The organism is Streptomyces sp. HNM0645 (assembly GCF_030056615.1).
GTDB lineage: Bacteria > Actinomycetota > Actinomycetes > Streptomycetales > Streptomycetaceae > Streptomyces > Streptomyces marianii.
On the sequence record NZ_JASHLT010000057.1, the window covers coordinates 1 to 43,042 of the forward strand.

The 43,042-nt window shown below is 69.1% G+C and carries 41 protein-coding genes and 5 pseudogenes; 23 read left to right on the forward strand and 23 right to left on the reverse strand.

The genetic code is table 11. The features are described 5' to 3' along the window. Window positions 1–422: 422 nt before the first annotated feature. Window positions 423–705, reverse strand: a pseudogene (locus tag QMZ92_RS30610) (IS982 family transposase); the annotation flags it as partial. Window positions 706–917: 212 nt separating this feature from the next. On the opposite strand from QMZ92_RS30610, the gene QMZ92_RS30615 reads away from it, so the two are divergent. The 5 genes from QMZ92_RS30615 (at window position 918) to QMZ92_RS30635 (ending at window position 5,086) form a co-directional block, all read left to right on the forward strand. Continuing rightward, entirely contained in the window at window positions 918–1,664 is a 747-nt protein-coding gene (locus QMZ92_RS30615) for a hypothetical protein (protein WP_283300823.1), read from the forward strand. Between the two features lie 567 nt (window positions 1,665–2,231). Next, window positions 2,232–3,113, forward strand: coding sequence for a DUF6192 family protein (locus QMZ92_RS30620; protein WP_283300824.1), 882 nt, complete (start codon window positions 2,232–2,234; stop codon window positions 3,111–3,113). A 3-nt stretch (window positions 3,114–3,116) separates the two neighbouring features. Next, complete coding sequence (locus QMZ92_RS30625; protein WP_283300825.1) at window positions 3,117–3,521, forward strand: RacP protein; 405 nt, start codon at window positions 3,117–3,119, stop codon at window positions 3,519–3,521. Between the two features lie 81 nt (window positions 3,522–3,602). Continuing rightward, complete coding sequence (locus QMZ92_RS30630; RefSeq protein ID WP_283300826.1) at window positions 3,603–4,460, forward strand: IS5 family transposase; 858 nt, start codon at window positions 3,603–3,605, stop codon at window positions 4,458–4,460. Between the two features lie 149 nt (window positions 4,461–4,609). Continuing rightward, a complete protein-coding gene (locus tag QMZ92_RS30635) occupies window positions 4,610–5,086 on the forward strand; it encodes a hypothetical protein (protein WP_283300827.1) in 477 nt (158 codons plus the stop codon). A gap of 150 nt (window positions 5,087–5,236) precedes the next feature. Here the strand turns inward: QMZ92_RS30635 and QMZ92_RS30640 are convergent, their stop codons facing one another. Continuing rightward, the gene (locus QMZ92_RS30640) at window positions 5,237–6,040 is read right to left on the reverse strand and encodes a nuclear transport factor 2 family protein (protein ID WP_283300828.1); all 804 of its coding nucleotides are present in this window, start codon (window positions 6,038–6,040) and stop codon (window positions 5,237–5,239) included. A 130-nt stretch (window positions 6,041–6,170) separates the two neighbouring features. Between QMZ92_RS30640 and QMZ92_RS30645 the strand changes: the two genes are divergently transcribed. Both QMZ92_RS30645 and QMZ92_RS36140 read left to right on the forward strand, forming a co-directional pair. Beyond that, window positions 6,171–8,375 carry an ATP-binding protein gene (locus tag QMZ92_RS30645; protein WP_283300829.1) on the forward strand — a complete coding sequence of 735 codons (2,205 nt, stop codon included), beginning with the start codon at window positions 6,171–6,173 and terminating at the stop codon, window positions 8,373–8,375. 149 nt (window positions 8,376–8,524) lie between these two features. Beyond that, a pseudogene (locus QMZ92_RS36140) lies at window positions 8,525–8,650 on the forward strand (reverse transcriptase/maturase family protein); the annotation flags it as partial. Here the strand turns inward: QMZ92_RS36140 and QMZ92_RS30650 are convergent. The 4 genes from QMZ92_RS30650 to QMZ92_RS30665 form a co-directional block, all read right to left on the reverse strand. Then, window positions 8,624–8,908, reverse strand: a complete 285-nt coding sequence (locus tag QMZ92_RS30650; protein WP_283300830.1) for a DUF3817 domain-containing protein — start codon at window positions 8,906–8,908, stop codon at window positions 8,624–8,626. The pseudogene QMZ92_RS36140 and the gene QMZ92_RS30650 overlap by 27 nt on opposite strands. After that, entirely contained in the window at window positions 8,905–9,372 is a 468-nt protein-coding gene (locus QMZ92_RS30655; protein WP_283300831.1) for a DUF2269 family protein, read from the reverse strand. The genes QMZ92_RS30650 and QMZ92_RS30655 overlap by 4 nt, the downstream gene beginning before the upstream one ends. Beyond that, the gene (locus tag QMZ92_RS30660; protein WP_283300832.1) at window positions 9,369–9,689 is read right to left on the reverse strand and encodes a hypothetical protein; all 321 of its coding nucleotides are present in this window, start codon (window positions 9,687–9,689) and stop codon (window positions 9,369–9,371) included. The genes QMZ92_RS30655 and QMZ92_RS30660 overlap by 4 nt, the downstream gene beginning before the upstream one ends. Before the next feature lie 84 nt (window positions 9,690–9,773). Continuing rightward, window positions 9,774–10,463, reverse strand: a complete 690-nt coding sequence (locus QMZ92_RS30665; protein ID WP_283300833.1) for a DJ-1/PfpI family protein — start codon at window positions 10,461–10,463, stop codon at window positions 9,774–9,776. 196 nt (window positions 10,464–10,659) lie between these two features. On the opposite strand from QMZ92_RS30665, the gene QMZ92_RS30670 reads away from it, so the two are divergent. After that, a complete protein-coding gene (locus tag QMZ92_RS30670; RefSeq protein ID WP_283300834.1) occupies window positions 10,660–11,598 on the forward strand; it encodes a GlxA family transcriptional regulator in 939 nt (312 codons plus the stop codon). Between the two features lie 61 nt (window positions 11,599–11,659). Here the strand turns inward: QMZ92_RS30670 and QMZ92_RS30675 are convergent, their stop codons facing one another. The 5 genes from QMZ92_RS30675 to QMZ92_RS30695 all read right to left on the reverse strand — a co-directional run bounded on the left by QMZ92_RS30675 (window position 11,660) and on the right by QMZ92_RS30695 (window position 16,916). Then, a complete protein-coding gene (locus tag QMZ92_RS30675) occupies window positions 11,660–13,051 on the reverse strand; it encodes a M28 family peptidase (RefSeq protein WP_283300835.1) in 1,392 nt (463 codons plus the stop codon). Window positions 13,052–13,262: 211 nt separating this feature from the next. Then, window positions 13,263–14,435 carry an ABC transporter permease gene (locus QMZ92_RS30680; protein WP_283300836.1) on the reverse strand — a complete coding sequence of 391 codons (1,173 nt, stop codon included), beginning with the start codon at window positions 14,433–14,435 and terminating at the stop codon, window positions 13,263–13,265. 11 nt (window positions 14,436–14,446) lie between these two features. Continuing rightward, complete coding sequence (locus QMZ92_RS30685) at window positions 14,447–15,172, reverse strand: ABC transporter ATP-binding protein (RefSeq protein ID WP_283300837.1); 726 nt, start codon at window positions 15,170–15,172, stop codon at window positions 14,447–14,449. Continuing rightward, window positions 15,169–16,389, reverse strand: a complete 1,221-nt coding sequence (locus QMZ92_RS30690) for an efflux RND transporter periplasmic adaptor subunit (protein WP_283300838.1) — start codon at window positions 16,387–16,389, stop codon at window positions 15,169–15,171. The genes QMZ92_RS30685 and QMZ92_RS30690 overlap by 4 nt, the downstream gene beginning before the upstream one ends. 14 nt (window positions 16,390–16,403) lie before the next feature. Further along, on the reverse strand, window positions 16,404–16,916 hold the full coding sequence (locus QMZ92_RS30695) for a hypothetical protein (protein ID WP_283300839.1): 513 nt from the start codon (window positions 16,914–16,916) through the stop codon (window positions 16,404–16,406). 130 nt (window positions 16,917–17,046) lie between these two features. Here QMZ92_RS30695 and QMZ92_RS30700 point away from each other — a divergent pair, with 130 nt between their 5' ends. From QMZ92_RS30700 to QMZ92_RS30710, 3 genes are all read left to right on the forward strand, one after another. Then, window positions 17,047–17,703: a response regulator transcription factor gene (locus QMZ92_RS30700; protein ID WP_283300840.1), complete on the forward strand. Its 657-nt coding sequence runs from the start codon at window positions 17,047–17,049 to the stop codon at window positions 17,701–17,703. Continuing rightward, a complete protein-coding gene (locus QMZ92_RS30705; protein WP_283300841.1) occupies window positions 17,700–18,977 on the forward strand; it encodes a sensor histidine kinase in 1,278 nt (425 codons plus the stop codon). The genes QMZ92_RS30700 and QMZ92_RS30705 overlap by 4 nt, the downstream gene beginning before the upstream one ends. Before the next feature lie 176 nt (window positions 18,978–19,153). After that, the gene (locus tag QMZ92_RS30710; protein ID WP_283300857.1) at window positions 19,154–19,573 is read left to right on the forward strand and encodes a hypothetical protein; all 420 of its coding nucleotides are present in this window, start codon (window positions 19,154–19,156) and stop codon (window positions 19,571–19,573) included. A 204-nt stretch (window positions 19,574–19,777) separates the two neighbouring features. Here QMZ92_RS30710 and QMZ92_RS30715 read toward each other — a convergent pair whose 3' ends face one another. Continuing rightward, complete coding sequence (locus QMZ92_RS30715) at window positions 19,778–20,320, reverse strand: TetR/AcrR family transcriptional regulator (RefSeq protein WP_283300842.1); 543 nt, start codon at window positions 20,318–20,320, stop codon at window positions 19,778–19,780. A gap of 90 nt (window positions 20,321–20,410) precedes the next feature. On the opposite strand from QMZ92_RS30715, the gene QMZ92_RS30720 reads away from it, so the two are divergent. Next, complete coding sequence (locus QMZ92_RS30720) at window positions 20,411–21,151, forward strand: alpha/beta fold hydrolase (RefSeq protein WP_283300843.1); 741 nt, start codon at window positions 20,411–20,413, stop codon at window positions 21,149–21,151. A 426-nt stretch (window positions 21,152–21,577) separates the two neighbouring features. On the opposite strand, the gene QMZ92_RS30725 is transcribed toward QMZ92_RS30720, so the two are convergent. Beyond that, window positions 21,578–22,180: a response regulator transcription factor gene (locus QMZ92_RS30725; protein WP_283300844.1), complete on the reverse strand. Its 603-nt coding sequence runs from the start codon at window positions 22,178–22,180 to the stop codon at window positions 21,578–21,580. Then, on the reverse strand, window positions 22,177–23,256 hold the full coding sequence (locus QMZ92_RS30730; protein WP_283300845.1) for a sensor histidine kinase: 1,080 nt from the start codon (window positions 23,254–23,256) through the stop codon (window positions 22,177–22,179). The genes QMZ92_RS30725 and QMZ92_RS30730 overlap by 4 nt, the downstream gene beginning before the upstream one ends. 442 nt (window positions 23,257–23,698) lie before the next feature. Between QMZ92_RS30730 and QMZ92_RS30735 the strand changes: the two genes are divergently transcribed. Together QMZ92_RS30735 and QMZ92_RS30740 are read left to right on the forward strand one after the other, a co-directional pair. Then, the gene (locus tag QMZ92_RS30735; RefSeq protein WP_283300846.1) at window positions 23,699–24,586 is read left to right on the forward strand and encodes an ABC transporter ATP-binding protein; all 888 of its coding nucleotides are present in this window, start codon (window positions 23,699–23,701) and stop codon (window positions 24,584–24,586) included. A 90-nt stretch (window positions 24,587–24,676) separates the two neighbouring features. After that, window positions 24,677–25,396 (forward strand): ABC transporter permease, encoded by a 720-nt coding sequence (locus QMZ92_RS30740; RefSeq protein ID WP_283300847.1) that lies wholly within the window; start codon window positions 24,677–24,679, stop codon window positions 25,394–25,396. A gap of 141 nt (window positions 25,397–25,537) precedes the next feature. On the opposite strand, the pseudogene QMZ92_RS30745 reads toward QMZ92_RS30740, so the two are convergent. Further along, a pseudogene (locus tag QMZ92_RS30745) lies at window positions 25,538–25,923 on the reverse strand (transposase family protein); the annotation flags it as partial. A 120-nt stretch (window positions 25,924–26,043) separates the two neighbouring features. On the opposite strand from QMZ92_RS30745, the gene QMZ92_RS30750 reads away from it, so the two are divergent. The 3 genes from QMZ92_RS30750 to QMZ92_RS36585 all read left to right on the forward strand — a co-directional run bounded on the left by QMZ92_RS30750 (window position 26,044) and on the right by QMZ92_RS36585 (window position 29,341). Further along, window positions 26,044–26,688 carry an RNA polymerase sigma factor gene (locus QMZ92_RS30750; RefSeq protein WP_283300848.1) on the forward strand — a complete coding sequence of 215 codons (645 nt, stop codon included), beginning with the start codon at window positions 26,044–26,046 and terminating at the stop codon, window positions 26,686–26,688. Next, window positions 26,685–27,755, forward strand: coding sequence for a CU044_5270 family protein (locus QMZ92_RS30755; protein WP_283300849.1), 1,071 nt, complete (start codon window positions 26,685–26,687; stop codon window positions 27,753–27,755). The genes QMZ92_RS30750 and QMZ92_RS30755 overlap by 4 nt, the downstream gene beginning before the upstream one ends. Before the next feature lie 785 nt (window positions 27,756–28,540). Then, window positions 28,541–29,341: a TOTE conflict system archaeo-eukaryotic primase domain-containing protein gene (locus tag QMZ92_RS36585; RefSeq protein ID WP_502962171.1), complete on the forward strand. Its 801-nt coding sequence runs from the start codon at window positions 28,541–28,543 to the stop codon at window positions 29,339–29,341. Here QMZ92_RS36585 and acnA read toward each other — a convergent pair. After that, window positions 29,287–32,016 carry an aconitate hydratase AcnA gene (gene acnA, locus QMZ92_RS30760; RefSeq protein WP_283300858.1) on the reverse strand — a complete coding sequence of 910 codons (2,730 nt, stop codon included), beginning with the start codon at window positions 32,014–32,016 and terminating at the stop codon, window positions 29,287–29,289. The two genes, QMZ92_RS36585 and acnA, sit on opposite strands and share 55 nt — an antisense overlap. A 547-nt stretch (window positions 32,017–32,563) precedes the next feature. Between acnA and QMZ92_RS30765 the strand changes: the two genes are divergently transcribed. Beyond that, window positions 32,564–33,070: a TnsA-like heteromeric transposase endonuclease subunit gene (locus tag QMZ92_RS30765; RefSeq protein WP_349307782.1), complete on the forward strand. Its 507-nt coding sequence runs from the start codon at window positions 32,564–32,566 to the stop codon at window positions 33,068–33,070. A 271-nt stretch (window positions 33,071–33,341) separates the two neighbouring features. On the opposite strand, the gene QMZ92_RS30770 is transcribed toward QMZ92_RS30765, so the two are convergent. Beyond that, window positions 33,342–33,548 (reverse strand): hypothetical protein, encoded by a 207-nt coding sequence (locus tag QMZ92_RS30770; RefSeq protein WP_283300850.1) that lies wholly within the window; start codon window positions 33,546–33,548, stop codon window positions 33,342–33,344. Between the two features lie 51 nt (window positions 33,549–33,599). Here QMZ92_RS30770 and QMZ92_RS30775 point away from each other — a divergent pair, with 51 nt between their 5' ends. Together QMZ92_RS30775 and QMZ92_RS30780 are read left to right on the forward strand one after the other, a co-directional pair. Continuing rightward, complete coding sequence (locus tag QMZ92_RS30775) at window positions 33,600–33,938, forward strand: hypothetical protein (RefSeq protein WP_283300851.1); 339 nt, start codon at window positions 33,600–33,602, stop codon at window positions 33,936–33,938. Then, complete coding sequence (locus QMZ92_RS30780) at window positions 33,935–34,369, forward strand: hypothetical protein (RefSeq protein WP_283300852.1); 435 nt, start codon at window positions 33,935–33,937, stop codon at window positions 34,367–34,369. Before QMZ92_RS30775 ends, QMZ92_RS30780 begins: the two co-directional genes overlap by 4 nt. A 46-nt stretch (window positions 34,370–34,415) precedes the next feature. Here QMZ92_RS30780 and QMZ92_RS30785 read toward each other — a convergent pair whose 3' ends face one another. Then, window positions 34,416–35,306 (reverse strand): aminoglycoside phosphotransferase family protein, encoded by an 891-nt coding sequence (locus QMZ92_RS30785; RefSeq protein ID WP_283300859.1) that lies wholly within the window; start codon window positions 35,304–35,306, stop codon window positions 34,416–34,418. 1,195 nt (window positions 35,307–36,501) lie between these two features. Here QMZ92_RS30785 and QMZ92_RS30790 point away from each other — a divergent pair. Then, a complete protein-coding gene (locus QMZ92_RS30790; RefSeq protein ID WP_283300853.1) occupies window positions 36,502–37,533 on the forward strand; it encodes an ArsR/SmtB family transcription factor in 1,032 nt (343 codons plus the stop codon). 284 nt (window positions 37,534–37,817) lie between these two features. On the opposite strand, the gene QMZ92_RS30795 is transcribed toward QMZ92_RS30790, so the two are convergent. After that, window positions 37,818–38,039 (reverse strand): CAP domain-containing protein, encoded by a 222-nt coding sequence (locus QMZ92_RS30795; RefSeq protein ID WP_283300854.1) that lies wholly within the window; start codon window positions 38,037–38,039, stop codon window positions 37,818–37,820. Window positions 38,040–38,193: 154 nt separating this feature from the next. After that, window positions 38,194–38,541, reverse strand: a complete 348-nt coding sequence (locus tag QMZ92_RS30800; RefSeq protein ID WP_349307783.1) for a hypothetical protein — start codon at window positions 38,539–38,541, stop codon at window positions 38,194–38,196. A gap of 185 nt (window positions 38,542–38,726) precedes the next feature. Here QMZ92_RS30800 and QMZ92_RS30805 point away from each other — a divergent pair, with 185 nt between their 5' ends. Further along, window positions 38,727–40,256, forward strand: a complete 1,530-nt coding sequence (locus QMZ92_RS30805) for a helix-turn-helix domain-containing protein (protein ID WP_283300855.1) — start codon at window positions 38,727–38,729, stop codon at window positions 40,254–40,256. Between the two features lie 93 nt (window positions 40,257–40,349). Here the strand turns inward: QMZ92_RS30805 and QMZ92_RS30810 are convergent. After that, window positions 40,350–40,828 (reverse strand): annotated as a pseudogene (locus QMZ92_RS30810) (VOC family protein). Between the two features lies 1 nt (window position 40,829). Next, window positions 40,830–41,810 carry a DUF5996 family protein gene (locus tag QMZ92_RS30815; protein WP_283300856.1) on the reverse strand — a complete coding sequence of 327 codons (981 nt, stop codon included), beginning with the start codon at window positions 41,808–41,810 and terminating at the stop codon, window positions 40,830–40,832. 136 nt (window positions 41,811–41,946) lie between these two features. Between QMZ92_RS30815 and QMZ92_RS36590 the strand changes: the two genes are divergently transcribed. After that, the gene (locus QMZ92_RS36590; protein WP_502962172.1) at window positions 41,947–42,402 is read left to right on the forward strand and encodes a hypothetical protein; all 456 of its coding nucleotides are present in this window, start codon (window positions 41,947–41,949) and stop codon (window positions 42,400–42,402) included. Between the two features lie 504 nt (window positions 42,403–42,906). Here QMZ92_RS36590 and QMZ92_RS30825 read toward each other — a convergent pair. Continuing rightward, window positions 42,907–43,042, reverse strand: a pseudogene (locus QMZ92_RS30825) (IS110 family transposase); the annotation flags it as partial.

Here is a 43,042-nt window from a genome sequence, read left to right on the forward strand (position 1 = left end):
CAGCGAGATCGGCCAGCAGACGGGACCCGGCATGGCTGACCACACCGTGGCCGTCGGCCGAGACGACGAGCTTGGGGCGCGAGGCGGTAGTGTGCACGCAGAAAGTGCCTTCCTGCTGGGATGACAGAGACCTTCGACAAGCCTCATCTTCCCAGCTCAGAGGGCACTTTCGCGTTTCGGATCAAGATCCGGACACCGCGGCAAGTGAAACAGGCAGGTTAGGCGAGGTGGTGTTTCACCCGGACAGGAACGGCTGCCACTGAGCGGCGTACGTCCTCTGCGACGTAACCACGACTGCGGTAGGAGTCCGACCGCTGTCGGATTCCTACCGCAGTCAGACCTCGTCCCTGCCCGGTGAGATCCCGGGGAGATTCACAGGCTTGCCCAGTCGGCGGCTGTCGCCGATGCGACTGCGTTGTTCAGAACGACGGTTCCGCGATGAACAGCAGGCCGGGCCGGCCGGTGGCCGGCCCGGCTCGCGATCCGGCATCGCCATCAGCACATCGCGCTTGTCCAGCTTGGGGTTGGCCAGGGCCCACAGCATCGGCATGCTGGTCGAGGCACACACCAGGTACAGCACACCTCCCAGAGGAACCGTGAATGGCTGGCGCAGTACCCGTATCCGGCCAAGCCGTCCATGTCCGACCGCTTCACCGTGGGCCGCGAGCGGCCGCACTCCACCGGGGTCGAGTCGATGATCCAGTGGCGGACCGTGTCCGAGTCCTCTGGCTGTCTTAGAAGCTGTGTCTGATGCCGACATGCCAAGACCTCGTCCAGGGCCCGGCTGGTCGCCCGGGTCCCACGGTGAGTAACAGATTGGTGTCTGCCATTTGAGAGGTCTGCCGTCTTCGTTACGTTGACGGGCAAAAGTGCTGGCGGGAGCGTTGCCCCGACCACCGCGATCCTCGGGGAGACACGTGTTCACACCACCGCCACTGACAGATGTGCCGATACCGCGCTACGCGCGCCGCTGTGTGGGCCGGGTGCTTGTGCCGCTGGTATCGCTAGGGATCTTCTCCTGGGCGCCTTTTGCCTGGTCGGCGGTACGTCAGCGTTCATTTGCTGACGCCGTCCTCGCGGCGGTCTCCTTCGTAGCGGTGATCTGCACGGTGGCATACGGCTACAGCGGGGGGAATGGCGTTGCCATCTGGATGGTGCTGCTGACGCTGATGCTGGGGGGCGGTGTGCTGGCTGGTGTCCGTACTCCGCGCACGGAGAATGTCCGCACTGGTGGCAAGCCGGCCGCGGTCTGGCTGGTCACCGCTCTGACGGTGGTCTACTTCGTCGCGGCCGGCGCTTTCGCACCGAGCGAGCCACCAAACCAGGATGAGACCACGCCGCCGGCTGCATCGCCTGCCCCTTCTCTGTCGTCTGATTCAGAGCCCACCGCAGCGGCGACCGAGTCCATCACACCACCTGACGTCCCAGAGACGAAGGAAGCAGACGAACCCGACGCCCCATCGACAGAGGAAGAGGAAGAAGCGGAGCCAGACGACAACGACGGGACGGGCGGCCAGGACTTCGACGGCCAGGTGGGCATCCAGTTTGGATACGCCTGCTCCCCCGTCGGCGCACTCGGCATCGCTGAGGACGGACGTCCCGCCAAATGCTTCATGGGCAGGGACGGCCGGGCTCGGTGGGGCTATGACTCGAACCGTGGCTAGCGTCGTGGTGGGGAACTCCCAACGGCGGGTTCTTCTTCGTACGGTGCTCGTATGGGCAGGGACGGGGTGCCCCGGCTGAGGCTGGTCGTGGTCGCGGACGGCGACATCGGTCCGCGGCTGTGCCGTGGGTGCGGTGGTCCCCTGATGCCGGGAGTGAAGGCGACGGCCGTGTTCTGCTCGTCCGCGTGCCGGTCGCGGCACTGGCGGCGGATGCGGCGGGCGCGGGCGAGGACCGAGGCGGTGACGGCCGGCGTGACGTCCAACTGCCGGGAGTGCGGCACGTCGTGGACGGTCGGGGTCGAACATCCTGTCTCGGCAACGTACTGCTCTCCCGCCTGCCGCAAACGGGCCTGGCACAGGCGGCGCGCGGCAGACAGCGGGTTGTGAGACCGCGCATTCGGCGGCTGTCATCGTGCTTCACCGCGGGGCCGTGCGCCCCTGGCAGGTGCCTGGAGTCGGCTGGATGGTGCGGAGTGACGGCCTGCCGGGGCAAGTTGACGGCATGGACAAGGTGCCGCACCCGGGTCCGCCGGGGGTGATGTCCGGATGCCCGCGATGATCGGGAGCGTGACCCGGGAACGCTACGACGAGCTGGTCAAGCTGGGGCGGGACTGGGTGGCCACGATGAGCAGTGCCCAGTGGCGGCTCGGGGATGCGGCTGTGGAGATCGAGCCGATGCGTTCGTATGGGGGTGCGAATCCGTCCGGGAAGGACGACCTGTTCACGGTCAGCGAGGCCCTCCGGATGTTCGCCGAAGACGTGGGACTGGCTTACACGACGGTCCGCTCTTACCGGTGGGTGTCCTCGCGCTGGCCGAAGGAGCGCCGGCGGGCGGACGTCTCGCACACGATCCACAAGATCCTGGCCAGGATTCCCGATGAGCAGGAACGTTTCGAGGCGGTCAACAACCCCCCTCCCAACTCGCCTGGTGGGCAGGCCCGGTGGTCGCACGACAGCGCGAAGCGGGTGGTGGGCTGGAAGGTCGACTCCCCGGAGAGCGTCCAGGAGAAGGTCGAAGCGATCCACGACCTGGCCACCGACGACGCGGTTGCGGCGGTGGTGACCACCGACTTCCTGCGCCGTCCGGCGGTCGCCGACAAGGCCATGGCCGACGACACCGCCCGGCACGCGGTCAACGAAGCCCAGTTCGACCGGTTCCGCCAGCAGGCCCAGTTCGTGCACCAGGAGGCAGCCCCGCAACTGCAGCGCATGGAGCACAGCGCCCAGTTCATGGACCTGGTCGCGGCCTGCGCGCAGTTCGTCACCACGGCCGGCAGGATCGTCCCCAACCTACGCGGCGAACACTACGACGACGCCGAACGCGACACCATCGGCCGGGGCCTTGCCCGGGTACGTGCCGCGGCCGACTGGATCGAGAACGCCGTCACCCGCGGCGAGTTCGACCTGGACGAGCAGCTGATGAGGCTGCTGAAGGGCTCGGGTGAGTAGGCGATGGGGCGGGGAGTCCCCGCTCATGTCCACGCCGAAGCGATCCTCAGCGCACTGCAGGAGGCCCGCCCCGCCGGACTGACCATCACCCAGCTGATGGCCGCCACCGAACGCACCCGCGCGCAGATCCATACCGGGCTCGCGCACCTGCGCCAGGTCGCCGCCGCGTGCGGTCTGCCGCCGGTGACCTGGGACAGAGGATACCGGCTGCTGGACGACGCGCCGGAGGTGTGGATCGGCTACGAGCGGGCCTTCTTCGGCGCCGTGCACCCCCGCGTCGCCAACTTCATCGCCGGGACCCTCCTCCCGCATCAGACCAAGACCCCGGGCGACCCCTATATCCGCACCGTCATGGCCCAGATGGGCGCGATCGAGTCCACCCTTCAGCTGCTGGCCAACCTGGAGTGAAGCAGAGCAGGAAGGCAGGAGGTGGGCCGCGACCGCACCGCAGTTGGCTCCTGACCCCCAGATCGCGGCCCCAACCCCGTGATGCTGACGAACTACCGCTACCCCTCCGACACCAGCGACGTGGAGTGGTTCCTGCTGGAGCCACTGCTGCCCACACCGGCCTGCCAGACCCCGCAGGGCGGGGCCCCGGAGAAGTGGCCTCGGCGCCGCGTCGTCGACGCCATCCGCTACATCACCGACAACGGGGCGAAATGGAGGGCGCTGCCCGCGGACTTCGGCATCCCCTGGCGCACCGTGTTCGGATACTTCGCCCGCTGGGCGAAGGCCGGCGTCCTCAAGCGCATCCTCGACCAGCTCCGCCGCCGTCTGCGTCTGCGCAGCAGCCGCTGCCCCTGGCCGGTCCGCGTGATCATCGACGCCCAGTCCGTGAAAGGCGCGGAAACCGTGTCGAACGCCACGAGGGGATGGGATCAGGGCAAGATGATCAACGGCCGGAAGCGGCATCTCATCGTTGACCAAGACGGGCTCCTGGTCGACCTGCTCGTCACCCCCGCCGACGTCCAGGAACGCGCCGCCGCCCGCATCCTGCTCACCCGGCTCCATGCCGAGCACCCCGAAATCGTCCTGGTTTGGGCCGACAACGCCTACGGAGGCGAGGAGTTCACCACCTGGGCCCAGCAAACCCTCGGCATCACCATCAAGGTCGTTCCCCGTCCCCAGGACGCCAAAGGCTTCGTCGTGCTGCCCAAGAGGTGGGTGGTGGAACGGAGTAACTCGTGGACTATGCGGGCAAGGCGCAACGCGAGGGACTACGAACGTCTGATGTCCCACGCCGAAGCCCACATCCAGTGGGCGTTCATCACCCTCATGTCCCGCCGCCTGGCCCGACACCTCCGCCGCACCGAGGCGGCCTCGGCCACCCTTGCGGCAGCCGCCTGAAGATCCGTCCCCTGCCGTTCGGATGTCCAGCATCACCGCCCCACTTCACGGCACGGTGACCAGCGGAAAGAGCACAAAGCGCAGGACGTTGTGCGGTGCACACCGTTCGCCTAGTGTCCCCGGGACCGATCCAGTGAGATGGGGGACACATGTGGCAGACCGTGCTCGGAGGGGTGCTCGCCCTCGCGGGCGGCTTCGGGGTTGCCTTCTGGCAGGCGCGGCAGCAAGCTCGCCTGGCTCGTGACGAGGACCTGAGGGACCGTCGATCAGAGTTGTATCTCGATCTGCTCACCAACCTGAGCGGACGGGTCTCATATCTGGAAGATCGCTGGTACGGCCCGAGGAATGCCGAGGACTGGGAGCTCCGCAAGCAGCTTGATGCCCGCATCGTCCTGTTCGCTTCACCGGAAGTGCGCGACCTTTGGAAGGCCGCGACCGCTGCAGCGCTCAACCTTCATTCGCACACGATCGAAGGGGGTCTTCTGGAGAACGACGGATCGCTGGTGCATGACGCCGGGCAAGATCCCACGTATGCCCGCCTTGAGGACGAGCATGAGCGCACGCGCGCTGCCCTCGAACAGCATCTTCGAGGTGACCTCGGCGCGGATAGCTTGCCCGCGCCCTGACGAAGCAGCAGGCTCCGGCGCTGGGGGTGGAACTTGAGTCCTCGGCTGCCGTTCGGATGCCCGTCCAACGACGCCGAACCGAACGGTCAGCAGAGTCACCACGGCGCGGACAATGCTGTGACCTGCGAAAAGAGGATGTGACACAGCTTCTTACGCCACCGCGGCAGCCAGACGGATCAACGACCCGTCGAGTGCGTCGGCGGAGACGACCGGCAGGCGAGGCACCTCTGCCGGGTGGGTGACAGCCGTCCAGTCGTAGGTCTGGGTCACCTCGGTGTGGCCGTCGTCGGTCGGGGTGAGCTTCCAGGTGAAGCGGTGACCTGCCGGGCGCTGGCCCGGTTGGCCGGGGGCCCAGGCGATGACCCGGTTCTCGGTGAAGGCCACGACGTGGTTCTCGATCCGGTAGTCGCCCATCTCGTCGTTGTGCATGGCCATGACGAAGGTATCGCCGACGCCGTCGACCGGGCGGGAGGTTTCGGCGTGCCGCAGGAGGCCGGTGGCGTCGAGTTCGGGGTGACGGCGGGGGTCGCGGAGCACCGCGAAGATCCGTTCGGCCGGGGCGTCCAGCACACGGGAAACGGTGGTGTGGGTCGGGTTGTCCGCGGTGACTGGGTCGGGGTAGAACCGGGCCCATGCGATCCGTCCGTCGCGGGTGGTGAGTATCACCGGGCCGCGTAGTACGACCGTCGCCCCGGTCGGGGCGGTGCCCTGCCACTCCCACTCCGACCACAGCTCGTCACCGTTTTGGGCGTGGCGCAGGATCTCGGCCCGCACGTCGGGCAGCCCAGCCAGGATCTTCGTCCAGTTCGCGGCGACCTGGTCGGAACCGATGAATCCCTCGGCCGGCCGCAGCGGTCGTTCGGCCACGTAGTCGTCGGTGAAGCAGTCGGCGATCCGCTCCGGGATATGGGAGTTGATCGCCTCGCGCAGTGCCTGGAGGGCCTGGGGGAGCATGCTGTCGATCTCCTAGCTCTGATTCGTTCTGTCCCCGTCGAGCATGAACATCGGGGGGCTGCCCGACAATCGGACACCGCCCGGACACCGCCCGGACACCGCCCCGGCCCTGGAAGGCATAATCGATCTCGTGAACGATTCGCCAGAACGGGCGCGGAAGACGAGTGGCTTCGCGGCCATGCTGCGTGACCTGCGGGAGGCGAGGTCGCTGACCCAGCAGGAACTGGCAGCTGCCGCCGGATTGTCCGTTGACGCGGTCAGCGCGTTGGAACGCGGGCGGCGGACCCAGCCCCAGCCGCACACGGTGCGGTCGCTGGCCTCTGCGCTGCAGCTCCGTGACACCGACCGCATGGCGCTGCTGTCCGCCCTGGGCCGGGCAGGGGACGAGGCCCTCGAGATGCCGCTCCGCACGTTGACGACCCGCTCGCCGTCGCCTCCGGCCGTCCCGGTGGTCGGGCGGGACGACGAGGTCGCCGAGATCGTCGCCGCTCTTCGCGGCACGCCGGGCAGGCTGGTGACGCTCACAGGTCCGGGCGGGGTGGGCAAGACCACCGTCGCGCTGGTGGTCGCGGATGTGGTGGCCGCCGATCATCCTGGCGGCGTGTACTTCGCCGACCTAACCGACGTCACCGACCCCGACGACGTCGTCGCCGTCATGGCCCGCGCCGCGGGATCCCACGCCGACACGGTGACCGATCTCGCCGCGCACCTCGCCGGGACGTCGGCCCTGCTCGTGCTCGACAACCTGGAACGCGTGACAGCCTGCGGCCCACAGCTGATCGAGCTGCTGACTGCGTCCCCCGATGCAGTGGTCCTGGCCACCAGCCGCGTACCGCTGAGGGTACGCCGGGAACGTGAGGTGCGCATCGCCACTCTCGGACAGGCGGACGCAGTAAGGCTCTTCGGCGAGCGGCTGGCCGCCGCCGGCGCTTCACCGCCCGCCGGGAGCGCGGACGAGGGTGCCGTCGCGGAGCTGTGTGGGCGGGCCGACGGACTGCCACTGGCCATCGAGCTCCTGGCCGCCGCGGCCGCCCGACTCGGGCCACGGGCGCTGCTCGAACGGGGTGATCAGCTGGTGGATCTGCCCGTGGCCAGACCGCGGGACCTGCCCGCACGGCAACGCACCATGGCTGCCACCATCGAGTGGAGCTCCCGGATGCTCGACCCTGAAGCCCGGCGGCTGCTCCCCCGGCTCGCCATGATCCCGGGCAGCTTCTCCCTCAACCTCGTTGACGCGATAGCCGCGCCGCACGCGGCGGGTGCGATGGGTGCGCTCGCCGAGCTGATCGAACACTCCCTGGTCACCCGCGGCGACGACGCAGGACTGGTCACGCGGTTCCGGCTGCTGGAACCGGTCCGCCGGTACGCGCTTGAGACGCTCGAACCGTCCGACCTGGAACAGGCCCGTCGAGGCGTGGCCCAATGGGCCCTTCGGGCGGCGCGTGAACACGGTGTGCGGATCCGGGGCCGCGGCGACATGACGGCGGTCGAGCAGGTCGAGGTCGATCGCCACGTGCTCCGACTCGGCTTCGACCAGCTCGTCGACGCCGGTCGGCACGACGACGCCGCCGAGCTGCTGTGGTCGATATGGCTGCCGCTGTGGATGACCGGGCACACCCACGAGGGCCTCGCCTGGACCGACCGCTTGCACGAGAACGTCCTGAGCGAGCGGGGCCGGGCTCGCTGGCTGGTGGCACGCGCCGGGTTCAACCGCGTCGCCGCGGACCTGTTCGCCACCGCGGAACGGGCAATGCGGCTGGCCGAACGGATCGATGACGCCTCCCTGGCCGCGGAGGCGGCGATCTTCGCGTCGGCGGCGGCACTGCGCCTGGAGGACTTCGATCGTTCGGGGGCTTTGCTGGCCAGGGCCGAGGTCCACGTGAAGGAACGCCTCGACGTCGAACACGACGTGTGGGCAGCCGTGCACGTACCTATCGGCTGCGGGGACGGCGCGCTGCTGCGCGGTGACCGGTCCGCGGCGGCGCAGCACTGGCGAACTGCCGCAGCCACGGCGCAGGAGCTGGGCAGCGGGTTCTCGGTGGCCGCGGTCCTTGTTGAGTGCGCGCATGCCGCCCGCGGCGAAGGACGCCTGGACGACGCGGCCGTGATGCTCGCCGTCGCCGGCGAGCTGGCCCCCCAACAGGACGGGCACCGACCGCAGGCACACCTGGCGGGCGTGGCCGCGGCCCTGGCGGCCGACCTCGGTGACGTGGCGACGGCGAAGTGGTGGGAGAGCGTGGCGAGGTCTGTCGCAGCCTCGTTGGACGCCGATGAGCTGGGCGAGCGGCTCCGGGAGCTCGTCCGGCGTGCCGACACCGTATCCGGGCGAGGCTGAGCTCGGCCGTACTCCCGTACCGGCGGTGTCCGGTCGGTGTCCGATGGTCTCCCCCGAGGGGGGTGGCAAGAATCGGGTTCATCAGGTCGGCCGTTCCCGCAGGCCGACCTCAGACAACCCCGAGGACGATCGTGATCACAGCGGGGCTGTTGGCGCAGAGCACCGAAACGGTGCTGGGTGTCCTGCGTGAGCGCGGCCGTCGTGGTCTGCCGTGTGAGGAACTGCAGCGACAGACGTTCAACTCGCAGTCATGTCTGCTGACCTACGGCCGCATCGCCGCGGTCGAGCAGCCGCAGCGCGAGCAGCCCCCCGACGCCCGGCACGAGGGCCGCGATGTTGACGGCCGGGGCAGGCTTGAGGCGCCATGTTGCGATCACTACGAACAGGTATGCGCAGCCGTGTATGGGGCCCATCACGGACGAGATGGGCTTGAGATGGATGGTGAACACATTGGCCAGCATCACGATCAGGGAGATCAGCTCGGCGTGAGCTGCGAGGCGTAGGTGGCGCGGTGAACGCGGAGGAATGGTCATGCTCCTGTGGTCGAGCCGGGGCGGATGATCATGAGGACGGTGACAGTCGCCCAGAGGAGGTTGAAGATGCCGGTGGCCAAGGCGAGACGGCTCGCAGTTTCGTGCGCCAGCGACGGCGTTTCGGCCGGGCTCGCCGTGTCGGTCAGGGCACGGTCCTGGCCGGGCAGGATCAGCAGGACTAGGACGCCGGCGGCCGTTGCGGTCAGCACGATCGAGGTGATCAGCCAGGCGTCTCCGAGGACTCCGAGGCTGCTGGCTGTGGCGAGGCCGAAGATGGGGACCGCGATGCCGATGCCGGCGTAGACCTTGCAGATGCGGTGCAGCGTCTGCAGGGTCGTGCGGGTGCCGTCCCGGTCTCTGGCCGTACGGCGCAGCGTCCCGGGGAACATGCTGGCACCGACGGTGACGGGGCCGACGGCCAGGATGGCGGCCAGGACGTGCAGGGACAGCAGAATCTTGGTCACGCCTGGTGCTCCACGGCCGGCCGGCGCTCGCCGGTGACCATCGAGGCCGGGAGGCGACCGGCCTTGGAGGTGCCGTTGAGCGTGTCGCCGTCCACGGTCACGTCGAAGGCCAGGTTGAGCCGCATGGGCGTGGTGATGGCCTGCTTCCAGGTGAGCCGGCCGCCGTCGAGTGCGATGTCGCTGAGTGGTACCTCCTCGCCGGTTCCGTGAGCGACGCCGGTCAGGGTGCCGTCGTTCTGCCTGCGAAGTTCCACCACGGCCTTGATCTTGCCGATGGGGGTGGAGACGGACAGGTTCCAGGTGCCTTCAACGGACATGGTGATGCTCTTTCTTGCGATGCGATACAGGCGTGAGGGACGGCCCCGCGTCGGTGAGTGCGGGCCAGGGGCTCAGAAAGGGGCTCAGAAGGTGGCTGGGGTGGGGCCCTTGGCGCGCCAGACAGTGCCGCGTCGCTCGTAGGCGAAGAGTTCCTCGACGGCGTGCGCGATGCGTGGGCCGATCTCGCGTTCCAGCAGGTACAGGCCGAGGTCGAGTCCGGAGGTGACGCCGGCGCCGGTGATCAGGTCGCCGTCGTCGACGACACGGGCGCGTACCGCGTGTGCTCCGGTGGCGTCCAGCATGTCCAGGCCCGTGTGGTGCGTGGTGGCGTGTCGCCCCTCCAGCAAGCCGGCCATGGCCAGGACGAGCGAGCCGCCGCAGACTGTGGCGACGGTCACGTCCGGGGCGTCCATCGCCTGCTTCAGGAGCGCGGGCAACTCGGTGGTCAGCGTGCGGCCGAGCAGCACGGGGATGGACTCGTTCTGCTTCCACTCACCGCTCCCCGCTCCCTCCTCCGGGACCTCGCCGGGTTCGCCGACACGGCCGGAGGCTCCGGGCACCAGGATCATGTCCGCACGTTCCGGGTCGAGTGCGGCGGTGGCGCGCAGTACCAGCCCCCCGGTACCGCTGATCACCTCGCGAGGCCCCTCCGCGGAGGCCAGTTCCACGCTCACTGCGCCCTCCGAGGCCGTGCCGCCGGCGTACAGCACCTCGTAGGGGGCGATGACATCGAGCGGGTCGAAGCCGTCGAACAGGCTGATCTGGACGTGCATGGGTCGTTCCTCCGGGATCGGTTTGCTGCGTCGTGGTGAAGCCAACCGGCTGCGGACTCGATCGCCCAGTGGCACGAGTGACATATCTCAACGGGAAATTGCCATACTCTTCTACAGGCGTCAAAACTGCTGTCACATGGGCACACTGGCATCCTGGCCCGGGGTTCGCCGTGTTCCGAACAGGTAGGTTCCCGCCATGCACACCGTCGCCGTTCTCGCGCTGGACCGGGTGATCCCGTTCGACTTGTCCACGCCGATCGAGGTGTTTACTCGGACCCGTCTGCCCGACGGGCGGCCCGGCTACCAGCTGCGGGTCTGCGCAGAGCGCGACGAGATCGACGCCGGCGCCTTCACCCTGCGCGCGCCGTGGAACCTGGAGGGTTTGAAGAACGCGGACACGATCGTCGTGCCGGGAATCGCCGACCCCACGGCCCCGCTCCCTCCTGCCGTACGCGATGCTCTGAGGTCGGCCGCCGCGTCCGGGACGCGGATCGCCTCGCTGTGCGTGGGCACGTTTCCCCTCGCGGCCACCGGCCTTCTCGACGGGCTGCGCGTCACGACCCACTGGAGTGCGGCAGACCTACTGGCCGCCCTGCACCCGGACGTCACCGTCGACGCGGACGTGCTCTATGTCGACAACGGCCAGTTCCTCACCTCGGCGGGCGCTGCCGCCGGCATGGACCTGTGCCTGCACATGATCCGTCGTGACTACGGCTCGGCCGTCGCCGCCGATGCCGCCCGTCTTTCCGTGATGCCGCTCGAACGCGAGGGCGGACAGGCTCAGTTCATCGTCCACGACCATGCCCTCCCCCCGCAGGGGTCCGAGTTGGAGACGCTGCTGGCCTGGCTGCGGGAGAACCTCGCCCGCGACCTCACCCTGGGCGACATCGCCGCGCAGTGCGGAACCAGCACCCGCACCCTGATCCGACGCTTTCGCACCCAGACCGGAACCACTCCGCTCCAGTGGCTCCACCGGGCCCGCATCCGCCAGGCACAACACCTGCTGGAGACCACCGAGCACTCCGTCGAGCGCATCGGCCACCAGGTCGGGTTCGGCTCGCCCACCGCCTTCCGCGACCGCTTCAAGCGCACCACCGGCGTCAGCCCGCAAACCTACCGGCGCACCTTCAGCTGACTCGTGATCATTCTCCTGAATGGTCATCTGTGAGAACTCTTATGCCGCTCGGGGCGGGCGGTTACCGGGTGGTGGCGCGGAGTGCGGCGTGGGAGGCGGTGGTGCAGATGCCCAGGGCTGTGGTGCTGATGTTGCTGAGGGTGTCGCCGGGGGTGTGGTACTGGGGGTCGAAGGGCTGGCCGGCGACGCCGCCGAAGACGGCGGCCTCGTGGTCGTCCTTGAGGCGCGCGGGGGCGCTGTTGACGGTGTCGATCCCGGCTACCGGGATGCCGGCGTCGAGGAAGGGGACTTGGTCGGACATGCCGTCGACCGGGCCCTCCAGCCAGGGTCGGCCGATGGCGTCGAGGTGGTCGGTGTAGTGGCGCTGCGGGCCGTCGCCGTAGACGCTGATGACGTAGTTGGGGGCAGCGACCATGTCGGTATTGAAGTAGCCGCGGACGGGTTCGAGCGGTTCGGTGGCGACGAAGTGCCGAGAGCCGCGCATCCCGTCCTCCTCGCCGCCCCACCAGCAGAACTGGGCGGGGCGTCCGGCGCGGGCGGTCGGGGAGAGAGCGAGGTCGAGCAGGAGCGCGGAGCCGGAGGCGTTGTCGTCGATGCCTGGGCCCGCCGGGACGCTGTCGAGGTGGGCTCCGAAGAGATGGCGGGGGGCGGTGATGTCCGGCGGGACGGTCAGGACGTTGAAGGTGTCGACCCGGCGCTCTTGCAGTTCGAGATCGACACGCACTGTCGCGCCCCCGGCGTCCATGTCCTGCCGCAGTGCGGTGGCGGCACTGGAGTGGACGACGGCAGCCGGGGGCAGTCCGGTGTCCCCGGGGGCGTCGAAGAACAGGCCGATGAGAAAGTCGAATTGGTCGAGGTAGAACAGCACCGCCGAGACGCCGGCGGCGCGGGCGTGGACCAAGGCCCGGCGGGCCATTGCGGTCTGGCCGTCCGCGATCCGCTGGTGACCGGACGGTCCGCCTCCTGCGTGGCAGCCCGTGCGGCGTTCCTGCCGGGCGCCGCGCAGCGTGTTCGGGCGCAGTTGCAGCAGCGCCACCTTTGCGCGGGCGTCGATCCCCTCCCAGCTGTCTGCGGCGTCGCCGAACGGGTCGCGTGGGACGACGAGTTCACCGATGTGTCCGCCGTCGGGCGATGCCGCCAAGCCATGCGCCGGGAAGTGGGTCACCTCGCGCCGCTGCGGGCGGGTCTGCTCCACGGTGTCGCGTACGAAGTCCGTACGGGGGTAGCCGAAGGGCTGACGCCGGGTGCGCAGGCCGGCCGCGTGCAGCCGGCGCTCCACGTAGCGGGCGGAGTACTCGAAGCCGGGCCGGCCGGCCGCCCGGTCGCCGCCATGCCGGGCGGCGACGGCGTCCAGTACGCGCAGGTGCTGCCGCACCCGCTCGCCCGCGCCCTCCTCAGGCGGGCAGGAGGGTGGGGCACCGTACGCCTGCCCGCCGAGGGCTGTCGGGGCCACGAGGCCGGTAGCTATCGCGCCCAGCACCCCTCTCCGGGACATCCCCTGGGGCTGCTGATGCGAGTGCGGCGATGTCATCGAGCGTTCCTTCCGGTCACTGATGGAAGAGTGTGGGATCGGGCGGGGGACGCAGGGCGGGCCCCGGGAAACGGGATTTCCCGGTGAGCCCGCTCGGGGGCGGGAAAGGAGAGAGCCGTGGCGTGTGCCGGGATCAGGCCCCGGACAGCGCCTCGGTCGGGGGCAGTCGGGAGGCCCGTACGGCCGGGTAGAGGCCGGCCAGGGCGCCGATCGCGAGGGTGGCGAGCAGGCCGCCGGCCATCGCCCAGGCTGGGACGACGGCCGGCCAGCCCTGGGAGAGGGCGTAGACGGCGGTGACGGCCGCCCCGATGACGACTCCGGCGATCCCGCCGATGCCCGCCAGCAGCTGGGACTCCGCGAGGAACTGCGTGCGGATGTTGCCGCGCCGTGCGCCCAGGGCGCGGCGTAGGCCGATCTCGGCGCGGCGTTCCAGGACGGAGATGACCATGGTGTTGGCCACGCCCACCCCGCCGACGAGGAGGGCGACCCCGCCGAGGCCGAGCATCAGGCCGGTGAAGGCCTCGTCGGTGGCGCCCTTGGCGGCGAGGGCGTCCGAGGGGCGGCTGACGAGCACTTCGGTGGGTGCCTCGGGGTTGACGGTGGCGGCGAGGACCTCGCGCACCGCTGTGACGGCGCTGTCGGTGGTGCGGACGTAGAGCGTGGTGGGGTGTCCGTCGAAGGCGAGGTGCCGCTTGGCGATGTCCCAGCCGACGAGTGCGCTGTCGTCAAGCTCGGGTGCCAGGGCCACCTCGTCGAGGATGCCGACGACGCTGAACCACTGGCCGCCCAGCCATACCTGGGAGTCGGGGCTGATGCTACCGATGCCCAGCCGGTCGGCGGCGCCTGCGCCAAGCACAGCGGCCGGATATCTGGAGGTGGCGGGATTGAGCCACTTGCCGCGGGCGAGTGTGCCGCCGACGGTGTCCAGGAGGTCGAGGCGGGTGGCCCGGACGCTGATGCTGCCGTTCTCGGCGGCCGGGATGCGGTCGTTGCGGTAGACGTACGCCTTGACCTTGCCGGTGCCGGTCGCGGACTCGACCGGGGCGATGCGGCCGACCATGTCGATGGAGCGTTCGGGGAGCTTGGCCTCGCCGCCGCTGAAGGTCCGGCCGGGGGCCGCGGTGAGGAGGTTGGTGCCGAGGCGGTCGAGGGTGCGCTGCAGTTCGGCGTGGCTGGAGGTGGAGATGCCCACGACGCCGATCATCGCCGCGATGCCGATGGCGATGCCGAGCGCGGACAGGAAGACCCGCAGCGGGCGGGCTCGCAGTCCAGAGGCTCCTACGCGGACGACGTCGCGCGTGTTCATACGAGAGACCTTCAGCACGGCGACACCGCCTGGGTGCCGACGGGGGCGCTCTGCTCGGAACCGGGCGCGGAGTCGTGCACGATGCGTCCGTCGCGCACGTGGACCTGGCGGGGCAGGGAGGCGGCGATCTCCCGGTCGTGGGTGATGATCACTACGGTGGTGCCCTCGGCGTTCAGGGCACGCAGCAGGTTCATCACGGTGGTTCCGGAACGGGAGTCCAGGGCCCCGGTCGGCTCGTCCGCGAGGAGCAGGCTCGGCCCGCCCACCAGCGCGCGGGCGATGGCGACGCGCTGCTTCTCGCCGCCGGACAGCTCGTGGGGCCGGTGGTAGACGCGGTGCCCGAGGCCGACCCGTTCCAGGGCTGTCCGGGCGGCGACACGGCGCTGGGCGAGCGGGATGCCCGCGTACAGCAGGCCCTCGGCGACGTTGTCGAGGGCGCGGACGCCGGCGGTGAGGTGGAAGTGCTGGAAGACGAAGCCGATGTGGAGCGCGCGCAGCGCGGACAGTTCCCGGTCGCCGAGGGTGGCGACGTCGTGGCCGTCGACGGTGACGGTGCCGTGGTCGGGCCGGTCTAGGCTGCCGATCATGTTGAGGAGGGTCGATTTGCCTGACCCTGAGGGGCCGACGATGGCGACCAGTTCGCCGTGGCGGATGTCGAGGCTGACGCCGTCGAGGGCGGTGACGCCCCCGGGGTAGGAGCGGGTGATGCGGTCAAGGCGCACGACGGTGGAGGTCATCGCGGCACCCCGACCTTGTCGCCCGCCTTCAGTCCGTCGCCGGTGATCTCGACCCGGCCGTTGGCGAACATTCCCGTCTTCACCGCGACGGTGGTGGTGACGGAGCCCTTGACGACTTGGACGCCGTAGCCGCCCTCCGACAGGGCGAGGAGTGCGGAGATGGGCACGGTCAGCACGTCCTTCTTCTTCTCGGCGGTGATCTCCACGTCGACGGGCGCGCCGTCGTAGCTGCCGAGCTTGTCCTTGTCCTTGTCGTCGATCCGGACGGTGACCTTGATGACGGTCCTGCCGTCGTCCCCTCCCGGGCCGCCCCCGCCGGACTCGGTGCTCGCCACCTTGCCGACGGATGTGACGGTGCCAGCCGCCCGCGCCCCGTCGGGCAGGACGACGGCCACCCCGTCGCCGCGGCGCACGAGGTTCTGCTTCTTGGCATCGAGGTCGATGACGACCAGTCGGCCGGTGCTGGTGTACGTCAGGACGGGTGAGCCGGGCCGTAGGGGCTCGCCCGGCTTCACCTCGTGGCCGGTGACGCGTATCTTGTCGCCGGCGACGACCAGGCCGGCGGGTTCGACTGTGCCCGTCTGCGGCACGCCGAGTTTCTTCTGCCAGCGCTTGACAGCCGCCGCGGTCTTGTCGGTGTACTCCTCGTCGGCAGTGAAGCCGGTGTATCCGAGGGCGGCCAGTGCACGTTCCACCTCGGCAACGTCGGGGCCTTTCATTCCGGGGCGCAGTGCGCGGTAGAGCGGGGTGTCGCCGTAGATGAGGGGGACGGGCCGCCCGTCTACCTTGAAGGCGTTCTGGCCCTGCGCGACGGTGGTGCCGGGTTTCGGCATCCAGGTCACGGTGCCCGATGCGCCGCTCAGCAGGGGCTGTTTGTCGCCGTAGCCCAGGCTGCCGGTGACGGTGTCCTGGCGGGCGAGGTCGGAGCGGGTCACGGTGGCGGTCGCCGGTGGCAGGCCGCTGCCTTTGTCGGTTTTCCCGCCGTCGTCGCCGGCGCCGTACACCACCACGCCGGCGGTACCCAGCACGACCGCGACCGCAACCGCGACGAGGGCGACGACGGTGCGGGGGCGGCGGTTGCGTGGCGGCCCCTGCGGCGTGTTGTCGGGAGACGTGTCCGGCGGGTTGTGTGCGGGTGTCTGCGCTGGATTCGCCGGAGTGGGGAGGCGGTCGGTGTGGTCCGGCCGGTCGTCGGTGGTGCCGGGTGTGTGTGTCATCCCGTCGCCGCCCGTCACCGCTGGGAGGCGGGGTTGACGTCCTTGCACTTCTCCGCAGCGGCCCGGAGCTTGTCCATGTCCTTCATGGCGTTCTGGTCGACCGGCAGGCCACCTGTCTCCGGGTCGGGGTCCGGGGCGTCGTAGCCGTTGGCGCGCAGGCACTTGACGTACTCGCGTGCCTGGGCGAGTTGCTTCGCGTCGGGCTTGTCCTGCATGTCCTGCGCGGTGGGTGCGAACTCCTTGCACGCCGCGAGCGCGGCCTCCACCTCTTCGGGGGAGGCGGTCTGCTCGGGCGCGTCCTCGCCGGCTTTTCCGCCGACCGGCGCCACACCTCGCTCGGCGAGGCAGGCGGTGTACTTCTTGTTCTTCTCGGCGGGGGTGAGTTGCTGATCGCCCTTCTGCTTGTCACCGCCTGCGGAGGCGACGCTGTCGTCTCCGCCGTTGTCGCCCCCGCAGGCGGCGAGCATGAGGCTCATCAGCGGTATGGCGGCCAGCAGGCCCCAGCGAGTACGCGAAGTGGTACGCATGCGCTCAACAATCTCTTCCGTGCCAGGCGTCTCCCGGCGTCGGGGACCAGTAGAGGTGGGGCCCGGTATCCCCGGCGTAACCGGATGTGTTTACGTTCCGGTTATCCGCGCCTCTGCCATCCTGTGCGGCATGAGAGTGCTGATCGCCGAGGACGAGCGCATGCTGGCCGACGCTCTCGCCGAGGGACTGCGCGAGGAAGCGTTCGCCGTCGACCTGGTGCACGACGGCGACTCCGCCCTGGAACACCTGTCCGTGCACGACTACGACGTGCTCCTGCTGGACCGCGATCTGCCGGTGGTGCACGGCGACGAGGTGTGCCGGGCCGTCATGGAGTCCGGTGGCAGCACCCGGGTCCTGATGATCACCGCCGCCTCCGACGTGCCCTCCCGCATCGACGGTCTCGCCCTGGGCGCCGACGACTACCTCCCCAAGCCGTTCGCCTTCGAGGAACTCGTCGCCCGCGTGCACGCCTTGGCCCGCCGCGCCCGGCCTGCGGGCCCGCCCTCCTACGAGCGAGCCGGGCTGCGGATGGAGACCGCTCGCCGCGAGGTCTACCGCGACGGACGCCACGTGCCTCTGGCACGCAAGGAGTTCGCCGTCCTTCTGGAACTGCTCCGGGCGGACGGAGCGGTCGTCTCGGCCGAGGAGCTGCTGGAGCGGGCATGGGACGAGCACATCGACCCCTTCACCAACGTCGTCCGCGTGACGGTGATGAAACTGCGCAAGAAGCTCGGGCAGCCGCAGGTCATCCTGACCGTCCCGGGCGCGGGGTACCGGATCCTGTGAGGCTCTTCGCGCGGTCGGTGCGACTGCCGCAGCCGCCCATCCGCATCCGGCTCACGCTCCTGTACGGCACCTTGTTCATGGCATGCGGGGTGATTCTGCTCGGCGTGACCTACCTGCTGCTCGAAGCAGGGCTGGCCGAACGGTTCCAGGCGGCGGGGGCCCTGTATGTCACCAGGGAGGGCGGGATCACCCCGGTGCCCGAAGCCTCACTCGACCCCCTCGCGCAGGACCTCCGCGCCAGCCAGGCGGCCAACAGCACCGGACTGCGTGAGCTGGAGGAGAGCTACCGGGCCGTGGCCCTGCAGTCCCTGCTGCGCCAGGGCGCCCTCGCGCTGGGCGTACTCACGGTCGTGGCGACGTTCTTCGGCTATCTGATGGCCGGCCGGGTGCTACGCCCCCTGGACCGGATCGCGCAGACCGCGCAGCGCATCACCTCCCGCGGCGACCTCGCCGAGCGGCTGGCGTTCACCGGTCCCCGCGACGAGGTCACCCGGCTCGCCGACACCTTCGACACAATGATGGGGCGCCTGGAGAAGTCCTTCCGGGACCAGCAGCGCTTCATCGCCGACGCCTCCCACGAACTGCGCACGCCTCTCGCCATCAACCGCACCCTCATCGAGGTGGCCCTGCGCCGCAGGACGGCCACCGAAGACACCCGGCGCCTGGGTGTCTCCCTGCTCACCGTCAACGAACGCAACGAACGCCTGATCAACGGCCTCCTTGCCCTGTCCAAGGGGGAGGCGGGGGTCGCCGACTGCACGCCCGTCGACCTCGCCGCGCTCACTCGTCACACCGCCGAGTTGCACCGGCCGCAGGCGGAGGTGGCAGGCATCGGTCTGCGGCTGGAGATACGGCCGGCGGTCGCCTCGGGCAACGCAGTGATGGTGGAGCGCATCATCCACAACCTGCTGGAGAATGCGGTCCGCTACAACGGGCCGCACGGCTGGGTCCGCCTCGCCACCGGCACCGCCCCGGACGGCGGCGCCGCTCTTACGGTCGAGAACACCGGCCCCGTGGTCGCGGACCAAGACGTGGAGGCGCTCTTCCAGCCCTTCCGGCGTCTGGCAGCGGACCGCACCGACTCCGAGGGGGGCTCGGGCCTCGGACTGGCAATCGTCCGGGCCATCGCGCGCTCCCACGGCGGCGAGGTCACGGCGCTTCCACGCAAGCACGGCGGGCTCATCGTCACCGCCTCCCTCCCCCGTTGGGTCCCGCCCCCGTCCCGCGGCGGCTCCCACGGGACCAGGGCGGGCGACACAGACGGCGCCCGGTGAAACCGGGCGACGGGCGCGGACGGGGCCACGCAAGGTCTACACCGCAGTGGTAGGCGTGGGCTCCGCGACCAGCGAGATCCGAACCAGAAGTGCCAGGCGGCACAGCACAGTCCCTCTGAGATCGGGCCGGACAGCGCAGCGGCCCTGTCGATCGTAGCCGGCGACGACCTGAGCGACTGGGCAGCGCTGCTTCCTTCGCCGCGCTCAGCGGCGTCAGTCCCGTCGAGCAGTCCTCGGGCCAGAGCCGGCATCGCCCGCTCAACCAGGGCGGGGACAGACAGACCAACGCGCCTTGCTCCGCATCGTGTCACCTCCATGCGACAGGACGAACCCACCCGCATCAATTCGGAGCGGTGCACCGCCGAAGGAAGAGGGAAGCGCGAGGTAGTGCACTGCCTGAAACGCTACAAGGGGTGAGCATGCTGGTCGTCGCCGATCCGTTCGGTCGGCCGCCTGATCGCGTTGGTCGGCAAGAACTCCTGATTGCGGCTCAGGTCCGGGGAGGCCGCGACACCGCAGCGGCTCTCGCATCTGACGGTCGCGCTGCCCGAGCAGTTGCCGCCTCCCTACTCGGCTGCACATGTCGGCGCGGCTGAAACCTGGTTCCGGATCACTTTCCGTGCAGCGCTGACGGGCGGTCACGGGCCCGCCCCGGTCACCGTACGATCACCCGGCCAGCGGTCTCCGCGTCCCAAGCCAATGTGGCAACTGGCGGACATCCATGGGCCCGTCATACTCCGAAGCACAATGCGGCCTCCGGCCCCATCACCAGGTTCGGGCCCCACCCCCGGATGTGGCCGTCAGGGGGTGGGCGCGAGGCCGACCTGGAGGATGCCGAGGTAGTTGTCGATCGCTGCACCCTGCCGCTCCGCAGGGTGCTCACTGACAGCGTGAATCAGTCCGCACAAGAGCTTGAGCAGGTTCTCGCCGGTGAGGGTAGGGAGCGGGCTGATACGAGCGAGCAGGTGAGAGGTGACTTCGACCAGCTCCGTCTTGGCCCGGTGCAAAGAGTCCGTCTCGTCGGACCCCGTGATCAGAACGTCAGTGAGGCCGGGTTGGGCCATGGCTGCCAGGAGTGCCGTGCGGAGGAAGTCAACAAGGGCCTTGATGGGGTCGGGGTGTCTGCCGACTGCGGTCGCGGCATCGATGAGTTCTCGGACCGCCTCGGTCAGGACGGACTCCAGCATGGCCCGCTGCGTGGGGAAGACCCGGTAGACCGTCCCCACGCCCACTCCAGCCTTGCGTGCGAGCTCGTTGAGGGTGAGCGTGATCTCCCCACGAATGATGGCACTGTGGGCCTCCTCGAAGATCCTCTGCCTGTTGCGTGCGGCGTCGGCTCTCATGGCCCTCCTCGAAATCTATGTGGATAGCCTATCAGGCAGGTGCTAGAGTGAAGTGGATAGCTAATCCACTTAACCTTGCCGGGAGCGGTCATGACCGTCGTGTTGATCCATGGAGTGCCCGAGACGCCCTCCGTCTGGAACAAGCTCCAGGAGCGGATCGACCGCCCCACCACAACCCTGCGGCTGCCCGGATTCGGCAGCCCTCGCCCGGCTCACCTGGACGGTAAGGAGGCATACGCCGCCTGGCTGGCGAACGAGCTGCGAGCCCTCGGTGAGCCCGTCGACCTAGTCGGCCACGACTGGGGTGCGCACCTGGTGATGCGGATCGTCTCCGCCTACGAGGTTCCGGTGCGCAGCTGGGTGTCCGACGTCGCCCACGGCTGGCACCCCGACTATCAGTGGCACGAGGCGGCGACCCTCTTCCAGAAAAGCCCGGACGGTGAGGAGTTGCTCGCCTCGTTGCGCACGCAGACTCCTGGCAGTCCCAGCTTCGGTGACTTCCTCCGCCCCCGAGGGATGAGCGCCGAACTGGCGGCAGAAGTCGACAGCGTCCACGACGAGGAGATGAGCACGGCCATCCTGACCCTCTACCGTTCGGCCTGGCCCAACTTCCACACCGACTGGGGCCAGAGCTTCGACCGCCCCGCTCCGGCGCCGGGGCTCGTCCTGATCCCGACTGGCGATCCCATGGCCCAGCCTGCAATGGACCTGGACATGGCTAGGCGAATCGGGGCGCAGGCAGTGGAACTGGACCACCTCACGCACTACTGGATGCAGCAGGACCCCGATCGGGGCGCGGAGGTGCTGAACCGGTTCTGGGGGACCGCATGACATCCGGGTAGTGAGCAGCCTCCTTGCGATGACGAGGCCGCTCGCACGTGAGGGCGGGACCGTGATGGCGGTGACTCAGTCCGGTCCCGGGCCGAAGGGTGAGCCGGCGAAATCGAGGGGGCTCGACCTCACCCTCCAACTCCTCCGCGCCAGGAAGGACGGCCAACGCCGTAAGCGACGTCCACTCATCGATCTCGCTCCGCCAAAGATTGCACGGTCGGTCACCGATGCCGGGAGGAGACAGCACCAGGAACAGCAACTCAGCGACTGGAGATCGAGGTCCGGATCGACGCTGCAGTCCGGAAGCACGCCTCCGCCGTTTCACTGAGAGGTCAACTACACTCGCGACGATGCCTCCGACCAGGCCATACGGCGAACCACTGCGAAATACCGGGACCCCCGCGACACGTCCCGGCCGGAACGCCCTCACAGCCAGTCGTGTGTCCACGCGTAGCGGGCCGCCTCGTGGCGGGTTCGGGTCTGGGTCTTCTGCATGGCGTTCGACAGGTAGTTGCGTACGGTGCCCTCAGCCAGGTGCAGGCGGGTGGCGATGTCGGCGACGGAGTAGCCGTCGCGGGTGCCGCGCAGAACATCGAGCTCACGGTCGGTAAGGGGGCAGTCGTCGACGACGGCGAGCGCGGAGACGTCGGGGTCGATCCACCGCTTGCCCGCGTGCAGGGTTGTGATCACGTACGTGATGTGGGCGGGCTCTGCTGACTTACCGACGAAGCCTTGGACGCCGAGTTTCAGGGCTTTGCGCAGCACGCCGGGGCGGGCGTGCCGGGTCAGCATAAGGATCACCTGCTCGGGCCGGGCACGGCGGATCTCGGCGACCGCGCCCAGGCCGTCCACGCCGGGCATCTCGAGGTCGATGACGAGCACGTCGGGCCGGTGTTCGAGTGTCGCCCGGATCGCGGATTCGCCGTCCTGTACCTCGGCGAGCACCGTGATCCCGCCCTCCAGGGCCAGCAGCGCCGCCAGGGCCTTGCGCAGGAGTGCTTCGTCGTCGGCCAGCACCACCGTCGTCATGTCTCGGTCCTCCCGTACGGGAAGTGTGCGCGGGTAAGGAAGCGCCCGTCCCTCTTCTCCACCGTCAGCTCCCCTCCGTTGTCGGCCACTCGTTCCCTGAGCGTGGACAGTCCACTGAGACCGGACAAGGGCGTGGGCCCCGCGCCGTCGTTGAGGACGGTGATACCCCCCTCCGAGAGCAAGATCCTCACGTATGTGGCCTGGGCATGGCGCAGGATGTTGGTCGTCGTCTCGCGCAGCACCTGGCCGAGCAGTTCGTTGGCCCGCCAGTCGACCTCGGCCTCCCGCTCCACCCGGACATGGATTCCGGCGGCCTCAAAAAGGTTCTTCGCGTTCTCCAGCTCGGCGGACAGGTTGAGTCTTCGCTTTGCGTAGGCGAGCTCCCTGGTCTGGGTGATGGTGTCGCCGATGAGGGCGCGTACCTCCCGTAGCTCCTCCTCCGCGCGCCTCACGTCGGTCCCCAGCAGCTTCTCGGCTAGCGTGATCTTCAGTTTCACCACGTGCAGGGTGTGCCCCTGGATGTCGTGCAGATCGCTGGCGAACCGCATCCGTTCCTGGATGACGGCCAGCTCGGCCTCCCGTTCCCGCGCATCTTCCAGCTCTTCGACAAGGTCGTAGAAGACCTGGCCGGCGAACATGCTGCCTGTCACCACTACCGTGCTCCCCACCGGGATGAGGACGTACCGGAGCAGGAGGTCCGTCACGTCTTCTGGCGCGATCAGGAGCCTGGCCGCGCCCACGAGGGCGACGAAGGCGACGAGTCCGAGGGCGGCCGAGACACGGTGGCGCGGCAGCTTGGGCGTGTAGAGCGAGCCGACGACGCAGATGCCGTAGAACGCGGTGTGGGCGTCCATTACCAGCGCGCCGACGATCCACACCGCTGCCGTGACGATCAGGCAGGGGCGGACGACGCGCGGGATGCCGACCGCCGTCCACCGTGCGGAGGCGACGAAGGCTGCGATCACACCGGTGCTCAGGACTGCCGCCTGCCACCAGGTCCGAGCGTCGACCGCGATCAGCAACGTGCCCACCGACAGGGTGGCGACGATCATCATGAGGACGTTGAGCCGACGCATTCGTTCACGGGTTTCCTGCCGGCGTTCGGCCAGGTCGGCGCCGGCTCCGTGCGATGTCACCGCCGGGTCCGCGGTCCGAGCACTGGGATCGCGAGAGCGCTCGGCGCGACCATGCCTGCGGCCGTCCACATCAGCCGCCGGTGGTCTTCGAGCCAGGAGTCCATGGCGCCAGGGTAAAGGCTGGCCCCAGGTAGTGGACGAGAAGAACGAGCCAAATTAGAACATATGCTGCAATATCGTCCACCGACGGAACGAGCAGAGGCCGGGTGTGCATGTGCGGCGCCTCTCCGGGAGCGAACAACTGGTCGATCTCGAAGTGTCGCGCCGGTTCCCCGGGTGCCACCAGTGACACCACGTCATGCCGGCACCCCCAGAAATGTCACGGACCGGCAGTGACACCACGCCACTACCAGGCGGCCTGGGACTCTCGTGCAATCGACCCATGACCCCGACACCCGTCATCGACGTTGACCGTCTCAACCTCAGCTACGGCGACTTCCACGCCGTGAAGAACCTGTCTTTCCAGGTGGAGAAAGGAGAGCTCTACGCGCTGCTCGGCACGAACGGGGCCGGCAAAACCTCGACCCTGGAAACAGTGGAAGGCCACCGCACGGCCGATTCAGGCACCGTGCGCGTCTTCGGCCGCAGCCCGCGGGACCGGCGGGCAGTGCGCTCCCGGATCGGCATCATGCTGCAGGAGAGCGGTTTCTCGTCAGACCTGACGGTGAAGGAGTCGGTCCAACTGATCGGCACGCTCTCCCAGCGCACCGACACGGTCGAGCGCGTGCTCGACATCGTCGACCTGAGGCGCAAGGCCGACACCAAGGTGTCCCAGCTCTCCGGCGGCGAGAAGCGGCGTCTGGACTTCGCCACCGCCGTCTACGGCACACCTGAGCTGATCTTCCTTGATGAGCCGACCACCGGTCTGGACATCCACTCCCGGGACGACCTGTGGCGGGCGGTGGACAAGCTGCGCGAGGACGGCTCCACCGTCGTGCTGACCACGCACTATCTGGAGGAGGCGCAGCAGCACGCCGACCGTATCGGGCTCATGCACCAGGGCGTCTTCCACCAGGAAGGGACTGTCTCCGAGCTCACCCGGACCCTACCGGCCACGATCCGCTTCACCTTGGCAACCCCCGCACCAGCGGATCTGCCGCTGCTGGGCAGGAGCGACGGCGAGGGGCGGTTCCTGATCGAGACCTTCGACCTGCCGCACGACCTCTACATCCTGCTCGGCTGGGCGCACGCCAACGAAGCTGAACTGCGCGAACTCGAGGCCGGGCCGACCCGGCTCGACGACGTCTTCCGCAAGATCAGCGGCGTCTGAATCTCCCAAGAGGCCCCGGCCGGATCCGCCGCGCATTCGGCGCCCAGCCGCCGGAACCCCACAAGAACCTCACAGGAAAGAACCCTCACGATGCTCCCCATCGCTCTCAGCGAGCTGAAGCAGATCTTCCGCAACCGGCTGGTGCTGCTGACCAGTCTCGTCATCCCGATCGTGCCGTGCGCGTTCTTCGTCTACCAGCATGAAATCTTCGCCGACCTGGGCAGCCTCGGGTACATCGCCGCCGTGGTGATGTTCACGGTGACAGCCTTCGGGCTCTACACGACCGTCGTGACCACGCTGGCCTCTCGCCGCCAGAGTCTCTTCCTCAAGCGGCTGCGCTCCACCCCGACGAGCGACGCTGGGATCCTCGTGGGACTGATACTCCCGGTCACCCTCCTAGCGATCGTGCAGGTAGTGGCGATCCTCGCCGTACTGGCCGCGGTCACCGGCGCGCCGGCCAGCCTCCCGCTGCTGGCAGTAGCGGTCCTGTCCACGGTGGCCATGATGCTCGCCCTGGGACTGGCCACGGCGGGACTGACGAACTCCCCCGAACATGCCCAGGTGACCACCCTGCCCGTCAGTCTCGGCGCCATCGGCGTCTCCACCTGGGTAGGGATCACCGGCACCACGGAGCTCACCCAGCTCAAGCGGCTCCTCCCCGGCGGCTCCGCCACCGAACTCGCCCTCAGCGCCTGGAACGGCGGCGTACCCGCGGCGGACTCCCTGCCACTGCTGCTGCCGACACTGGCCTGGGTCGTCGTTGCCGTCGCGCTGGCTTCCCGCATGTTCCGCTGGGAACCGCGCCGCTGACCCGTGGTCCGCATTCCTGACAGTTCGGACCGCAGAACCTGTCTCCGCGCGAACGTCGCCGCCCTTCTCGCCCCTGACCCCGACGCGGGACCGCGCGCCGCGGACCGCCTCTTCTCCCGCTCTGTCACTCAGAGGGCGTCTTCAGCGTTGGCCCTCCAGGGTGAGGACGGCGGCGGCGATGACCGTCATGCGGTTGGGGCTGCAGCGGGCTCTGCGGAAGACACGCCAGGACTTCGGTCTCGCGACGCTTCGTTCGGCCGGTGCTCGTGCCGCTGACACGGCCCGGTTGATCGTCCACTGGCTCGCGGTGAGGCCCCGGTGCGGAAGACGCCTGATCGGCGTGGTCACCCAGGAGCCGGCCCCGACGTAGGCGCGGTCGGCGAGGACGGCACGCCCTGGTGTTCGCAGATCCGGATGATGCGGTGGGTGCGGGCCGCAGTCAGATCGTGAGTGCGGCCGGGCAGTGCGGGCGAGATCCACAGCAGCTTGCCCGCAGGGTCGGCAACGGCCTGCACGTTCACGCCGTTTACGGCGCTCGCCGGGATCCGTCTCCTTCACGTTCCCGTACGGTCGCCGCTCTGGCGAGCTGTGCGAGGGGCGTGACGCGGCTCACGGGAACTCGTACGCTTCGACCGTCAGTTGAAGATGTGACCACAGATATGCGAACCCGGGTGCGCGACGGGAATGCGGATGCCTTCGCGGAGCTCTTCGACGAGTGTGCCCGCACGGTGTACAACCACGCCTTCCGGCTGACCGCCGACTGGTCGCTGGCCGAGGACGTCATGTCGACGACCTTCATGGAGGCGTGGCGGAGCCGTGCCTCGGTCGAGGCCGAAGGAGGCTCACTGCGGCCGTGGCTGCTGGGTATCGCCACCAACGTCGCCCGCTCCCACTACCGCAGCAACCGCCGATACCTCAGAGCGGCAAGCGCCGCAGCCGCCGCGCACGCCACCGAGGAACAGGTCGAGGACCACGCCGAGGAGACCGCCGGACGCCTGGACGACCAGCGTCGTATCAACGCCACGCTGGCCGCCCTCAGTCTGCTCAAGCGCCCTGAGCGCGAGGTCCTGACGCTGTGCATGTGGGAGGGGATGGAGTACGCCGACGCGGCCCGTGCCCTGGGCATTCCGATCGGCACCGTCCGTTCCCGCCTCTCCCGTGCCCGCGCCAGGCTGCGCAGACTCGCCGACACGCAACTGCTCGAAGGAAAACGGGAACTCAACCGTGCGAACCGGCAGATAGCAGGTGACCGCGGATACGCGGTCCGGTCCGCACAGGAAGGAAACCGATGAACGCCAGCCCCTCCCACCAGCCTCACCCGGCTGAGTGGACGGAGACGCAGAGCCTTCTGCCCGCCGCCGAGCGGGATCTGCCGACGGGCCGCCACCAGTTCCACAAGGAGCAGATGATGGCCCAGATCCAGGACGACCTCCGCACCGCCGCTGCCACCCGCGTCGCACCTGCGAAGCGGTCCAACCCGTTCCTGCGGCGCACGATCCTGCTGCCCGCCGCGGCATTCGCCCTGGCCGGCGCGGTCGTGGGCGGCCTCGCCCTCACCGGCGGCAAGGCGGACGGGAAGACCGCGCTGGCCAACGGCCCCGCACTGACCACCCGGATCGGCGTCGCCAACGCCAAGGGCGCCCCCGAACTCCTCGACCGCATCTCCCTGGCCGCCGCCGGCACCTCCGCGCCCGCCCCGCACGCCGGCCAGTACGTCTACATCGCCTCGCAGGTGGCCGACACCTACGTCAAGACCGTTGACGACAAGTCCCGGGTGGTCAGCGACGAACTGCACTCCCGCCAGGTCTGGAGCTCCCTCGACGGCAAGGACGGCTGGCTGATCGAGGCCGGCCAGACGAGCGACAAGGGCATGACCCTGGCGAGCGACGTCCCCTACAGCGGGGCCTACAACGCCCTGGCCAAGCTGCCGACCGACCCCGACGCACTGCTGCGGAAGATCTACAGCGAGTCGGAGGCCTACCGGGACCCCGAAGTCCCGCGCGACCAGGCGGCGTTCGTTGCCATTGGTGACCTGCTGACCGAGAGCTACCCGCCCGCCGACGTCAGCGCCGCCCTGTACAAAGCCGCGGCCAGGATCCCGGGGGTCGTCGCGGTGGACGACGCGGCCGACGCCACGGGCCGGCACGGAATCGCGATCGCCCGGGAGAACGACGCCGACGGCCAGCGCACCGAGTGGATCTTCGACAAGAAGACCCTGCAGTTCCTCGGCGAGCGCGTCGTGGTGGTCAAGCCCGTGAAGGACAGCGAGTTCACGGTCGGCACGGTCACGCACACCAGCGCGATCACCCAGCGCGCGGTCGTCGACGCCAACAAGCAGGTCCCCGGGCAAGCCGGCTGACGCCCCGACAGCACCTGGCCGCCTGATCGTTCTGCCCGGTCCCGCCCGCGCTGCTCGCCCAGGCCGGTCGGGCCTGGGCGAACCTGCTCACCTGCCCGGTCGGCACCAGGAACTTCTGCTGGGCGGCCTTGCTGTCGGCCTCCAGCGACGCCGACTTCCCTCCGGCTACGTTGCGGCGCCGTCGGCCAGGAACGGCCCGGCACCCACGGCCGTCCGGAGGATCACGGTTCAGCGCCGACGGCCAGCAACTCGGCCCGATCGTGACTCCCACGGGGCGCCGCGAGTGCACGGGTCATCAGACAAACTCAATGGACACGTGCTCCACGTGGTCCCAGTTGCAGTACGCGTTGGTCCGGGTCGGGCCGGTCACGATGCTGCTCGACCCCCAACCTCCAGCGTGCAGTCGACGTTGACGCGCCACTTGTAGTTCCCGGCAGTGAAGCACTGGCCCCACCCGTTGGTGAGGTTCTTGCCGCCGCTGGGCGATTCTCGACGAAGCCATCTCCATGCGGCTCGCGGACAGCCGCTGCCGGTCCTCACCAGTGGTGTTGGAGGCGTGGTCCCCGCTGGGGGCCAGTCACGGCACGCTGTCGGTCGCGCGGATGGCCGAAGCGACCGGGCGGAGCCGGACGGAGTGCCCGGCGTAGCGGGGTTGCGTAGGACTCCGAGGACCGTACTCGGCGCCCACGGACCGTCGTCGGGAACATCAGCGGGCTCCAGGCCTGCCGCCAAACGCTTCTCATTCCGCTCGATCGCCAGCACGCGGCTGCGCGGCAAAGATCGCTCTGTTCCGGGCCCTGTTCGTAGGCCGCGATGACGTCTACGCCACCCGGTGGGTGAGCGGGAAGACGGATCGGACGGGCTGGAGCCCCGCCGAGGACAACCCCTTCGCCAAGAACAAGAACGACGCCGAGCGGGTGTTCCGGCCTCTGACCGACCGAGTCGTCTTCTGGCCGAGGTCTCCCGCTCCGGGGTCGGCGCCCACGTGTGGACCTTCTTCACCGCGCCCGTCACCGCGGTCACCGCCAGCACACTGGGGATGGTTGCTACGCCGGGCGATCGACGTCCGCGGGCAGATGACGCTGTCCAGCTACGACCGTTTGTTCCCCGCCCAGGACCTACTGCCGACGAACGCCAAGGGCAGCGCCCGGTTCGGCAACCTGATCGCGCTCCCGCTGCAGGGGGCCTACCGCCTCAAGGGCACCACTGTGTTCTGCGACCCACAGACCTGGGAGCCATACCCGATCAGTTCGCACGTCTGTCTCAGGTGGAGCGGCTCTCCCCGGCCCAGGTCGAGGCGCTCGTCGACAAGCTCGGTCGTCCCCGCGCGCCGCCGACCGGAGCCCTCGCGATCTGCGACGACACCGCCGGTGGTACCAGGTGCGGGGTTCTTCGTCGTCGCAGGATGCGCAGCTCCGCTCCGGGAACAGATCGCGTGCGATCATGCTCGCAGGCGCGTCTTCCCCCGTCGCGCGCGAGCGCCCTGCCCCCGCGCGAGAGATGCAGGGGCAGGGCGCTCGTTCACGTCAGGTCAAGAACCGACAAGTTGGCGAAGCACGTACTGCATGATGCCGCCGTTGCGGTAGTAGTCCGCCTCACCGGGGGTGTCGATGCGGACGACCGCGTCGAACTCCACACCGCTGTCGGTGGTCACCTTCACCGTGCGGGGCGTCGTGCCCTCGTTGAGTTCGGTGACACCGGCGATGGAGAAGGACTCCTCGCCCGTCAGGCCGAGGGACTCGGCAGAGGTGCCCTCGGGGAACTGCAGCGGGAGGACGCCCATGCCGATGAGGTTCGAGCGGTGGATGCGCTCGTACGACTCGGCGATGACGGCCTTGACGCCGAGGAGCGCGGTGCCCTTGGCGGCCCAGTCGCGGGACGAGCCGGAGCCGTACTCCTTGCCGGCGAGCACGACCAGCGGGATGCCCCGCTCGATGTAGTTGCGCGAGGCGTCGTAGATGAACGACACCGGAGCCGCGTCAGCAGTTGCGGACTGCGTGAAGTCGCGGGTGTAGCCGCCCTCGGTGCCCGGCGCGATCTGGTTGCGCAGGCGGATGTTGGCGAACGTACCGCGGATCATGACCTCGTGGTTGCCGCGGCGCGAGCCGTAGGAGTTGAAGTCGCGGCGCTCCACACCGTGTTCGGTGAGGTACTTGCCGGCCGGGGTGTCGGCCTTGATGGCACCGGCCGGGGAGATGTGGTCGGTGGTGACCGAGTCGCCGAGCTTGGCGAGGACGCGGGCGCCCTCGATGTCGGTGACCGGGGTGGTCTCCATCGTCATGCCCTCGAAGTACGGGGGCTTGCGGACGTAGGTCGACTCGGCGTCCCACTCGAAGGTGTTGCCGGTCGGGATCGGCAGCGCCTGCCACTGGGCGTCGCCCGCGAAGACGTTCTGGTAGGACTTGTTGAACATGTCCTCGCCGATGGCGTTGGCCACGACGTCGTTGACCTCGGCCTCGGAGGGCCAGATGTCCTTGAGGTAGACCGGGTTGCCCTCGGTGTCGGTACCGAGCGCCTCGCGGGTGATGTCCACCTTCATGGAGCCCGCGAGGGCGTAGGCGACGACCAGCGGCGGGGACGCCAGGTAGTTCATCTTGACGTCGGGGTTGATCCGGCCCTCGAAGTTGCGGTTGCCGGAGAGCACCGAGGTGACGGCCAGGTCGTGGTCGTTGACGGCCTTGGAGACCTCCTCCGGCAGCGGGCCGGAGTTGCCGATGCAGGTGGTGCAGCCGTAGCCGACGAGGTTGAAGCCGACCTTGTCGAGGTACGGGGTCAGGCCCGCCTTGTCGAAGTAGTCGGTGACGACCTTGGAGCCCGGGGCGAGGGTGGTCTTGACCCACGGCTTGCGGGTCAGGCCCTTCTCGACCGCCTTCTTGGCCACCAGCGCGGCGGCGACCATGACGTACGGGTTCGAGGTGTTGGTGCAGGAGGTGATCGCGGCGACGGTGACGGCGCCGTGGTCGATCTCGTACGTCGAGCCGTCGGGGGCGGTGACCGTGGTCGGCCTCGACGGGGCGCCGTTCGGGGAGATCGCCGGGGCGTCGGAGGCCGGGAAGGACTCCTTGCCGGCCTCGTCGACCTCGTCGACGTAGTTGCGGACGTCCAGTGCGAACTGCTGGGCGGCGTTGGCGAGGACGATGCGGTCCTGCGGGCGCTTCGGGCCGGCGATGGAGGGGACGACCGTGGAGAGGTCGAGCTCCAGCTTCTCGGAGAAGTCGGGCTCGGCGGCCGGGTCCAGCCACAGACCCTGCTCCTTGGCGTACGCCTCGACGAGCGCGACCTGCTGCTCGCTGCGTCCGGTGAGCTTGAGGTAGTTCAGGGTCTCGCCGTCGATCGGGAAGATCGCGGCCGTCGAGCCGAACTCCGGCGACATGTTGCCGATGGTGGCGCGGTTCGCGAGGGAGGTGGCGGCGACGCCCTCGCCGTAGAACTCGACGAACTTGCCGACGACGCCGTGCTTGCGCAGCATCTCGGTGATCGTGAGGACGAGGTCGGTGGCGGTGGTGCCGGGCTGCAGCTCGCCGGTGAGCTTGAAGCCGACGACGCGCGGGATGAGCATCGAGACGGGCTGGCCGAGCATGGCGGCCTCGGCCTCGATGCCGCCGACGCCCCAGCCGAGCACGCCGAGGCCGTTGACCATGGTGGTGTGCGAGTCGGTGCCGACGAGGGTGTCGGGGTAGGCCTGGCCGCCCCGGACCATGACGGTGCGGGCCAGGTGCTCGATGTTCACCTGGTGGACGATGCCGGTGCCGGGCGGGACGACCTTGAACTCGTCGAAGGCGGTCTGGCCCCAGCGCAGGAACTGGTAGCGCTCCCTGTTGCGGCCGTACTCCAGCTCCACGTTCTGCGCGAAGGAGTCCGGCGTGCCGAACTTGTCGGCGATGACGGAGTGGTCGATGACCAGCTCGGCGGGAGCGAGCGGGTTGATCTTCGCCGGGTCGCCGCCGAGCTCCTTGACGGCCTCGCGCATGGTGGCGAGGTCCACGACACAGGGCACGCCGGTGAAGTCCTGCATGATCACGCGGGCCGGCGTGAACTGGATCTCCTGGCTCGGCTGGGCCTGCGAGTCCCAGCCGCCGAGCGCCCGGATGTGGTCGGCGGTGATGTTCGCGCCGTCCTCGGTGCGGAGCAGGTTCTCCAGGAGGACCTTGAGGCTGTAAGGGAGGCGTGCGGAACCCTCGACCTTGTCCAGCCTGAAGATCTCGTACGACTCGTCACCCACGCTCAGCGTGCTGCGGGCGTCGAAGCTGTTCGCCGACACGACAGTCTCCTTCATCAATGTGCGCGTACTGACCGCATCCTGCCGCCTACAACTCCCCGGGATCCGCTAAGGTAAGGCTTAGTTAGGTCACCCTTACTCGACGACCCGGCGGAAAGTGGCTGCGGTGCGCTCCCTGCAGATATCTCGATGTCGAGATAACTCTAGTACATGACCGCTGACGGGTCATGCCCGGACGCGAGTGACCGCTCTCATCCAATCGAGGCGTTTGCCAGCGAACCCAGGCGTTTTGACTTCCTTGCCGGCGAACCTAGCCGTACGAGGTGACGTGCTGGGGGTGCCGGGTGGCCGTACCGGTCGGGGCGGATCTTGCAGAGCCGTACGTAGAGCTGTCGTACGTGGATGCGGTACGCGAGCGTCGACGGCGTCCGCTGCTGGACTGCGTGACGGCCCGGCTCGAGGACGCACCCGCCGTGCGGCCGTTCCGCTGGTCGCGTGGTGAGCGTCACTTCTCGGGCTGGTACTGGGCGGCGACGACTGGCCAGCACGTCGGTTTCGATTCTGGCTGGAGCGGGACCGGCTTGTGCTGATGGACTTCGATCCCGAGGTTGCGGGAATCGCCTCGCAACCGTTCTGGCTCCACTGGCACGACGGCGAGCGTGAGCGTCGGCACGCTCCGGACTGCTTCGTACGCCGCGCGGACGGCTCTGCGGCGGTCGTCGACGTCCGCGCCGATGAGCGGGTCAAACCGAGGGACGCGGAAGCGTTCGAGGTGACGCGCCGGGCCTGCCGTCAGGCGGGATGGAGCTTCGAGCGGGTCGGGGTTCCGGAGGAAGTGCTGCTGGCGAACGTGCGGTGGCTGTCGCGCTACCGGCATCCCCGGTGCCGGCGCGGGCCGGTCGTGGACCGTCTCCAGGAGGTCTTCGCGGAACGGGCCCCGTTGATGGCCGGCGCGGATGCGGCCGGTGACCGGCTTGAGACGCTCCCCGTCCTGTTCCATCCCCTCTGGTTGCGCGAGCTGACCGCTGAGGGCCTGGCGGCCGGGCTGCTGGGGCCGCCCACCTTCGTGCGCCTGGCGGACGGAAGTGTCCGGTGATGCGGGCCGGGGAAGAACGGCGGGTGCCTCCGACGGCCAGGATCGCGGAGTTCCCTCAGATCGCTGCGGAACAGGCCCGCTGGTGGGAGAGGCACATTCTGGAGGTGCTGGACGGCTTGCCGCCGGATGCTCCCGCGGGGACGGTGCCGCGCCCGGAGTTCGACCCGGGACGGAACTCGCTGGCTCAGCGGGAGCGGGCCAAGGCTGCCGAGCTGACGGCGGCCGGGCACGCGATGACGGCCAGCGGCGTCAAGCAGCGGCGCCAGCGCTATCAGCGGGACGGGCTGGTCGGACTGGTCGGACTGGTCGACGGCCGGTCGGCCAAGCAGATGCCGTCCTTCGGCCGGGTGGCTCCGGCGGTGGTCGAGGCGATGCAGCAGGCGATCGGCGAGACGGCCGAGGCGTCGTCGAAGACGATCGGCTTCGTGGTCTGGCGGGCGACGCAGATCCTGGCCTCCCGTGAGGACGCGCAGGACATCGAGGTTCCCTCACAGCGCACGCTCTACCGGCTGTTCGACAAGCTGGCCGCGTGTTCTGGAAACATCTGCACCGTGTCGGCGTCCCGTTCGGCGAGACGGCCTGGGACCACGCCCGCGAACAGGTCCCGGGCGGGACCGAGGAACAGATCGCCGATGCCGCCGATGCCCTGCTGCAGCGGGCACACGACGGGCCAGCACACCGGCAGGACCATGCGACGAAGCGGTCCCGGCGCGTCGCGGCACAGACCCGGGCCACTGCCTCCGACCGGCCGGTCCCCGATCCGCCCACCGCCGAAGCAGTTCAGGACGACCAGGGGGACACCGAGTCGGCGAAGGTCATCCCGCTGGGCCTGTTTGATCCGCTCGCCAACCCCTGGAGGCGTCCGTGACCATCTCCGAACCAGCGACGGGACGCACATCGCTGAAGGATGCGGACGCCGAGGCCAACCAACAGCTGACCACCCTGGAGGGGTGGCGGAAGTTCGCCGCCGGCCCACCCGGTCCCCCCGTCCTGCTGCCCCCGGCCGAGCTGGACGGTCTTTCTCCGGTCGAGCGGGTGCGCTATGACAAGGACCGGCTCGACCATCACGCCCGCATGCTCGTGGTCGCCACCTCGTTCGTCGAGAAGACGGTGGTCTGCGGGCGGCGGCTGGTCCTGCTCAACCGGCACGCGATCAGCGCCCGCCGCGGCCTGATGGTCTCCGGGCTGCCCGGAACCGGCAAGACCAGTGCCCTCACCCAGGTCGGGCTCGCCCACGAACTCCTCGACCGGGCTCGCCACTCGAACGTCGCCGACCGCATCCCGGTGCTGTTTCGGTGAGGGCGGCAAGCGGACGTCTCTGTCACGGCCTACGACCGGGGCGACGTCACTTCATCGACTCCAGAATGCGGTCGAGCGTCCGGCGCCCCATTCGGCTCATCGTCGGATTGCTCTCGACGTAGTACCAGACGAGCCCCATCGCCTGTTCGAACGCCCATGCCTTGCCGCGCTCCCACTCCAGATCGTCACAGGCCAGTGTCCGCCGGAGCACTTCCCGTGGGCCCGGCTGCAACAGGTGCCAGGCGCTGACCAGATCCAGCGCGGGGTCGGCCGGGCCGAATCCGCCGGTGTCGAGGACGCCGCCGAGCCGGTCTCCCGCGACGAGCACATTGCCGGGAATCAGGTCGCCGTGGCTCATCACGTCGGCACTCGTGCGCGGCAGCTCCCGGAAGTGGCTCCACAGTCGGCGCAGCCGGGGCATGTCGAGCAGCCCCTGGCTCGCCTCGAAGCACTTCTCCATCCAGGTGTCGTGGTGAGCGAGAACGCCGCCGCGATTGTCGCCGCTGAAAAGCCGACCCCGCGTCTCGGCTTCCCGCAGGGCCGCGATGAAGGCTGCAAGGTCCTCGGCGAATGCGTCCGACCCACTCGGGTCGGCATCGAAGGCGACCGTTCCCGGCAGCCACGTCTGGACCGACCACGGCATGGGATAACCCGCTCCGGGCTTTCCCAGGGCGACGGGTTCCGGAACGGGAAACCGAGACACCTGTGCCAGCTCCGCGCTCGCCCGGGCTTCCCGTTCCAGAACCGCCAGCGCCTCCGCGGCATCGGTCAGACGCAGCGGGAAACGCGCGGAGAGGTCGTCCCCGATGCGGAAGATGGCGTGGACCGTCCCGGTCGACGACAGGAGTCGGATCGCCTTGCCGCTCCACTGAGGGAACTGTTCTTGGATCAAAGTCGCAACGATGTCGGTGGTCACGTCCACTTGGTCCTCGTGCATGGTCAATCTCGCAGGCCCTTCCACTAGTCCAGTCCGAAACGACGGAAGCAGTCCAGATCAACTGGGACGACAGCCAGTATTCAGACGCCAGGTTCCAGATCAACTGAGATTTTTTCGGCCACCCAGGTGTCCCAGCCGCAGCAGTGACCTGGGGTGACCGGAACGGCCGGAGAGACACCGTGACGCGGCCGGCGGGCCCGCCTGGGCGGCCCTGGAGGGCCAGGAGCAACTGATTCAGCGCGTGTCCTTCGAGGGAGCGGGCACGGTCCTGCCCTCGCGCCTGCCGGTGAGGGCCCCCCCGCACACAGATGCGCGAATGCCCGGCCATAGGTGGTGGCCGGGCATTCGTTCTGGTGGAACTGGACAGCAGCATAGGGCAGTTGTCACAGTCGCCGACGGCCCCTAAGTGACCCTCCGCTCCCGAAGCCACGGCGAAGTGGCAAGTAGCTCTCTACAGCGGATCAGGGGTGCGCTTGTCAACGGTTCGCTGCTTCTTGTTCTTGTGGTGGTGATGCTCCGTCATCTTGGACGCGTCATCGACGACCAAGAAGGAGAGGGGAGTGCGGCTTACGGGCACTCACAAGCATGCAACTTTCGGAGCCCGCGTCGATTCACGACGCAGTTCCTGATGTTGCAGACTTGATCGTTTCACGGCACCCCTAGTAGTACAAGTACAGGTGGTACTTCCAAACCCCGTCCGTGCCGGGGAAGTAGTCGCAGTCCCATGCCCAACTGGGGTTTTTGCCCACCCAGTACATCGCTGCCACGGCGCAGTTGTGGTAGCTGCTGTGGCTGCTATAGAAGTGCCAGCTTGCAGCCGCGCGCTGGATGCTTGCACTGCTCCCATTACTGGCGGAAGTGACGGTTGACGCTGCGGGCGCTGCCTGGGCCGGTGCTGCTGTGAGCCCTAATCCGACTGCGCTGCCGAGGGCGAGCCCTACGAGGATCTTTCGTGTGCGCATAAGTGAACGATTCCCTTCGTGATGAGGTGGGGCATCTCTCCGCCCACCTGTTCGTGGATCGACCATCTCTCCGTCCGGAAATCTGGCCTGCCCCGGCTGGTGACGGGCTTCTCCGGTGCTCGTCCTGGCCCCCTAACGCAAGGCCAGCACAGTCGTCGCGGTGCTGCATGACCAGGGTCGGGGCGGGCCTCGGCGGAATCGACTCGTTTCGGGCTGGCCCGAAGCGTCCGCGGGTGGGAAGCATTCTGGGGGTGACCTTGAGGATCCACTTCACGGCTGAGGACCTGGCCCGCACCCGCATGGCCTCCGGGGTGCGCCCGCTGCTGGAACTGGAGATCGGCGTCCGGCTGCTGCAGGAGCGGAGCCACCCTGTGCGGTTCGACGCATGGCGACAGCGGACCGCTGCCGGTCTGCACCGACGGCACGGCCCGTTGTTCGACTTCATCCCTGCGCTCGGGCCGGGCGTGGGCTTCCTAGACCTGAGCGGTCCCGAGGCCCCGGAGGACTTCGCGGATAGACTGCGCTCGGCACCAGCGCACGAAATCGTCCGACACCTGGAGCAGTGGACGGCAGGACGTCAGCGCGTTCCCCAGGTAGCTCGACAGCTGCGGCAGAACCCCTCGCTCGTCCACCACGTCGCAGATGCCGTACAGAGCGCGCATGAGCTGTTCATCGCACCGTACTGGCTACGGATCCAGCAGCTCGCCGGCGCCGACCGGGTCCTGCGTCTGCGGCAGCTGTCCGAGCACGGCGTCGAGCGCCTGCTGAGTGAGCTCAACCCGCGCTACATCACATGGACATCACCGGTGCTGCATTTGACGACAGCCTCCGGCCGCGATGGCGACATTCACCTGGCGGGACGCGGACTGGTCCTCATCCCGACGGTATTCGGTGCCCATTACCCCGCTTTCGACTACTCGGACCACAGTCAGCCATGGATCACATTTCCGGTCAGAGAGAGCACGCACGCCACCGCAGCCCCCGCTACTTTCACCGCTGGCGCCCTCACCGACGTGCCGGCATCCTTGCGCGCGCTACTCGGCCGAACCCGGGCAACGGTCCTGTGCGTGATAGCCGAGCACACCAGCTGCACCACCACCCAACTGGCAATATACGCCCACATCTCCCCCGCCAGCGCCAGCGAGCACGCGAGCATCCTGCGCAACGCAGGACTCACGACCTTGACCCGAGATGGCAAGAGCGCCCGCCACGCCCTCAGTCCCGCTGGCCAAACGCTCCTCGACTCCTCCGCCCTTGACATGTGACGCGGCACGAACGCACCACAAGAAGGACGTCGGCTACTACCGGGGGACTCGTTAAGGCGCTGCAACTTGAAGCCAAGGCACACGCCGCGGCAGCAGTGGGCCAGCACCATCAGGGGATCAAGAACATCGGCCCGCTCCGCGATCCCTCGTAACCTCCGAAGGCCACACGCCGGACCCGCGGGTAAGCATCACTCTCGACTACTTGTCACTTCGCCGCAGCTTCGGGAGGACCGGGCCTAAAGTGCTGGGCGGTGCAGACACCGCCCGCCATGCCGAGACCGGACTCAGCGCTTACAGAAGCCGAACATCTGCACGAACGTCGCCGCCGGCGTGACCGCCCCGGAAGCCGGGTCTGCGCTGCCCAAAACCACTTTCACGTGCATGGTCTCGAACTCCGGATTGCGAATGTTCGCCCGATGGCTGTCGCTGCGCATCCACCACGTGAATGCGGCCAGCGGTGTCACGGCCGCATCGGCACCGTAGCCCGTGTACGCGTTTTCAGCCATGGCCCACCTCGTGCAGCCCCGTCCGAAGCCCGCTTCTTCGGCGCGTTGCTGAGGGGTCGACTTCGTCACGGGTTGATGTGCGGGTCACACAGGGTGCTCTCGTCCAGACTGGTCTTGGGGTCGTCCTTCCTGGGTGTACATCCCGGGTACTGGGCTACAGTCCCCCACCATCGCAACTTCGCCGCGGCGGTTGCATGGTCGTACGCGGCACCAGCAAGTCCGCGCGGTAGCGACGGCTTTCCCGGCCGCCCCACTCCCGCGGGCTCAGCTCGCCGTCCAGGAACACGGTGTCACCGGGCAGCGTGTCCACCGCGGCGATACACGACTCAATCTTGGACTTGCACCACCCACGCACCCGCTCGTCCTGCTCGGGATCATCCGGCGTGAAGCTCCGCCCGTCGATCCGCTTCACCAGCACCTCCTCGGAGACCTTGAGGAAGAAGTGGTGGACAGCGACCCCCGCGTCCTTCAGCACACCGAAGATCTCCTCGACATACGACATAGCCGGGGCCGCGGCAGGGCGGGCCGCACACGCACCCCCGAGGGCTGGGGACGCGACACCCGCCCCCCGAACGGACCAGCCCGCTTTGCCCCAGTTGCGCGGATGATGGACCATCAGAACCAGGCATCACCCGTATGGTCCACCCCACTGGATATCTCATCTCATATCTGAGATAGCCTGCACCCATGGCAGACGACTACCTCGTACGCATCGGCAAGCTCATCCGTGACGCCCGTCAGCATCGGGGCTGGACACAGTCGCAGCTCGCCGACGCACTCGGCACCAGCCAGAGCGCCGTCAACCGTATCGAGCGCGGCAATCAGAACATCAGTCTTGAGATGATCGCCCGGATCGGCGAGGCGCTCGACAGCGAGATCGTGTCCCTGGGCTATGCCGGTCCCATGCATCTGCGGGTCGTCGGCCGCCGCCGTCTCTCCGGCTCGATCGACGTCAAGACGAGCAAGAACGCCTGCGTCGCACTGCTGTGCGGATCGCTGCTGAACAAGGGCCGCACCGTCCTGCGCCGTGTCGCCCGGATCGAGGAGGTCTACCGGCTGCTGGAGGTACTGCACTCCATCGGCGTGCGCACCCGCTGGATCAACGACGGCACCGACCTCGAAATCGTCCCGCCGGCCCGGCTCGACATGGACGCCATCGACGCGGACGCCGCGCGCAGGACCCGCTCGATCATCATGTTCCTCGGCCCGCTGCTGCACCGTCTGGACCGTTTCCGGCTGCCGTACGCCGGCGGCTGCGACCTCGGCACCCGTACCATCGAGCCGCACATGATCGCGCTGCGCCGCTTCGGTCTGGACATCACCGCGACCGAGGGCCAGTACCACGCTGCCGTCGAGGGCTCGGTCGCCCCGGACCGACCGATCGTGCTGACCGAGCGCGGCGACACCGTCACCGAGAACGCACTGCTGGCAGCCGCCCGCCACAACGGCGTCACCGTGATCCGCAACGCGTCCTCCAACTACATGGTCCAGGACCTGTGCTTCTTCCTGGAGGCCCTGGGCGTACGGGTCGACGGCATCGGAACGACCACGCTGACCGTCCACGGTGTGCCCGAGATCGACGTGGACGTCGACTACTCCCCGTCCGAGGACCCGGTCGAGGCGATGAGCCTGATCGCGGCCGCCGTCGTCACCGAGTCCCAGCTGACGATCCGCCGGGTGCCGATCGAGTTCCTGGAGATCGAACTCGCCGTGCTGGAGGAGATGGGCCTCGACCACGACCGCACGCCCGAGTACGCCGCCGACAACGGACGGACCCGGCTGGTGGACCTGACCGTGCGCCCCTCCAAGCTCGAGGCGCCGATCGACAAGATCCACCCGATGCCGTTCCCCGGCCTCAACATCGACAACGTGCCGTTCTTCGCGGCGATCGCGGCCGTCGCCCAGGGCCAGACCCTCATTCACGACTGGGTCTACGACAATCGCGCCATCTACCTCACCGACCTCAACCGCCTCGGCGGCCGGCTCCAGCTCCTCGACCCGCACCGCGTCCTCGTCGAGGGCCCGACCCGCTGGCGGGCCGCCGAGATGATGTGCCCGCCGGCCCTGCGCCCGGCCGTGGTCGTCCTGCTCGCGATGATGGCGGCCGAGGGGACCTCGGTGCTGCGCAACGTGTACGTCATCAACCGCGGTTACGAGGACCTGGCGGAGCGCCTCAACTCGGTGGGCGCGCAGATCGAGATCTTCCGGGACATCTGACCGGCGGGCCACTGGACTCGCTCCGACCTGCACCCGTGCGGGACGGAGGGGTGCGGCGGCAGGGGCGGCCGCCGAGGGGGCCCGGGGCGGTCCTCAGCCCGTCCCGGTCCCCGCCGGCGGGTCGGCGTAGACACCGCGCAGCATGCCGGTCGCCTGGCCGACCTCGATGAGACAGCCGTCCGGATCCTGCATGTAGCACCGCAGTTCGGCCTTGCGGTCGAGGGGCTCGGTCAGGAACCGGGCACCCTTCTCCTTCGCCCGGGCGTAGAACTCCGCGATGTCCGCGACGCGGATGTTCATGAACGCCGACACGGGGTCCCCCGGCTCGGGTGCGGTCAGGGTGACGTCCGGCTTGTCCGGTGTGGGTCCGCCGCCCGGGTTCATGATGATCCAGCTGTTGGCGGCCTTCACGATGGCCGGGTTCTCCGCCAGCACCACCTCGCCGCCGAGGACGTCGGCGTAGAAGTCCCGCGAACGGCCACGTCGCGCACCGTCAGGAAGTGCGTCAGGAGCAGTCCCGTCTCCGGCGCCGGGAGAACGGGCAGGTCGGGCAGGTCGGGCAGGTCGGGCATGTCAGTCCCCTCGGCGTTGCCGTCGGTGGTGGCGCGGGCGCTGCCGGGCCCACCGGTCGGGATCGTCCTCCAGCGCCTCCCTGTCCCATCCTCCGTGCTCGGCCGCCGCCTCGTAGGTCGTGTGCAGGAACGACGCGAGGGCCCGGTCGGGGTCGTCGGCGGTGCGGACCGCCTCGTACGGCAGGAGGAACTGGCCGTTGTCCTTGCTGTAGAACGCGGCATCGGGCGCGACCGCGTGGTCGGCGAAGCCGTCGGGTTCGGGGTAGGCGTACGCGTAGAAGGCGCCCTCCTCCCCGCCACCCGGCCAGAAGCCGCAGCTGCTCAGCTCGCGGGAGTAGCCCTCCTCCATCACCCAGTCGCCGCAGTTCGGCGCGCCGCCCGGGTGGGGCGGTGCCGGCCTTCCGGAGAAGCGGGTGCAGGCCAGGTCCATCGCGCCCCAGAAGAAGTGCACCGGGCTGACCTTGCCGACGTAGTACGAGCGGAACTCGCCCAGCACCCGGTCCGCCTGCAACAACTGCCGCCAGAACAGGTGTGCGGCGTCGGGATCGTAGGTGCCGTGCCGGTCGTCCTCGGCGAAGGGGATGGCCACTTCGACCTCGTTCGGGGCCGGCTGGATCCTCGTCGGAATCCCGAGTTCACCGAGGGTCTGCATCGTCTCGCGATAGAAGTCCGCCACCGGTTTGGGCTCCAGTGCGACGGTGCGGACGTCGCCCTCACTGGTGCGGACGACCAGCCGGTGGTCGACGAAGTCGAACTCGATGTCGAAGACACCCGATCGGTAGGGGATCGCGGACGTCGTCAGGCCGCGGGGACTGACGTACGACGTGACCTGCCACCAGTGGTTGAGCAGTGGGGCGTGCGCCAGCCTGATCTTGCCCACGATCTGCATCCACATGTGGAGCGTGTCCCGTGTCGCGGTCCAGTCGTCCACGCGCAGCGCGGGCCATGTGCTCGGCGCGTCGGTGGTGTGTTCGCCCGTCATACCGCCTCCCTCCGTCCGAACGGGGCGATGCCGACCACGCTGCCACTGAGGGAGGTACCGGGCAACCGCGGGGCGCCGGGGCAGGGAGGCCGGGGGTGAGGACGCCGAGCACCTCGCGCAGTTCCTCCAGAGCCTGGTGGCCCTCACCCCTGATCAGCTCGGCCGCCCTGGCGACGGCCGGATCGCTGGCCGGGTCCCTGACCCCGAGCGCGCCCGCGGTGAGGACGATGTTGCCCACCCGGTGCGCCACCACGTCGTGGAGCTCACGGGCGATCCTGGCCCGCTCCTCCACCCGGGCCCGTGCGACGAGCAGGTGCTGCTCGCGCTCAAGGGCGTCGACGGTCGCCCGCGCCTCCAGGGCCAGGTCGCGTCGGATGGCGACGGCGTAGCCGACGACCAGCGGCCCGAGGATGAACGCGAGGGCGAACCCCGCCTCCCGCAGGCCCCAGCCCGGCGGGCCCGCCCACAGCCCCAGCGCCCCGCCACGCAGCCGGCGGCACCGAGCAGCGCGAGGGTGCGGACGCGCCGGTACGTCTCCCCCACGGTGTACATGGCCACGCCGAGCGCCACCGGGGTGAAGGCGATGAAGTAGCCGGCCGTGACGGCGAGGGCGACCGCGCCGAGGTTGCGGCGGCACCACCACAGCAGGGAGCCGACCAGGCCGGACGCGGCGGCGGCCACGGGGGTGGCCAGGCCGGTGAGGAGCCCGTTGGACGGCTTCACCCAGGTGTCGGCCACCCGATGACCACGACGACGACGGTGATCAGGGCGTCCTTCCGGCGCGACGACCAGCCGCCCCTCTCGCCGCCTTCCACCGGCCGTGGACCCACTCGGCTCTCCCGGCCCTCCCGACCGTTGCGCTCGGTCACTGGGCCCTCACCACCTCGCGCGAGCCTTCGCACGGAACACGCGGCACGGGACGCGCACCACGGAGTGCGGGGCACGGTACGCCCTGCTCGGGAAGCGCAGCCCGGAACGCGCACCTTGCGGCCACTCGGCCACTGCACGGCGCGCCCTCCGCTCAGGCCGTGCGAGCGCGAGGCATGGCACGGCAGGCGGGGGGGTGCCTCTATGTCCTTCGTCAAGCCCGAGGTGGTCATGCGGCGGCTGCCTCGGGGACGCGTGACTCGTAGAAGGTGCCGTCGCGGAGCATGGCGAACAGGACGCTGATGCGGTGGCGAGCGAGTCGGAGGAGGGCCTGGGTATGGGTCTTCCCGCGGGCCCGGCAACGG

Bases quoted from the DNA above. Each gene is read 5' to 3' on its own strand.
- QMZ92_RS30720 (WP_283300843.1), top strand. From the start codon at position 20,411: ATGACCGTCGTGTTGATCCATGGAGTGCCCGAGACGCCCTCCGTCTGG.
- QMZ92_RS30755 (WP_283300849.1), top strand. From the start codon at position 26,685: ATGAACGCCAGCCCCTCCCACCAGCCTCACCCGGCTGAGTGGACGGAG.
- QMZ92_RS30660 (WP_283300832.1), bottom strand. From the start codon at position 9,689: ATGTCCGTTGAAGGCACCTGGAACCTGTCCGTCTCCACCCCCATCGGC.
- QMZ92_RS30735 (WP_283300846.1), top strand. From the start codon at position 23,699: ATGACCCCGACACCCGTCATCGACGTTGACCGTCTCAACCTCAGCTAC.
- QMZ92_RS30785 (WP_283300859.1), bottom strand. From the start codon at position 35,306: ATGCACGAGGACCAAGTGGACGTGACCACCGACATCGTTGCGACTTTG.
- QMZ92_RS30635 (WP_283300827.1), top strand. From the start codon at position 4,610: ATGTGGCAGACCGTGCTCGGAGGGGTGCTCGCCCTCGCGGGCGGCTTC.
- QMZ92_RS30650 (WP_283300830.1), bottom strand. From the start codon at position 8,908: ATGACCATTCCTCCGCGTTCACCGCGCCACCTACGCCTCGCAGCTCAC.
- QMZ92_RS30690 (WP_283300838.1), bottom strand. From the start codon at position 16,389: ATGACACACACACCCGGCACCACCGACGACCGGCCGGACCACACCGAC.
- QMZ92_RS30805 (WP_283300855.1), top strand. From the start codon at position 38,727: ATGGCAGACGACTACCTCGTACGCATCGGCAAGCTCATCCGTGACGCC.
- QMZ92_RS30680 (WP_283300836.1), bottom strand. From the start codon at position 14,435: ATGAACACGCGCGACGTCGTCCGCGTAGGAGCCTCTGGACTGCGAGCC.
- QMZ92_RS30630 (WP_283300826.1), top strand. From the start codon at position 3,603: ATGCTGACGAACTACCGCTACCCCTCCGACACCAGCGACGTGGAGTGG.
- QMZ92_RS30730 (WP_283300845.1), bottom strand. From the start codon at position 23,256: ATGCGTCGGCTCAACGTCCTCATGATGATCGTCGCCACCCTGTCGGTG.
- QMZ92_RS30815 (WP_283300856.1), bottom strand. From the start codon at position 41,810: ATGACGGGCGAACACACCACCGACGCGCCGAGCACATGGCCCGCGCTG.
- QMZ92_RS30800 (WP_349307783.1), bottom strand. From the start codon at position 38,541: ATGTCGTATGTCGAGGAGATCTTCGGTGTGCTGAAGGACGCGGGGGTC.
- QMZ92_RS30795 (WP_283300854.1), bottom strand. From the start codon at position 38,039: ATGGCTGAAAACGCGTACACGGGCTACGGTGCCGATGCGGCCGTGACA.
- QMZ92_RS30765 (WP_349307782.1), top strand. From the start codon at position 32,564: ATGGACTTCGATCCCGAGGTTGCGGGAATCGCCTCGCAACCGTTCTGG.
- QMZ92_RS30695 (WP_283300839.1), bottom strand. From the start codon at position 16,916: ATGCGTACCACTTCGCGTACTCGCTGGGGCCTGCTGGCCGCCATACCG.
- QMZ92_RS30770 (WP_283300850.1), bottom strand. From the start codon at position 33,548: ATGTCCTGCGCGTCCTCACGGGAGGCCAGGATCTGCGTCGCCCGCCAG.
- QMZ92_RS30715 (WP_283300842.1), bottom strand. From the start codon at position 20,320: ATGAGAGCCGACGCCGCACGCAACAGGCAGAGGATCTTCGAGGAGGCC.
- QMZ92_RS30640 (WP_283300828.1), bottom strand. From the start codon at position 6,040: ATGCTCCCCCAGGCCCTCCAGGCACTGCGCGAGGCGATCAACTCCCAT.
- QMZ92_RS30685 (WP_283300837.1), bottom strand. From the start codon at position 15,172: ATGACCTCCACCGTCGTGCGCCTTGACCGCATCACCCGCTCCTACCCC.
- QMZ92_RS30670 (WP_283300834.1), top strand. From the start codon at position 10,660: ATGCACACCGTCGCCGTTCTCGCGCTGGACCGGGTGATCCCGTTCGAC.
- QMZ92_RS30740 (WP_283300847.1), top strand. From the start codon at position 24,677: ATGCTCCCCATCGCTCTCAGCGAGCTGAAGCAGATCTTCCGCAACCGG.
- QMZ92_RS30700 (WP_283300840.1), top strand. From the start codon at position 17,047: ATGAGAGTGCTGATCGCCGAGGACGAGCGCATGCTGGCCGACGCTCTC.
- QMZ92_RS30625 (WP_283300825.1), top strand. From the start codon at position 3,117: ATGGGGCGGGGAGTCCCCGCTCATGTCCACGCCGAAGCGATCCTCAGC.
- QMZ92_RS30725 (WP_283300844.1), bottom strand. From the start codon at position 22,180: ATGACGACGGTGGTGCTGGCCGACGACGAAGCACTCCTGCGCAAGGCC.
- QMZ92_RS30665 (WP_283300833.1), bottom strand. From the start codon at position 10,463: ATGCACGTCCAGATCAGCCTGTTCGACGGCTTCGACCCGCTCGATGTC.